The 55,023-nt window shown below is 69.4% G+C and carries 56 protein-coding genes, 1 other RNA gene and 1 riboswitch (1 of these 58 only partly in view); of the genes, 38 read left to right on the forward strand and 19 right to left on the reverse strand.

The window, feature by feature from the left end; genetic code table 11:
• Positions 1-134 precede the first annotated feature (134 nt).
• The 3 genes from AAEX57_RS04660 to AAEX57_RS04670 all read left to right on the forward strand — a co-directional run bounded on the left by AAEX57_RS04660 (position 135) and on the right by AAEX57_RS04670 (position 4,686).
• Complete coding sequence (locus tag AAEX57_RS04660) at positions 135-887, forward strand: DUF4191 domain-containing protein (RefSeq protein ID WP_342090910.1); 753 nt, start codon at positions 135-137, stop codon at positions 885-887.
• Between the two features lie 16 nt (positions 888-903).
• Positions 904-2,721: an ABC-F family ATP-binding cassette domain-containing protein gene (locus AAEX57_RS04665; RefSeq protein WP_342090909.1), complete on the forward strand. Its 1,818-nt coding sequence runs from the start codon at positions 904-906 to the stop codon at positions 2,719-2,721.
• Between the two features lie 150 nt (positions 2,722-2,871).
• Positions 2,872-4,686, forward strand: coding sequence for a calcineurin-like phosphoesterase family protein (locus AAEX57_RS04670; RefSeq protein WP_342090908.1), 1,815 nt, complete (start codon positions 2,872-2,874; stop codon positions 4,684-4,686).
• A 135-nt stretch (positions 4,687-4,821) separates the two neighbouring features.
• Here the strand turns inward: AAEX57_RS04670 and AAEX57_RS04675 are convergent, their stop codons facing one another.
• Both AAEX57_RS04675 and AAEX57_RS04680 read right to left on the reverse strand, forming a co-directional pair.
• Entirely contained in the window at positions 4,822-5,952 is a 1,131-nt protein-coding gene (locus AAEX57_RS04675) for a glycosyltransferase (RefSeq protein ID WP_342090907.1), read from the reverse strand.
• 8 nt (positions 5,953-5,960) lie between these two features.
• The gene (locus AAEX57_RS04680) at positions 5,961-6,392 is read right to left on the reverse strand and encodes an RDD family protein (protein ID WP_342090906.1); all 432 of its coding nucleotides are present in this window, start codon (positions 6,390-6,392) and stop codon (positions 5,961-5,963) included.
• Between the two features lie 110 nt (positions 6,393-6,502).
• Between AAEX57_RS04680 and glnA (AAEX57_RS04685) the strand changes: the two genes are divergently transcribed.
• The 14 genes from glnA (AAEX57_RS04685) to cobA all read left to right on the forward strand — a co-directional run bounded on the left by glnA (AAEX57_RS04685) (position 6,503) and on the right by cobA (position 21,461).
• Positions 6,503-7,924 carry a type I glutamate--ammonia ligase gene (gene glnA, locus AAEX57_RS04685; protein WP_342090905.1) on the forward strand — a complete coding sequence of 474 codons (1,422 nt, stop codon included), beginning with the start codon at positions 6,503-6,505 and terminating at the stop codon, positions 7,922-7,924.
• Between the two features lie 105 nt (positions 7,925-8,029).
• Positions 8,030-10,729, forward strand: a complete 2,700-nt coding sequence (locus AAEX57_RS04690) for a GH92 family glycosyl hydrolase (RefSeq protein ID WP_342090904.1) — start codon at positions 8,030-8,032, stop codon at positions 10,727-10,729.
• A 34-nt stretch (positions 10,730-10,763) separates the two neighbouring features.
• A riboswitch (cobalamin riboswitch) is annotated at positions 10,764-10,875 on the forward strand.
• A 29-nt stretch (positions 10,876-10,904) separates the two neighbouring features.
• Positions 10,905-11,663, forward strand: coding sequence for a precorrin-2 C(20)-methyltransferase (gene cobI / locus AAEX57_RS04695; RefSeq protein WP_342090903.1), 759 nt, complete (start codon positions 10,905-10,907; stop codon positions 11,661-11,663).
• Positions 11,660-12,535, forward strand: a complete 876-nt coding sequence (cobM, locus tag AAEX57_RS04700) for a precorrin-4 C(11)-methyltransferase (protein WP_342090902.1) — start codon at positions 11,660-11,662, stop codon at positions 12,533-12,535. Before cobI ends, cobM begins: the two co-directional genes overlap by 4 nt.
• Entirely contained in the window at positions 12,532-13,449 is a 918-nt protein-coding gene (gene cbiE / locus AAEX57_RS04705) for a precorrin-6y C5,15-methyltransferase (decarboxylating) subunit CbiE (RefSeq protein ID WP_342090901.1), read from the forward strand. Before cobM ends, cbiE begins: the two co-directional genes overlap by 4 nt.
• Positions 13,446-15,200 carry a precorrin-3B C(17)-methyltransferase gene (gene cobJ, locus AAEX57_RS04710; RefSeq protein ID WP_446721064.1) on the forward strand — a complete coding sequence of 585 codons (1,755 nt, stop codon included), beginning with the start codon at positions 13,446-13,448 and terminating at the stop codon, positions 15,198-15,200. Before cbiE ends, cobJ begins: the two co-directional genes overlap by 4 nt.
• The gene (locus AAEX57_RS04715; protein ID WP_342090900.1) at positions 15,197-16,444 is read left to right on the forward strand and encodes a CbiX/SirB N-terminal domain-containing protein; all 1,248 of its coding nucleotides are present in this window, start codon (positions 15,197-15,199) and stop codon (positions 16,442-16,444) included. Before cobJ ends, AAEX57_RS04715 begins: the two co-directional genes overlap by 4 nt.
• A 1-nt stretch (position 16,445) precedes the next feature.
• Complete coding sequence (locus tag AAEX57_RS04720; protein ID WP_342090899.1) at positions 16,446-17,102, forward strand: precorrin-8X methylmutase; 657 nt, start codon at positions 16,446-16,448, stop codon at positions 17,100-17,102.
• A 210-nt stretch (positions 17,103-17,312) separates the two neighbouring features.
• Positions 17,313-18,020 carry an energy-coupling factor ABC transporter permease gene (locus AAEX57_RS04725; protein ID WP_342090898.1) on the forward strand — a complete coding sequence of 236 codons (708 nt, stop codon included), beginning with the start codon at positions 17,313-17,315 and terminating at the stop codon, positions 18,018-18,020.
• Positions 18,013-18,378: an energy-coupling factor ABC transporter substrate-binding protein gene (locus AAEX57_RS04730; RefSeq protein WP_342090897.1), complete on the forward strand. Its 366-nt coding sequence runs from the start codon at positions 18,013-18,015 to the stop codon at positions 18,376-18,378. Before AAEX57_RS04725 ends, AAEX57_RS04730 begins: the two co-directional genes overlap by 8 nt.
• A 1-nt stretch (position 18,379) precedes the next feature.
• Positions 18,380-19,162 carry a cobalt ECF transporter T component CbiQ gene (gene cbiQ / locus AAEX57_RS04735; RefSeq protein WP_342090896.1) on the forward strand — a complete coding sequence of 261 codons (783 nt, stop codon included), beginning with the start codon at positions 18,380-18,382 and terminating at the stop codon, positions 19,160-19,162.
• 4 nt (positions 19,163-19,166) lie between these two features.
• A complete protein-coding gene (locus AAEX57_RS04740) occupies positions 19,167-20,027 on the forward strand; it encodes an energy-coupling factor ABC transporter ATP-binding protein (RefSeq protein ID WP_446721075.1) in 861 nt (286 codons plus the stop codon).
• On the forward strand, positions 20,027-20,644 hold the full coding sequence (gene cbiT / locus AAEX57_RS04745; RefSeq protein ID WP_342090894.1) for a precorrin-6Y C5,15-methyltransferase (decarboxylating) subunit CbiT: 618 nt from the start codon (positions 20,027-20,029) through the stop codon (positions 20,642-20,644). Before AAEX57_RS04740 ends, cbiT begins: the two co-directional genes overlap by 1 nt.
• A gap of 40 nt (positions 20,645-20,684) precedes the next feature.
• On the forward strand, positions 20,685-21,461 hold the full coding sequence (gene cobA / locus AAEX57_RS04750; protein ID WP_342090893.1) for a uroporphyrinogen-III C-methyltransferase: 777 nt from the start codon (positions 20,685-20,687) through the stop codon (positions 21,459-21,461).
• Here the strand turns inward: cobA and AAEX57_RS04755 are convergent.
• Positions 21,448-22,170 carry a precorrin-6A/cobalt-precorrin-6A reductase gene (locus AAEX57_RS04755; RefSeq protein WP_342097754.1) on the reverse strand — a complete coding sequence of 241 codons (723 nt, stop codon included), beginning with the start codon at positions 22,168-22,170 and terminating at the stop codon, positions 21,448-21,450. The genes cobA and AAEX57_RS04755 overlap by 14 nt on opposite strands.
• Positions 22,171-22,388: 218 nt before the next feature.
• Between AAEX57_RS04755 and AAEX57_RS04760 the strand changes: the two genes are divergently transcribed.
• Complete coding sequence (locus tag AAEX57_RS04760; protein WP_342090890.1) at positions 22,389-24,530, forward strand: glucose PTS transporter subunit IIA; 2,142 nt, start codon at positions 22,389-22,391, stop codon at positions 24,528-24,530.
• Between the two features lie 117 nt (positions 24,531-24,647).
• Positions 24,648-25,520 (forward strand): VanW family protein, encoded by an 873-nt coding sequence (locus tag AAEX57_RS04765; protein WP_342090889.1) that lies wholly within the window; start codon positions 24,648-24,650, stop codon positions 25,518-25,520.
• A 46-nt stretch (positions 25,521-25,566) separates the two neighbouring features.
• On the opposite strand, the gene AAEX57_RS04770 is transcribed toward AAEX57_RS04765, so the two are convergent.
• Positions 25,567-26,124, reverse strand: a complete 558-nt coding sequence (locus tag AAEX57_RS04770; protein ID WP_342090888.1) for a hypothetical protein — start codon at positions 26,122-26,124, stop codon at positions 25,567-25,569.
• A gap of 184 nt (positions 26,125-26,308) precedes the next feature.
• Between AAEX57_RS04770 and AAEX57_RS04775 the strand changes: the two genes are divergently transcribed.
• The 3 genes from AAEX57_RS04775 to AAEX57_RS04785 are packed head-to-tail and all read left to right on the forward strand — an operon-like array spanning position 26,309 to position 27,120.
• Positions 26,309-26,509: a hypothetical protein gene (locus AAEX57_RS04775; RefSeq protein ID WP_342090887.1), complete on the forward strand. Its 201-nt coding sequence runs from the start codon at positions 26,309-26,311 to the stop codon at positions 26,507-26,509.
• A 25-nt stretch (positions 26,510-26,534) separates the two neighbouring features.
• On the forward strand, positions 26,535-26,732 hold the full coding sequence (locus AAEX57_RS04780; protein WP_342090886.1) for a helix-turn-helix transcriptional regulator: 198 nt from the start codon (positions 26,535-26,537) through the stop codon (positions 26,730-26,732).
• Positions 26,716-27,120, forward strand: a complete 405-nt coding sequence (locus tag AAEX57_RS04785) for a hypothetical protein (protein ID WP_342090885.1) — start codon at positions 26,716-26,718, stop codon at positions 27,118-27,120. The genes AAEX57_RS04780 and AAEX57_RS04785 overlap by 17 nt, the downstream gene beginning before the upstream one ends.
• 4 nt (positions 27,121-27,124) lie before the next feature.
• Here AAEX57_RS04785 and AAEX57_RS04790 read toward each other — a convergent pair whose 3' ends face one another.
• Genes AAEX57_RS04790 through AAEX57_RS04800 form a run of 3 tightly spaced genes read right to left on the reverse strand, consistent with a single transcriptional unit; the run spans position 27,125 to position 31,113 of the window.
• Positions 27,125-27,322: a hypothetical protein gene (locus AAEX57_RS04790; protein WP_342090884.1), complete on the reverse strand. Its 198-nt coding sequence runs from the start codon at positions 27,320-27,322 to the stop codon at positions 27,125-27,127.
• Positions 27,323-27,382: 60 nt separating this feature from the next.
• Positions 27,383-28,135: an SDR family NAD(P)-dependent oxidoreductase gene (locus tag AAEX57_RS04795; protein ID WP_342090883.1), complete on the reverse strand. Its 753-nt coding sequence runs from the start codon at positions 28,133-28,135 to the stop codon at positions 27,383-27,385.
• Positions 28,132-31,113 carry a bifunctional [glutamine synthetase] adenylyltransferase/[glutamine synthetase]-adenylyl-L-tyrosine phosphorylase gene (locus AAEX57_RS04800; RefSeq protein ID WP_342090882.1) on the reverse strand — a complete coding sequence of 994 codons (2,982 nt, stop codon included), beginning with the start codon at positions 31,111-31,113 and terminating at the stop codon, positions 28,132-28,134. The genes AAEX57_RS04795 and AAEX57_RS04800 overlap by 4 nt, the downstream gene beginning before the upstream one ends.
• Positions 31,114-31,289: 176 nt before the next feature.
• Between AAEX57_RS04800 and AAEX57_RS04805 the strand changes: the two genes are divergently transcribed.
• Positions 31,290-32,048, forward strand: coding sequence for a sterol carrier family protein (locus tag AAEX57_RS04805; protein ID WP_342090881.1), 759 nt, complete (start codon positions 31,290-31,292; stop codon positions 32,046-32,048).
• A 19-nt stretch (positions 32,049-32,067) separates the two neighbouring features.
• Here the strand turns inward: AAEX57_RS04805 and AAEX57_RS04810 are convergent, their stop codons facing one another.
• Together AAEX57_RS04810 and glnA (AAEX57_RS04815) are read right to left on the reverse strand one after the other, a co-directional pair.
• On the reverse strand, positions 32,068-32,697 hold the full coding sequence (locus tag AAEX57_RS04810; RefSeq protein ID WP_342090880.1) for a DUF1707 SHOCT-like domain-containing protein: 630 nt from the start codon (positions 32,695-32,697) through the stop codon (positions 32,068-32,070).
• Between the two features lie 38 nt (positions 32,698-32,735).
• Complete coding sequence (gene glnA / locus AAEX57_RS04815) at positions 32,736-34,037, reverse strand: type I glutamate--ammonia ligase (RefSeq protein ID WP_342091019.1); 1,302 nt, start codon at positions 34,035-34,037, stop codon at positions 32,736-32,738.
• Positions 34,038-34,135: 98 nt separating this feature from the next.
• Between glnA (AAEX57_RS04815) and AAEX57_RS04820 the strand changes: the two genes are divergently transcribed.
• Complete coding sequence (locus AAEX57_RS04820; RefSeq protein ID WP_342090879.1) at positions 34,136-35,044, forward strand: DUF2510 domain-containing protein; 909 nt, start codon at positions 34,136-34,138, stop codon at positions 35,042-35,044.
• Between the two features lie 3 nt (positions 35,045-35,047).
• Here AAEX57_RS04820 and AAEX57_RS04825 read toward each other — a convergent pair whose 3' ends face one another.
• The gene (locus AAEX57_RS04825) at positions 35,048-35,293 is read right to left on the reverse strand and encodes a hypothetical protein (protein ID WP_342090878.1); all 246 of its coding nucleotides are present in this window, start codon (positions 35,291-35,293) and stop codon (positions 35,048-35,050) included.
• Between the two features lie 125 nt (positions 35,294-35,418).
• On the opposite strand from AAEX57_RS04825, the gene map reads away from it, so the two are divergent.
• Positions 35,419-36,171: a type I methionyl aminopeptidase gene (gene map / locus AAEX57_RS04830; RefSeq protein ID WP_342091018.1), complete on the forward strand. Its 753-nt coding sequence runs from the start codon at positions 35,419-35,421 to the stop codon at positions 36,169-36,171.
• 122 nt (positions 36,172-36,293) lie between these two features.
• Here the strand turns inward: map and rnpB are convergent.
• The 3 genes from rnpB to AAEX57_RS04845 form a co-directional block, all read right to left on the reverse strand.
• Positions 36,294-36,707, reverse strand: an RNA gene (gene rnpB / locus AAEX57_RS04835) — RNase P RNA component class A.
• 20 nt (positions 36,708-36,727) lie between these two features.
• A complete protein-coding gene (locus AAEX57_RS04840) occupies positions 36,728-38,182 on the reverse strand; it encodes an RNB domain-containing ribonuclease (RefSeq protein WP_342090877.1) in 1,455 nt (484 codons plus the stop codon).
• A 44-nt stretch (positions 38,183-38,226) separates the two neighbouring features.
• Positions 38,227-38,973: a zinc ribbon domain-containing protein gene (locus AAEX57_RS04845; protein WP_342090876.1), complete on the reverse strand. Its 747-nt coding sequence runs from the start codon at positions 38,971-38,973 to the stop codon at positions 38,227-38,229.
• Between the two features lie 145 nt (positions 38,974-39,118).
• On the opposite strand from AAEX57_RS04845, the gene AAEX57_RS04850 reads away from it, so the two are divergent.
• The 8 genes from AAEX57_RS04850 (at position 39,119) to AAEX57_RS04885 (ending at position 45,351) form a co-directional block, all read left to right on the forward strand.
• Positions 39,119-40,360: a multidrug effflux MFS transporter gene (locus AAEX57_RS04850; RefSeq protein WP_342090875.1), complete on the forward strand. Its 1,242-nt coding sequence runs from the start codon at positions 39,119-39,121 to the stop codon at positions 40,358-40,360.
• Between the two features lie 60 nt (positions 40,361-40,420).
• A complete protein-coding gene (locus AAEX57_RS04855) occupies positions 40,421-40,966 on the forward strand; it encodes an RNA polymerase sigma factor (RefSeq protein ID WP_342090874.1) in 546 nt (181 codons plus the stop codon).
• Entirely contained in the window at positions 40,963-42,051 is a 1,089-nt protein-coding gene (locus AAEX57_RS04860; protein WP_342090873.1) for a hypothetical protein, read from the forward strand. The genes AAEX57_RS04855 and AAEX57_RS04860 overlap by 4 nt, the downstream gene beginning before the upstream one ends.
• Before the next feature lie 79 nt (positions 42,052-42,130).
• Positions 42,131-42,505 (forward strand): PadR family transcriptional regulator, encoded by a 375-nt coding sequence (locus AAEX57_RS04865; RefSeq protein ID WP_342090872.1) that lies wholly within the window; start codon positions 42,131-42,133, stop codon positions 42,503-42,505.
• Positions 42,502-43,359: a hypothetical protein gene (locus AAEX57_RS04870; protein ID WP_342090871.1), complete on the forward strand. Its 858-nt coding sequence runs from the start codon at positions 42,502-42,504 to the stop codon at positions 43,357-43,359. Before AAEX57_RS04865 ends, AAEX57_RS04870 begins: the two co-directional genes overlap by 4 nt.
• 2 nt (positions 43,360-43,361) lie before the next feature.
• Entirely contained in the window at positions 43,362-43,655 is a 294-nt protein-coding gene (locus tag AAEX57_RS04875) for a PLD nuclease N-terminal domain-containing protein (protein WP_342090870.1), read from the forward strand.
• Positions 43,652-44,596, forward strand: coding sequence for an ABC transporter ATP-binding protein (locus AAEX57_RS04880; RefSeq protein WP_342090869.1), 945 nt, complete (start codon positions 43,652-43,654; stop codon positions 44,594-44,596). The genes AAEX57_RS04875 and AAEX57_RS04880 overlap by 4 nt, the downstream gene beginning before the upstream one ends.
• Complete coding sequence (locus AAEX57_RS04885) at positions 44,593-45,351, forward strand: ABC transporter permease (RefSeq protein WP_342090868.1); 759 nt, start codon at positions 44,593-44,595, stop codon at positions 45,349-45,351. Before AAEX57_RS04880 ends, AAEX57_RS04885 begins: the two co-directional genes overlap by 4 nt.
• A gap of 68 nt (positions 45,352-45,419) precedes the next feature.
• Here AAEX57_RS04885 and AAEX57_RS04890 read toward each other — a convergent pair whose 3' ends face one another.
• Positions 45,420-45,980: a histidine phosphatase family protein gene (locus AAEX57_RS04890; RefSeq protein ID WP_342090867.1), complete on the reverse strand. Its 561-nt coding sequence runs from the start codon at positions 45,978-45,980 to the stop codon at positions 45,420-45,422.
• A gap of 110 nt (positions 45,981-46,090) precedes the next feature.
• Between AAEX57_RS04890 and AAEX57_RS04895 the strand changes: the two genes are divergently transcribed.
• Together AAEX57_RS04895 and corA are read left to right on the forward strand one after the other, a co-directional pair.
• Positions 46,091-47,587 carry an aminopeptidase P family protein gene (locus tag AAEX57_RS04895; RefSeq protein WP_342090866.1) on the forward strand — a complete coding sequence of 499 codons (1,497 nt, stop codon included), beginning with the start codon at positions 46,091-46,093 and terminating at the stop codon, positions 47,585-47,587.
• A 26-nt stretch (positions 47,588-47,613) separates the two neighbouring features.
• Entirely contained in the window at positions 47,614-48,684 is a 1,071-nt protein-coding gene (corA, locus tag AAEX57_RS04900; RefSeq protein ID WP_342090865.1) for a magnesium/cobalt transporter CorA, read from the forward strand.
• Between the two features lie 12 nt (positions 48,685-48,696).
• On the opposite strand, the gene AAEX57_RS04905 is transcribed toward corA, so the two are convergent.
• From AAEX57_RS04905 to AAEX57_RS04915, 3 genes are all read right to left on the reverse strand, one after another.
• A complete protein-coding gene (locus tag AAEX57_RS04905) occupies positions 48,697-49,332 on the reverse strand; it encodes an SAM-dependent methyltransferase (RefSeq protein WP_342090864.1) in 636 nt (211 codons plus the stop codon).
• A gap of 2 nt (positions 49,333-49,334) precedes the next feature.
• A complete protein-coding gene (locus AAEX57_RS04910) occupies positions 49,335-49,886 on the reverse strand; it encodes a general stress protein (protein WP_342090863.1) in 552 nt (183 codons plus the stop codon).
• A 117-nt stretch (positions 49,887-50,003) separates the two neighbouring features.
• The gene (locus AAEX57_RS04915; RefSeq protein ID WP_342090862.1) at positions 50,004-50,930 is read right to left on the reverse strand and encodes an HpcH/HpaI aldolase/citrate lyase family protein; all 927 of its coding nucleotides are present in this window, start codon (positions 50,928-50,930) and stop codon (positions 50,004-50,006) included.
• Between the two features lie 56 nt (positions 50,931-50,986).
• Between AAEX57_RS04915 and AAEX57_RS04920 the strand changes: the two genes are divergently transcribed.
• From AAEX57_RS04920 to AAEX57_RS04930, 3 genes are all read left to right on the forward strand, one after another.
• A complete protein-coding gene (locus AAEX57_RS04920; RefSeq protein ID WP_342090861.1) occupies positions 50,987-52,264 on the forward strand; it encodes a magnesium transporter MgtE N-terminal domain-containing protein in 1,278 nt (425 codons plus the stop codon).
• Positions 52,257-52,817 (forward strand): DUF1003 domain-containing protein, encoded by a 561-nt coding sequence (locus AAEX57_RS04925; protein ID WP_342090860.1) that lies wholly within the window; start codon positions 52,257-52,259, stop codon positions 52,815-52,817. Before AAEX57_RS04920 ends, AAEX57_RS04925 begins: the two co-directional genes overlap by 8 nt.
• Before the next feature lie 70 nt (positions 52,818-52,887).
• Positions 52,888-54,045, forward strand: a complete 1,158-nt coding sequence (locus AAEX57_RS04930; protein WP_342090859.1) for an Mrp/NBP35 family ATP-binding protein — start codon at positions 52,888-52,890, stop codon at positions 54,043-54,045.
• Positions 54,046-54,062: 17 nt separating this feature from the next.
• On the opposite strand, the gene AAEX57_RS04935 is transcribed toward AAEX57_RS04930, so the two are convergent.
• Together AAEX57_RS04935 and AAEX57_RS04940 are read right to left on the reverse strand one after the other, a co-directional pair.
• Positions 54,063-54,452 (reverse strand): sec-independent translocase, encoded by a 390-nt coding sequence (locus AAEX57_RS04935; protein WP_446721073.1) that lies wholly within the window; start codon positions 54,450-54,452, stop codon positions 54,063-54,065.
• Between the two features lie 65 nt (positions 54,453-54,517).
• Positions 54,518-55,023, reverse strand: the 3' portion of a protein-coding gene (locus AAEX57_RS04940; protein ID WP_342090857.1) for an anti-sigma factor family protein. 391 nt of this gene lie beyond the right edge of the window; only the last 506 of its 897 coding nucleotides appear in the window; the start codon falls outside the window, past its right edge; its stop codon occupies positions 54,518-54,520.

A 55,023-nucleotide genomic window follows, 5' to 3' on the forward strand; every position in this document is an offset into this window, starting at 1 on the left:
GGGGGGAAAACGGGGGAAAAAAGAGGGGGAAAAAAAAAAAAAAGGGGGGACCCCCCCGCGGCTCGTTCCCGGCTAGGATTGGTCGGCGGCCGCAGTGGGGCCGCACCACACTCGAGAGATGATCCGGAGCGACGATGGCGAGCGAGAAGGCCAAGGAACTGGCAGCCAAGCAGAAGGCCCAGGTCAAGGCGGAGAAGGAACGCAAGAAGAACTCCTCCGACCCCCGCGACTGGAGCCAGATGCGCCAGATCAAGGAGAGCTACCGGATCACCAAGGAAGCCGATCCGAAACTCCCGCTGGTGCTGGCGGCCGGGTTCCTCGGCCCCGTGCTGCTGGGCCTTGTCCTGGGCCTGCTGGTCAAGCCGATCTGGTTCTGGCTGGTGATGGGCATCATGATCGGCATGACCGTGGCGATGTTCCTGTTCACCCGTCGGGTGAAGAACTCGGTCTACAAGCGCTACGAGGGTCAGCCCGGCTCCGCCGAGATCGCGCTGAACATGCTGCCCAAGGGCTGGCAGTCCACCCCGGCGATCAATGCCACCCGGCAGATGGACGTCGTGCACCGGGTTGTGGGCCCCGGCGGCCTGATCCTGGTGGGCGAGGGCGATCCCGGTCGTCTGAAGTCACTGCTGGCCACCGAGGTGAAGCGTCACGAGCAGACCGCCTATGGCGTCACGGTGCAGACCGTGCAGATGGGTGATGCGCCCGGTCAGGTGCCGCTGAACAAGCTGGCCGACCACATCAAGAAGCTGCCCAAGCAGCTGGATGCCACCAAGATCGACGAGGTGACCAAGCGGCTGCGCGCCATGGATGCCGTCCGCGCCCGGATGCCGATCCCGAAGGGTCCGCTGCCCAAGCAGGGCTCGCGTCGCGCCATGCGCGGCTGAGCGGCACCCGTACATCGTGGCGGTACAGAACCTCCTCAATGCCGAACAGGTCACCAAGACCTACGGCACCCGCACCCTGCTGGACCAAGTCTCGCTGGGTCTGGGCAAGGGCGACGTGATCGGCGTCGTCGGTCGCAATGGCGACGGCAAGTCCACCCTGCTGAAGGTGCTCACCGGCGCCATCGAGCCCGACGGCGGCCGGGTCACACGCACCGGATCGGTCTCCATCGGGGTGCTCACCCAGGCCGAAGAGGTGATCCCCGGCCAGACGGTGCGGGACCTGATCGTCGCCGGCGAACCCGACCATGTCTGGGCCCGTGATGCCTACCGTCGGGCCGTGGTGGAACACCTCCTGGCCGACATCGAGCTCGATGCGGAACTGGGCCGTCTCTCCGGCGGGGAACGACGCCGGGCCGCACTGGTCAGCCTGATGTTCGGCCAGCACGACCTGTTGGTGCTGGACGAGCCCACCAACCACCTTGACGTGGAGGCCGTCGCCTGGCTGGCCGACCACCTGAATGCCCTGCAGCAGCGCAGCATCGCGATGCTGGTGGTCAGCCACGACCGCTGGTTCCTGGATGCCATCTGCAACCGGGTCTGGGAGGTGCATGACGGCGTCGTGGACCCCTACGACGGTGGTTACGCCGCCTATGTGTTGGCCCGCGCCGAACGCTCCCGGCAGGCCGCGGCCAATGAGGCCCGCCGGCAGAACCTGGTGCGCAAGGAGCTGGCGTGGCTGCGTCGCGGGGCACCAGCCCGGACGTCGAAGCCGAAATTCCGGATCGAGGCGGCCAACACCCTGATCGAGGACGTGCCGCCGCCGCGCGACCGGCTCGCCCTGGAACAGTTCAGCGTCAGCCGCCTGGGCAAGGACGTCTTCGACCTGGAGAAGGTGACGCTGCGCTTCGGGGAGCGCACCCTGCTGAACCAGCTCACCTGGTCGATCGGCCCGGGCGACCGGATCGGGCTGCTGGGTGTCAATGGCGCCGGCAAGACCACGCTGCTGAACCTGCTGGCCCACGAACTCTCCCCCACCTCCGGGCGGGTCAAGCAGGGCAAGACCCTGCGGCTGGGACACCTGAGCCAGCACATCGGGGAACTGGACGAACGCGAGACGGTGCTGGAGAGCGTCAACCGACTCAAGGCCGAGACCAAGCTGGCCACCGGCAAGGACACGTCGGCCTCCAACCTGCTGCAGGAATTCGGCTTCACCGGGGAGAAGCTGGTCACCCGGATCGGCGAGCTCTCCGGTGGTGAGCGACGCCGGCTGAGCTTCCTGCGGATCCTGATGGACGAGCCCAATGTGCTGCTGTTGGACGAGCCGACCAATGACCTGGACATCGACACCCTCACGGTGATCGAGGACTACCTGGACACCTGGCCGGGCACCATGATCATCGTCAGCCACGACCGGTACTTCCTGGAACGCGTGACCGACTACACCTATGCGTTGATGGGCGACGGCCGCTGCGTGCTGCTGCCCGGTGGCGTCGACGAATACCTGGCACATCGCCGCAATCGGGAGACCGGCCCCGGCAAGAGCGCCCAGCTGACCGCCGACGCCGCCTCCGCCGGCGATGCGACCCCGGACTCCGCCGCCGCCCCGAGGGCCTCGGCCGCCGAGATCCGCCAGGCCCGCAAGGACCTGAGCCGGTTGGAGAGCCAGATGACCAAGCTCAGCGCCCGGATCGAGAAGATCCACGCCCAGATGGCCGACCACGCCAGCGACTACGCAAAGTTGGCCGAGTTGCAGGCCGAGTTGCAGGTGGCCAGCGACGAGCACGATGAGCTGGAGTTGGCCTGGCTGGAGGCGGCAGAAGTCATCGAAGACTGAGCCTTTCCGCTTCCCCAAAGGCGTCGCTTTCCTTGTCTGGTTGGGAAACGGCCCACAAGGTTTCTCGTCGCGGTCATCTGGATTTCACCACCCCTTCCTAGGTTGGGAACCGCCCCTGTCGGGGCACCCACCCCACTGGAAGGAACCCTCGTGAACACCTCGTCCACCCCACGTTCCCGTCGCAGCGTCGCCCTGGTTGGCGGCCTCACCTCGCTGGCGCTCAGCGCCAGCCTGCTCACCACCGTCCCCTCGGCCACCGCGGCCCCCGAGCTGCCGGCCCCCGGTGACGACGTCTACCGCGGCCAGGTCCAGGTCGTCCCCGGCAAGAACCCCGACGCCCGCGTGCTGCGCGGCGCCGTCTTCGTCGATGCCAACCGCAACTCGGTCAAGGACCGCGGCGAGAAGGGCATCCCCGGCGTCAGCGTCTCCAATGGCCGCACCGTGGTGGCCACCGACCGTCGCGGCGAGTACCAGCTGACCGTCGACGACAACACCACCGTCTTCGTCTCCCAGCCCGCCGGCTACCAGGTGCCCGTCGACTCCTCCAATGTGGCGCAGTACTACTACAACCACCTGCCGCAGGGCTCGCCCAAGCTGAAGTTCGGCGGGATCAAGCCCACCGGCCCGCTGCCCAAGGCCGTGAACTTCGGCATGGTGACCAGCACGGCCACCGCCGGCAGCGAGCAGGACTGCCTGATCGGCGGCGACATCCAGACCTACACCAAGAAGGAGGCGGAGTACGCCGCCAAGGGTGCCTTCAACGACCTGTCCAAGCGTGACGACTACCGCGGCTGCGGCGCCCTGTTCATCGGCGACATCGTCGGTGACGACCTGAGCCTCTACCCCGGCATCCGCCAGCTGACCAGCAAGCTGAACGGCCCGGCCCGCTTCCTGCCCGGCAACCACGACCTGGACTACGACGCCAAGAACCGCGCCCACGCCTATGACACCTACCGCGCGACCTTCGGCCCCACCTACCACTCCTATGACGTGGGCCGGGTGCACGTGGTCAGCCTGGACACCGTGGACTACCCGGTGCCGGGACGCAGCTACAACGGCGCCCTGGGCAAGAAGCAGCTCGAGTGGCTGCGCAAGGACCTGGCCCGGGTTCCCAAGAACAAGCTGATCGTGGTGGCCGGGCACATCCCGCTGCTCACCTTTGCCGACCAGGGCAGCGAGCAGCACCAGATCGACGAGGTCAAGCAGGTCTACAAGCTGCTCAAGGGCCGCAAGGCGGTGGCCGTCTCCGGCCACACCCACAGCATCGAGAACATGCGCAAGGGCGACTCGATGGCGGGCTGGCAGGACATCTTCGGCGTCACCAAGCTGCCCTTCCCGCACATCACCTCCGGCGCCATCTCCGGCGACTGGTACAGCGGCAAGCTGTTGGAGGGCGGCTACCCACTGGCCGTGCAGCGCGACGGCGGCCTGCCCGGTGTCGTGACGCTGGACATCAAGGGCAATCGCTTCACCGAGCGCTTCACCGTGCGCGGTGACAAGGGTGCCGACCAGATGCAGCTGGGCCTGAACACCCCCGCCTACCGCGCCTGGTACAAGGCCAACAAGCCCGCCAAGAAGCCCAAGCCCGGCAATGCCGCGCCGCTGGCCGACCCGTTGAAGATCAGCAAGGACGACCTGTCCGGCAGCTGGCTGACCACCAACTTCTTCATGGGCTCCACCGGCTCGAAGGTGATGGTCTCGATCGACGGCCGTCGGGCCCAGCAGGCCACCCGCACCCAGCCGATGACCGGCGAGGGGCAGTACGTCGGCGCCGAGTACTCCGATCCGGCCGCCGTCCAGGAGCAGCTGGTGCACGGCGGTTCCCCCGCCGATCGTTCGATGCACCTGTGGCGTCAGGGTCTGCCGACCGATCTGGAGGCCGGTACCCACACCGCCACCGTGCGCGCCACCGACGCCCACGGACGGGTCTCCACCGAGAAGATCACCTTCGAGGTGACCGAGTGAGCTGATTGCCACTACCCACCCCCCACGGGGTAGCTCGCCCCACCGTGTGAAGCCTTGACCCCTGCGACGGGGGTCAAGGCTTCACCGTCTGGGTCAGGTGGGCCCGCGTGGGCCACGTCCTGCGGGGGTGACGGGTCAGCGTCGGGCGACCTCGGCGTAGACCTCGCCCAGTTGCTGCGCGATCCGATCGGGGGCGAAATTGGCCACCACATCGGCCCGGATCTCGTCGGCGTCCCAGTCCCGGAAGTGGCCGACGAAGGTGGCCAACGACTCGGCCAACGCCTCGACGGAATCCGTGTCGGCGAACATCCCGACGCCCTCGTGCAGGAAGCCCTCCGGGCCGCCGCAGCGGGAGGCCAGCACGGGCAGCCCAGCGGCCATCGCCTCGATGTAGACCACGCCGAAGGTCTCCCACTCGCTGAGCAGCACGAAACCGTCGGCGTCGGCGAACTCGGTGGCGATCTGGGCACGGGTGCGCTGCCCGAGCAGGGTGACCCGCTCGGCCAGCCCCGCTTGCTGGGCGTGTGCCTCGATGACCTCCCGGTCGGGACCCTCGCCGATGATGGTCAGGCTCACCTCGGGCCGGTCGGCGAAGGCCCGGGCGAAGCCGTCGACCAGCAGCACCATCCGCTTGCGGGGCAACAGGTTGCCGGCCGTGACCAGCCGGATCCCCTGGTGGGGTTTGCGGGGCAGCCGGGCGAAGGTGACGACGTCGACGATATTGGGCACCACCCGCACGGGCAGGTCGAAGTTGTCGGTGATGACGTCGGCCAGTGCCTGGGAGACGGCGATCACCGCATCTGCGCGCCGGTAGGCCTCGGTGGCCCTGAGGCGCAGGTCGAAGGGGATCGACGTCGGGTTGAACTTGGAATTGTGCTCGGTGACCACCAGCTTGAACTGCCGACGCCGGTCGCTGCGGGCCGCCGCCAGCGCGTACTTGGTGAAGTGGGCGTGCACCACGTCGGGTGTGCCGTGCGCCGCGACGATCTGGGTGAAGACCATGTCGAAGGCCCGGTCCAGCACCGCCTGGTCCACAGAGCTGGGCACTCGCCCCACCGGCAGGCTCATGGTGTGCACGTCGATCCCGGCGACCACCTCGTGCCGCAGTCCGAAGCGACGCCAGCGGCGCAGCGAGCGCACGTCCAGCGCGGCGATCGCCACCCGGTGCCCGGCGGCCCGCAGGGCGCGGGCCTGATCCAGCTCGAAGATCCCCCACAGCGGGGTGCGCGGGCTGGGAACCCCCCGCGCCACGATCACGATGAACACGGCACTCCTCAGCGACGGTTGATCACGACGGTGCCCAGTGCCAGATCGTCCAGCGCCCGGCGCTCCGCACCGATCACGACGGCCGGGAGCACCAGCACCTTCATGGCAGCCCGCAGCACCGCACGCCGCCAGCCGATCGGCTGGTGGTCCAGCCTGACCACGGCAATCCGGCAGATCAGCTGCCCGAAGGAGCCCGAGGTCAGCGCGGTCAGCACCGTCTTCTGCAGGAAGTACAACCCCATCGGGGCAAAGCGCCGCCAGTCGAAGCCATGCAGCACCGCGTCGCCGAAGAGCAGCCGGGCCAGGATCATGCAGGCCGCCCAGTCGATCAACAGGGCCGCAAGCCGGGCATTCCAGGTGGCCAGGGACCCCCGTCCCTTCTCGGGCAGGCCAAGACTCTCGCCGGGGTACTGGTCCTCCATCTGCACGGCCTGGGTCATGGGTGAGAGGATACCGGCCATGTAACACCGCTGTTACATGGCCGGAACTATCGGGCAATGCAGGCCCGATAGCGTCATGCCAACACCCGAGAGTTCCACCTGGAGGAAACATGTTCCAAGGCGCCGATGACCTGCTGGCGTACATCAAGGACGAGGGCATCGAGACCGTCGATGTCCGCTTCTGCGACCTGCCCGGCGTCATGCAGCACTTCACGGTTCCCGCGGCCGCCTTCGGCCCCGAGGTCTTCGAGGAGGGCCTGTCCTTCGACGGTTCCTCGATCACCGGTTTCACCAAGGTGCACGAGTCGGACATGGCGCTGATGCCCGATCCGACCACCGCCTTCGTCGACCCCTTCCGTGTCTCCAAGACCCTGGTGGTCAACTTCTTCGTGCACGACCCAATCACCAAGGAGCCCTACGACCGGGATCCGCGCACCATCGCCAAGAAGGCCGAGGCCTACTTCGCCTCCACCGGCCTGGGCGACACCGTCTTCTTCGCCCCCGAGGCCGAGTTCTACGTCTTCGATGACGTGCGCTTCGAGACCAAGACCAACGGCTCCTTCTACGAGATCGACTCCGAGGCCGGCGCCTGGAACACCGGCCGCGTCGAGGAGGGCGGCAACCGCGGCTACAAGGTGAAGCTGAAGGGCGGCTACTTCCCCGTCGCCCCCGTCGACCACTTCTGCGAGCTGCGCGACGAGATCGTCGCCCACATGGAGAAGCTGGGCATGCAGACCGAGCGCGCCCACTCCGAGGTCGGCACGGGCGGCCAGGCCGAGATCAACTGGCGCTTCGACACCCTGACCGCCAGCGCCGACAAGGTGATGCTGTTCAAGTACCTGGTGAAGAACACCGCTTGGGTGAACGGCAAGACCGCCACCTTCATGCCCAAGCCGATCTACGGCGACAACGGCTCCGGCATGCACGTGCACAGCTCGCTGTGGAGTGACGGCACCAACCTGTTCTACGACGAGAACGGCTACGGCCAGCTCTCGGACCTGGCCCGCTGGTACATCGGTGGCATCCTGAAGCACGCCCCGGCACTGCTGGCCTTCACCAACCCGTCGACGAACTCCTACCACCGCCTGGTGCCGGGCTTCGAGGCGCCGGTGAACCTGGTCTACTCGGCCCGCAACCGTTCCGCCTGCATGCGGATCCCGTTGACCGGCAGCAATGCCAAGGCCAAGCGCGTCGAGTTCCGCTGCCCCGATCCGTCGGCCAACCCGTACCTGGCCTTCTCCGCCATGCTGCTGGCCGGCCTGGACGGGATCCAGAACCGGATTGAGCCGCCGGAGCCGATCGACAAGGACCTCTACGAGCTGCCGCCCGAGGAGCACGCCCAGGTGGCGCAGGTGCCCGCCTCGTTGGAGGAGGCCCTGAAGGCGCTGGAGGCCGACCACGAGTTCCTGCTGCAGGGCGACGTGTTCACCGCCGACCTGATCGAGACCTGGATCGAGATCAAGCGGGCCGACATCGACGAGATCCGCCAGCGCGTGCACCCGTACGAGTTCGACCTCTACTTCGCGATCTGACAAGGATTCGCTCGTAGGCCGCGCACGGGCCGCCGTCCCTCTGGATGGCGGCCCGTGCCGCGTATTTCGCAACCAAGGGGCGACCCGATGTGCTCGAATGGTGCGGTGCCAGAATCTGCCCTGTCGGTCACCGACTACGTCCGCACCACCCGCGGCACCGACTCGTCGGCCGGCTTCAGCCACGGCAACACGCTGCCGGCCGCCTGCCTTCCGCACGGCTTCAACCTGCTCACCCCGGTCACCGACGCCCGGACCAGAAAATGGCTCTACCAGTGGAATCCGCCCGGCGGGCTGAGGCTGCAGGCGCTGGCCTTCAGTCACCAGCCGTCGCCGTGGATCGGGGACCGGGCAGGGCTGCAGCTGATGCCGTGGACGGGGCACGCCCACACCGATCCGAAGCGCCGAGCGATCGCCTTCAGCCACGACGACGAGCACGCCCGGGCACACCACTACCGGGTCGCGCTGGCCGACGGGACCGTCGCCGAGGTCACCCCCACCGACCATGCGGCGGCCTTCCGCTGCACCTTCACCACCGACGAGGCCTGCGGGGTGCTGCTGGACCTGCCCGGCGACGGCTGGTTACGTGCCGACCTGCTGCCCGACGGCCGGGCCGTCATCACCGGTCGGCTGGAACCCTCCCCCGGCTTCGGGCGACGCCAGCGTGACCCGGTGGGCTTCTGCTACGGCGAGACCCGGCAGCGGGTCCGGGTGCTGGCCAATCCGCATCAGGGGCTGCTCGGCCGGCGGCCCGCCCGGGGGCGTCGACAGGCCGTCGTGCTGGAACTGCCGCCCGACCAGGGGGACCAGCTGGAGGTGCTGCTGGCCACCAGCTTCATCAGTGTTGACCAGGCCCGGCACAGCCTGGCGCTGGAGATCGGCGAGGCCGACTTCGACCAGGTACGGCTCCGGGCGCAGCATGCCTGGGAACAGGTGCTGGGCCGGCTGGAGCTGCCCGAGGCCACCGGGGAGCAGCGCATCATCGCCTGGTCCAACCTGACCCGGCTGCACACCTGGCCCAACGCGATGCACGAGAATGCCGGCACCGCCGAGGAGCCCCGATGGGTACACGCGTCGCCCTTCCAGCCGATCGGCGCCCGCGCCCGGCTACGACAACGCCCCACCCACACCGCGTCGCCGGTGCTACCCGGCAGACTGTTCGTGAACCACGGCTACTGGGACACCTACCGCACCTGCTGGCCCGCCTTCCACCTGCTCAGCCCCGAATCGGCGGGCGACCTGCTGGACGGCATCCTGCCCGCCTTCACCGAATCCGGGTGGATGGGCCGGTGGAGCGCACCCGGCCACGTCGACTCGATGGTGGGCACCAGCAGCGACGTGATCTTCGCCGACGCCAGCGCCCACGGCATCGACTTCGACGAGCTGACCGCCTACGCCTCGGCGGTGCGCAATGCCAGCTGCCCGCCGCCGGATGCGACGGTGGGCCGCAAGGGCATCGGCGGCGGCCGCTTCCGCGGCTGGATCAGCAGCGAGACCCGGGAGGGTTTCAGCTGGAGCATCGAGAATGCGGTCTGCGATGCCGCCCTGGCCCGCTGGTCCGACCGGCTGGCCGGGCGCGCCGACGAGCTGGGCGTGCCGGAACAGGCCGACGGGTTCCGGGCGAATGCGGCCTGGTTCACCAACCGTGCCCTGGGCATCCGGCAGCTCTTCGATGGCCGGACGGGATTCCTGCGTGGACGTCGGGCCGACGGCCGCTGGAGCCGGACCGAGTTCAATCCGCTGGACTGGGGTGGGGACTACACGGAGACCACCGGGTGGGGCATGAGCGTCAGCCTGCCGCAGGACGGCGCCCTGCTGGCCGCGCTGCATGGTGGTGAGTGGGCGCTGGCCGACCATCTGGACCGGCTGTTCACCACGCCGGAGGACGCGGACCGGCCGGGGCACTACCGTCGGGTGATCCACGAGATGCGGGAGGCGCAGGCCGTCGGTTTGGGCCAGTGCGCGCCGAGCAACCAGCCGGCCCACCACATCCCTTTCATGCCGCTGCACGTCGGCCGCCCGGCGCAATCCCAGCGGGTGGTGCGCGACGCGCTGACCCGCCTGTTCACCGGTTCCGAGGTGGGCCGGGGCTATCCCGGTGACGAGGACAATGGCGAGCTCAGCGCCTGGTGGCTGTGGGCGGCGATGGGCCTGTACCCGCTGGCACCCGGCAGCGGCGAGTACGTGCTGGGCGCGCCACTGACCCCGATGACCTGGCGCCGCGACGAGGGCAACCTGACCATCCGCACCACCGGCACCGGGGCGTACCTCGCGTCGGTGACCCGCAATGGCGAGCCCTGGCCGGCCGTCGCGATCGGGGTGGCCGAGCTGCGCGGCGAGGTGGAACTCTGCTTCGAACTGTCCGAGCACGCCACCGAATGGGGCGTGGACAGCCGCCCCGGCAGTCTGTCCACCAGCGAGCTGGGCCGCAGCTGGGGGCCGTGGCGTACCGATCGCAGCTGGTCGGCGCTCTGGTCCGGCGCCCCCACGGCGGCCCTGGAGCGCCTGGTGGACAACACCGGCAGCCACCCGGTGCACCTGGTGGCGGGCACCGTCCTGCGCGCCCGTTGGCAGCAGCCGTGGCGGCCACGGCTGCTCACCCTCACCGCCCAGAACCCGCTGAGACCCGCGGTGCGGGCCCGGAATTCGGCCGCCGAGCAGCGCTGGCGCGAGCTGGAGCTGCGCGGCGGCCAGGCCCAGTGGCCTCGTCAGACCGTCGCCTGGCTGCTGCCCGACGACACCGAGCTGGACGAGCTGGAGGTGCGGCTGCCCACCGATGGCACGCTGTTCCAACTGGAGGTCTACTGAGCGACCCCGACACGACATTGCGTAGTAGCTGTGCCACACTGGCCACGGACCTGGCCCGAGGAAGCCGGTGAGAATCCGGCACGGTCCCGCCACTGTGAGCGTCCGTGCGGCGTCAGTCAGGAACTCCCCAGGTCATCCGCGTCGACTACTCGGGCGAGAGACCTGAAGGAGCCTCATGACCACTACCACCCCGACCGCTGCGCCGCGCCTGATCGGCGTCGGCGTGGGCCCCGGTGACCCCGAACTGGTCACCCTGAAGGCAGCCCGGCTGCTGCGGGAGGCCGACGCCGTCCTGGTGCCCACCACCGAGAGCTCCGGCGACGGGCCCGGGCGGGCGGAGCAGGTGGTGACCGCGGTGGTCCCCGAGGCGCGCATCATCCGGATCCCCTTCTCGATGGCGGATCGGCGGGGCGTCACCCCACGTCGGGAGGAGAGCTGGCAGGCCTCGGCCACCGCAGCCCTGGCGCAGTTCGCGGCGGGCGCGCACAGCGTGGTCTTCGCCACCGTCGGCGACCCGAGCATCTATTCCACCTTCAGCTACCTGGCCGGCACCGTCACCGATGCCCGCCCCGACGTGCAGACCGAACTGGTGCCCGGGATCACCGCGATGCAGGCGCTGGCAGCCGCCAGCGGCACGCCGCTGTGCGAGGGCACCGAGGTGCTGGCCCTGGTACCAGCCACCCGGGATCTGGCCGGGCTGGGCGCGGTCCTCGAGGCCGCCGATGCGGTGTGCATCTACAAGGGCGGACGCCAGTTGCCGGCGCTGCGGGCCGAGCTGGCCCGGCACGGCCGCACCGGGGTGGTGGGCAGCTTCGTCAGCCTCCCGGAACAGAGCCTGACCAGCCTCGATGAGCTGGACGAGGATGCCACCGCGCCCTACTTCTCCGCGGTGCTGACCACACCCGAGCGACACACGACGGGAGGTGCCCTGTGAGTGCCGAACCCACGGGAAAGGCCCCGGGCAAGGTGGTCTTCGTCGGCGCCGGCCCCGGTGCCGCGGATCTGGTGACCTTGCGCGCCGCCCGAACCATCGAGCAGGCCGACGTGATCATCTGGGCCTCCAGCCTGGTGCACCCGGACATCGTCGCCAACCACAGGCCCGACGCGGAGGTGGTGGATTCCGCCAGCCTGCCGCTGGAGGCGCTGGAGCCCTACTACACCCGGGCGCGCGACGAGGGAATCCTGGTGGCCCGGGTACACACCGGCGACCCGAGCATCTACGGCGCCACCGCGGAGCAGCGCGAGCTGTGCGACCGGCTGGGCGTCGACCACGAGACCATCCCGGGGATCAGCGCGTTCAGCGCCGCCGCCGCCCGGATGGACGTCGAGATCACACTGCCGGAGGTCAGCCAGTCGCTGATCCTGACCCGGCTGGAGGGCGGTCGCACCCCGATGCCGCCCAAGGAGACGGTCCGCGCTTTCGCGGCCCACGGCGCCACCATGGCGCTGTACCTCTCGGCCGCCCGCAACAAGGTCTTGCAGGAGGAGCTGTTGGCCGGCGGCTACCCGCCCGAGACCCCCTGCATCATCGGCTACCAGGTCACCTGGCCCGACGAGATGATGCTGCGCTGCCAACTGCAGGAGCTGTCGGCCACCATGAGGGAACACAAGCTGTGGAAACACACCGTCGTGCTGGTGGGGCCCGCCCTCGCCGAAGCGCCGATGGCCCGTCGCAGCCACCTCTACCACCCCGGCTTCCGGCACGAGTACCGCCATGCCGATCCCCGAGCGCAGCAGCAGCTGCGCACCGAGGGAGCAGTGGGACTCACCGCCGAATCGTCCATCGAGCAGGAGAAGAAGCAATGATCCGAGTGCAAGGCTATCTGGGAGAGCCCGGGCTGAAGATGATCTGCGATGCCGCCGCGGCCGACCTGGTGGTCGGCGGCGCCCGGCATCTGGACGCCCTGGACGTGCCCGAGGAACGTCGCGTCGTGCTGGGCGCGATGAGCAAGGCGATCCCGCAGATCATCGCCGCCGGGCCCGACGCCAATGTGATGGTGGTGGCCAGCGGAGACCCCGGCCTGTTCGGCATCGTGCGCCGGATGCGCGCCGCCGGGCTGGAACTGACGGTGATGCCGCGCTCCAGCTCCATCGCCCAGTCCTTCTCCCGTATCGGGATGCCCTGGGACGACGCCGAGGTGGTCAGCACCCACGGCCGCCCGCTGAGCCCCGCCCTGGCTGCCTGCCGCGCCTGCGGCAAGGTGGCGGTGATGACCAGCCCCACCCATGGATTGCGGGAACTGGCCGCCGGGCTGGCCGACCTGGAACGTCGGCTGGTGCTGTGCGAGCGGCTCGGTGAGGACGACGAGCGGGTCCGCGAGTTCGACGTCCGCACCGCCCTGGACGTCGAGGAGATCCTGGAACCCAATGTGGTGCTGGTGATCGACCCCGAGGCCCCCAGCGAGGTGGGCTGGCGGCTGGGCTCGCCCCGCCCCTGCGACCCGGTGCCCGAGGTCTCACCGGAGGCCGCGCAGCTCTTCTGCCGGATGCTGCCCGCCCTGGGCGATCTGCTGTGGGTGCAGGGCCAGCTGGGACGCGAGGTCGCCTCCCTGGCCCGGCTGCAGCGCGCCGCGGTGATCGACCTGGACGAGCAGCCGCGCCCCGTCGCCGCCCCCACCTGGGTGGTCGCGGAAACACTCGACGACGAGCAGCTGGCGGCCCTGGCCGAGCTGGACCCAACCCACATCATCCGCCCCGAGGGCGCGGAGAGGACGGCATGAGGAACTGGCAGGACGTCCCGATCACCCAACTGGTCAACTCCCCCGCCGCCCGCCAGCACGCCGACCGGATCCATCGCGCGCTGGGCAACAAGACCACCATCGTCGAGGGTCCGCTGGCCCGGACCCTGCCCGAGGCGTGGCCGGCCGCCGAGCTGATCATCAGCCACCTGGCGCTGGGCGCCACCGCGCGGATCATCGCCCCCTTGCTGGCCAGCAAGCAGAGCGACCCTGGCGTCGTCGTGGTGGACGAGGCCGGCCAGTTCGCCGTCCCGCTGGTCGGTGGGCACGTGGGCGGCGCGAATGAGCTGGCCCGGGCCATCTCTGATGCGCTGGGCGGCACCGCGGTGCTGACCACCGCCACCGACGTCGTCGGTATCCCCGCGTTGGACCTGCTGGGCTGGGCCTACGAGGGTGACCTGCCCGCCGTCACCCGCGCCATGCTGGACGAGCAGCCGGTGCTGCTGGATCGCACGCTGGGTTTCCCGGTGCCGCAGCTGGCCCCCTCGGTCAGCGTCGACGCCCGGAAGCCGGTGGCCCGGATCGTGGTCACCGACGCCGCCGAGGCCGACACCGCAACCGAGGCCCTGCCCACCGTGACCCTGCACCCCAGGAGCCTGGTGGTCGGGATGGGCTGCAACAAGGGCACCGACGTCGACGAACTGGACGAGCTCTTCCACCAGACCCTGGCCGAGGCCGGGCTGCACCCGTCGAGCGTCACCGCGCTGACCACCGTCGACGTCAAGGCCGGTGAGCTGGGGCTGCTGCAATTGGCCCACCGGCTAGGGCTGCGACTGACCGACTACCCGGCCGACGAGCTGGCCACCCATGCTGTGCCCAACCCGTCGGAGCAGGCGCAGCGACACGTCGGCTGCCCGTCGGTGAGCGAGGCGTCGGTGCTGGCGCATGGCGCAGAGCTGGTGGTTCCCAAGCACAAGTCGGCCAATGCCACCTGCGCCGTGGGCAGGCTGCCGGTGCGGGGCCTGCTGCAGGTGGTGGGCCTGGGCCCCGGCTCGCGTGACCTGCTCACCCCCCGCGCCCGCGACGCGATCCGCCGGGCCAACCTGGTGGTGGGCTATGGGCCCTATGTGAAGCAGATCCGGGATCTGGTCAGCCCCGGGGCGGAGATCTACGCCTCCAAGATGGGCACCGAGCAGACCCGCACCTCGCTGGCGATCGACCGCGCCCGCGCCGGGGAGCGCGTGGTGCTGGTCTGCGGCGGCGACCCGGCGATCTACGCGATGGCCTCCCCCGTGCTGGAACAGGGCACGATGGGGATCGACGTGGAGATCGTGCCCGGGGTCACCGCCGAGCTGGCGGTCTCCGCCATCCTGGGCGCGCCGTTGGGCCACGACCACGCCACCATCTCGCTGAGCGACCTGCACACCGACTGGCAGGTGATCGAGCAGCGGTTGCAGGGCGCAGCCGTCGGGGACTTCGTCGTGACGCTCTACAACCCGCGCTCCCGCACCCGGCTGATGCACCTGCCACGGGCGCTGGAGATCCTCGGGGCGCACCGGCCGCCGAGCACCCCGGTGGCGGTGGTGCAGCAGGCCAGCCGGCAGCGGCAGAAGGTGATCACCTCGACCTTGGCCGACTTCCAGCCGGAGTGGGTGGACATGAATTCTTTGGTGGTGGTCGGCTCGTCGCTGACCCGCTTCGTCCCGACCGGGTCTGGCCGCGAACTGGTGGTCACGCCGCGCGACTACCACTGGATGGCCGAGACGTCCGAGCCCCTGCAGGAGGAGCGATGAGCCACCCGCCCGCCCTGGTGATCGGCGCCCACGGAACCCGTCTGGAACGCGGCCAACAGGACTGCCGTCGGCTGGCGCAGCTGGTGGCCGAGCAACTACCCGGAGTGGAGGTGCGGCTGGGGCACGTGGAACTGGTGGAACCGCACATCGACGAGGTGGTGGCCGAGCTGCTGGGCCGGCACGAGCAGGTGGTGGTGACGCCGCTGATGCTGGGCACCGGTGCGCACGTGCAGCGCGACATCCCGGAGATGATCGGCCGCGGCGCCCTGGCCACCGGTCATCTGGAGGACGTCACCCTCACGCCGCACCTGGGTGCCCATCCGAAGCTGCTGGAGGCGCTGGACCAGCGGATCGCCAGCGCCCTGGCCGTCGAACCCGCCTGGCAGCCGGCCGAGACCATGGTGGTGCTGGTGGGCCGTGGGTCGCTGGTGGCGCAGGCCAATGCGGACCATGTGGCGCTGACCCGGCTGGTCCGGGAGACACACGAGCTGGCCGAGGTGTTGCCCGGCTTCATCCAGGTCACCACGCCGGATCTGCCGGGCGCGCTGGACCGGGCCGCCCTGCTGGGAGCCCGACGGGTGGTGGTGGCCGCCAACTTCCTGTTCACCGGCCGACTGGACGGCTGGGTCCGGGAACAGACCGCCGCCTGGGGCGTGAGCCATCCCGACGTCGAGCTGCGGGTGGCCGAGGTGATCGGCCCGTGCGTGGAACTGGCCGCGGTGGTGGCCGAACGCTACCGGGATGCGGTGCGGGACGCGGAGGCCCTGGCCTTGCAGGGCGCTGCCGGATCCCCGATGTACCTCAGCGGGCTGAACCTGCGCGGCCGCCGGGTGCTGGTGGCCGGCGGCGGGGCCGTGGCCACCCGTCGACTGACCCGACTGCTGGAGGCCGGTGCGCTGGTGGAGGTGGTGGCCCCCCGGGCCCGGCCGCAGGTGCAGGAACTGGCCGCCGCCGGCCGGATCAGCTGGCAGCAGCGCCCGGCCACCCCCGCCGACATCACCGGCGCCTGGTATGTGTTGGCCGCCACCGACGACCCCGAGGCCAACCAGGCCCTCGCCGAGGCGGCCGAGGCGGCCCGGGTCTTCTGCGTCCGCGCCGACGACGCCCACCACGGCACCGCCTGGACCCCGGCCACCGAGACCGTTGGCGACTTCACCGTCGGGGTGCTCGGTAACCGCGATCCGCGCGGCTCCGTGCGGCTGCGGCAACGCATCATCGACACGCTGACCAGCGAGGAGGGCTGAGATGGCCACCTATGAGTACCTGACCGACGGCGCGGAGATCTACGCCAACAGCTTCCGGATCATCCGCGAGGAGGCCGGGCTGGACCGGCTGCCCGACGATCTGGCCCAGGTGGCGGCCCGGATGGTGCATGCCTGCGCCCAGACCGACCTGACCGGTGACATCGCCTACAGCCCCGGCGTGGTCACGGCCGCCCGGCAGGCGCTGCTGGCCGGCGCTCCGGTGCTGTGCGACTCCACCATGGTGGCCACCGGCATCATCCGCTCCCGGCTGCCGCGGGACAATGACGTCGTCTGCCTGTTGCAGGAGCCCCGGACCGTCGCGCTGGCGGCCGAGAAGCAGATCACCAAGACGATGGCCGCGGTCGAGCTGTGGCTGCCCCGGCTGGAGGGCGCCGTGGTCGCCTTCGGCAATGCCCCCACCGCCCTGTTCCGGCTGCTGGAGCTGGTGCGCGACACCGGCGTGAAGCCGGCCGCGGTGATCGGCATCCCGGTCGGTTTCGTCGGCGCCGCGGAGAGCAAACAGGCGCTGGTGGACAATGACCTGGGGCTGGACTACCTGACCGTCAAGGGCCGCCGCGGCGGCTCCGCGATGGCGGTCGCGGCGATCAATGCGATCGCCTCCACGGCCGAGACCAGCAATACCGCCCAACTGGCTTGATCCCAACTACCCGACGGCCCCCTCGGGTGGCATAGTCGGCCCTACAACTACAGATGCCATCGCGGTGCGAGGAAGCCGGTTGAGCCGGCACGGTCGCGCCACTGTGTCCACCCGCTGAAGTTCACCACCGCAGGGCTGGGAGTCAGGAACTCGACCGCGACGGCAGACCCAACCGATCCGAGACGCGTCATCTCGAGAAGGAGTCACTTCATGCACATCGCTGAAGGCTTTCTGTCACCGGCGCAGTGTGCCATCTGGTACGCCGCCAGTGCCCCCTTCGTGATCCACGGTGCCAAGGCCGTGATCGCGGAATCCCGCAAGAGCCCGGAGAACAAGCTGCTGCTGGCCGCAGCCGGCGCCTTCACCTTCGTCCTGTCGGCCATCAAACTGCCGTCGGTCACCGGAAGCTCGTCGCACCCCACCGGCACCGGTCTGGGCGCGGTGCTGTTCAAACCACCGATCATGGCCTTCCTGGGCACCATCGTGCTGATATTCCAGGCGCTGCTGCTGGCGCACGGCGGGATCACCACCCTGGGCGCCAATGTCTTCTCGATGGCGATCGCCGGGCCGTGGGCCGGGTACGGCATCTACCTGCTGGCCAAGAAGGCGAAGCTGCCGTGGTACGTCGGGATCTTCGGCGCCATGTTCTTCGCCGATCTGGTGACCTACTGCGTCACCTCGCTGCAGCTGGCCATCGCCTACCCCGACGCCGGTAGCGGCTTCACCGGCTCGCTGGCCAAGTTCCTGGGCATCTTCGCCGTCACCCAGATCCCGTTGGCCGTGATGGAGGGCCTGCTGGGCATCCTGGTCTTCCGCTTCCTGTCCAAGGTGGCGCTGCCCGAGCTGCAGCGACTGGGCGTGGCCGGTTTCGGCACGCGCTCCGCCAGCTACCAGCGCGAGGAGGCCGTCCATGTCTGAGACCACCCTGACCCCCACCACCGGCACTGCCCCCGCCACCCGCACGGGCGGCTGGATCACGGTCGCCCTGCTGGGCGCGATCGCGCTCATCTTCGCCCTGTCCATGGCGCTGGCACCACGCCCCACCGACGCCGACGCCGAAGCCTTCGGCGGCACCGACGCGGCCGTCACCGACGTGCTGGCCGAGAAGGGCGTCGAGCCCTGGTTCGAGCCGATCTTCGAGCCCGGCTCGAGTGAGATCGAGTCCGGCCTGTTCGCGCTGCAGGCCGCCCTGGGCGCCGGAGCCTTCGGCTTCGCCCTGGGCAACCTGCGCGGCCGGCGCGCCGAACGCGTCAAGCTCGGCCGCACGGACGGCTGAGGTGCACCTGACCAGCGTCGACGACGCCGCCTGGGACAGCCCCTGGCGGCGTCGTCGCGTCGGCGAGAAGGCCCTGCTCAGCGTCGGCTTGGTGCTGACCGCGCTGGTGGCACCCCCCTGGCCGGGCACCGGGCTGGTGGCGCTGGTCTCCCTGGCGGCCATCCTCGGCCCCGCGCGAATCCGCCCCGGCGTGCTGGCAGCGGTGATGGCCGGCCCGCTGGCCTTCATCCTGATCGGCGCCGCCTCCGTGGCGCTCGGCGTCGGCTCCCCCGCCGCGGAGAGCCGCCTGCTGTGGCGCTGGGGCCCACTCAGCCTGGGCACCGACGGGCTGTGGCGGGCCGCCGCACTGGTGGGACACGGGATCGCGGGTGCGCTGGCGCTGATGGTGCTGGCCACCACCACCCCGATGGTGGACCTGATCACCTGGGGCCGTCGCTGGCGGATCCCCGACCCGCTGCTGGAGGTGGCCTCGCTCACCTACCGGCTGCTGTGGGTGCTGCTGGCCACCGCCGTCGGCATCCGCCAGGCACAGGCCGCCCGGCTGGGCGACGCCGCGCCGTTGCGCCGCCGCGTCGAGGCCGCCGGTGATGCCGTCGGCGCCGTGCTGGTGCGCTCCTGGAACCAGGCCCGACGGCTGGAGGATGGCCTGGCCGGGCGCGGCTACGAGTCGTCGCTGACCACCTTGGGCGTCGAACGGCCCGCCTCCCCCCGCTTCCTGCTGGCCACCGGCGCCGCTCTGGCCACCATCTGGGTGCTGGTCTGGGCGGTGGTGGCCCGTGGCTGAGAGCATGCTGCCCGTGATCGCCGACTCCTCCCGCCCCGCCGACGACGGTCTGGTGCTGTGTGCCACCGGCCTGGTGGCCGGATATCCCGGGAACGAGGTGCTGCACGGTGCCAACCTGCGCCTGCCGCACGGCCTGCGGCTGGCGCTGCTGGGCGCCAACGGTTCGGGCAAGACCACCCTGCTGCGCTGCCTGTCCGGCGCCCACCAACCGTCGGGCGGCAGCATCGCCGTCGACGGACGGGTGCTGCGCCGCACCCGCGACGGGCTGCGCGAACACCGTCGATTGGTGCAGCTGGTGCTGCAGGATCCCGACGACCAGCTGTTCAGCGCCGACGTCCGTCAGGACGTGTCCTTCGGCCCGATGAACCTGGGTCTGGACGAGGCGGAGGTGCGGGCACGGGTCAGCGAGGCGCTGGAGCTGCTGGGTGTCAGCCACCTGGCCGAACGCCCCACCCACCAGCTCTCCTATGGCGAGCGCAAGCGGGTGGCGACGGCCGGCGCCGTCGCGATGCGTCCCCGGGTGCTGCTGCTGGACGAGCCAACCGCCGGGTTGGACCCGGCCGGGGTGCACGAGATGCTGGCGGCGCTGGACCGGTTGATCGCGCGGGGCACCACCGTCGTGCTGTCCACCCACGACGTGGATCTGGCGCTGGCCTGGAGCGAGCAGGCGGCGGTCGTGCTCGACGGAACCGTGCGCCAGGGCCCGGCCACCGAGCTGCTGAACGACGCCGAACTGCTGCACGCCGCCCGGCTGCACCGCCCCTGGCCACTGGAACTGGCCGCCCGACTGGGTCTGGCCGGACGGCCCCGCCACCTTGACGAGATCGCCGCCCTACTAGGGCCGAAGACTGCGAAGGATGCCTGATGCCGCTAGATGCTGACCCCCTTGCGGGGGACCTTTCCCCCGTCCCCGGGCGGCCCGACCAGTGCTTCGAGCACGATGGGTTGATCACCAAACGCGCCGTGCGGGCGATGGCGCTGGCCCAGCTCCGCCCGGCCGCCGGGGAGCTGCTGTGGGATGTCGGGGTCGGGTCGGGCGCCGTGGCCATTGAATGGGCACTGGCCGCGCCCAACGCCCGGGCCGTCGGCTTCGAGCGCAAGGCGGAGCGGGCCGAGCGGGCACGGCGCAACATCGCCCGCTTCGGGCTGGCCGAGCGGGTCGAGCTGCGGCTGGGCGAGGCCGCCGAGCGGCTGGCCGAACTGGCCGAAACGGGCGCGTTTCCGGACGCGGTCTTCATCGGTGGCGGCGCCAGCCAGGCTGTGCTGGAGGTGTGCTGGCCGGCGCTTCGCCCCGGCGGGCGGATCGTGGTGCACGGCGTCACATTGGAGACCGAGGCGCTGGCCGTGGACTGGCATCGCCGTCACGGCGGCTCGCTGGCCCGGCTGCAGCTGGACTCCGCGGAGGCGCTCGGCAACTTCACCGCGTGGAAACCCGCCCGTCCCATCGTGCAGTGGGCCGCGACCCGCCCACTGGCGCTGTGACAGCATGACCCAGCACCCCACCGCTGAGAAGGAAATCCGGATGAATCGTGAGAACACCCAGCCCACCGCGGGTACCTTGGCACCCCTGCAAGCCGGCACCGTGACCCTGGTTGGCGGCGGCCCCGGCGACCCCGGCCTGCTCACCGTCGCCGGACTGCAGGCGCTGCGCCAGGCCGACGTCGTGCTGGTGGACCACCTGGCGCCGCAGGAGTCGCTGGCCGAGTGCTCCGCCGATTGCGAGCAGATCTGGGTGGGCAAACACCCCCGGGGCGAATTCGTCCCGCAGGAGCGGATCAATGAGCTGCTGGTGACCCACGCCCGGGCCGGCAAGCGGGTGGTGCGCTTCAAGGGCGGCGACAACTTCGTCTTCGGCCGCGGCGGTGAGGAGTGGCAGGCCTGCGCCGCCGCGGGAGTCGCAGTCCGGGTGGTGCCGGGCGTCACCTCCAGCGTCGCCGCCCCCGCCCTGGCCGGCGTGCCGGTGACCCACCGCAACCTGGTGCAGGGCTTCACCGTGGTCAGCGGCCACGTGCCGCCGGGCGACGAGCGCTCCCGGCTGGACTGGTCGGCGCTGGCCCGCACCAGCACGACGCTGGTGGTGCTGATGGGCGTGAAGTACCTGCCCGAGATCACCGCGGAGCTGATCCGCTGCGGCCTGCCCGCCACGACGCCGGTGGCGGTGGTCGCCAAGGCCGGCCGGCCCGACGTGACCCAGGTCCGCGGCCCGCTGGACCGGATCGCCGAACTGGCCAGCGAGATCAGTCCCCCGGCGGTCACCATCATCGGCGAGGTGGCCGGGCTGGATCTCAGCGCAGGCTGACCCGAGCCAGCCAGGCCAGTGCCTCGTCCAGGTTGGCGGCCTGCTGGCCCGGCAGCTCCGGGCGGCTGAGCATCACCACCCGCACGCCGAGCTGGGCGGCGGCCTCCAGCTTGGCGGCATGGTCGGTGCCGCCCAGATCCCGGGCCACCAGCACCCGCTGGCCCTCCAGCGCCCCCAGTTCCACGTCGAGGCTCTGGGCACCCCGCGCCTCGATCACGTGCCAGTCGGCGGGGCGCTCAAAACCGTCGTCGCGCGAGACCCGCACGGTCACCGGCGAGGGCAGCAGGTGGTAGTGCCACAGCGGCTGCCGGCCGACGGCCAGGAAGATCGGGGCACCGATCCGTCCGGCCACCCGGCAGGCCTCGTCGTGATCGGCCACCCAGTACCAGTCGTTGGCATCTGCGCGTTCCCGCCAACTTCGGCGAACCACCCGCAGGAAGGGGATCTGGAGCGCTCGGCTGACCTGGTAGGCATTGCGGCTCATGGTCGACGCATAGGGGTGGGTCGCATCCACCACCGCCTCCACGTGGTGGCTGCGCAGCCAGTCCGCCAGCCCGGCTGCGCCCCCGAAACCGCCGTGGCGCACCTGCCCCGGCGGTTGCTCGGTGCTGCCCGACGGCAGTGAGCTGAGCGGCACCATGCCCCGCGCCACCATCGCCTCCGCCAGGCGGCGGCCAGCGGTGGTCCCCGAGAGCACGAGCACAGTCATGACCCACATCAAAGCACCTTGCGAGGGCACCTTTGTCCCACTCGCTGGGGTAATAGTGAGGGGGTGCTTGCCGACGACTGGTAGGAGGTGAGGTAATTTATCGCAGGAGGCCGAACTCAGCCGCTCTGCTGCGCTGCCTCCGGACAGCCGTCAAGTGCGTCCCACTTCCCTTTGCGGATGCGCGCTGTCCCTTCACTCCCAACAGAGAAAGTAGCCCCATGGCCACAGAACAGGCCAGGCAGATCATCGAGGAAATCGGTGGGCCTGGAAACATCAAGAGCCTCACCCACTGCGCCACCCGTCTGCGCTTCGAACTGAATGACGCCTCCGTCGTCGACAAGGCGAAGATGGAGAAGATCGCGGGCGTGATGGGCGCCGTGCCCCAGTCCGGAGACCGCTACCAGGTGGTGATGGGCGGCGCCGTCGCCAACGCCTACAGCGACATCATGGCCCTGCCGGAGATGGCCAAGGCCGGCTCGTCGAGCACGTCGAAGTCCGCCGACGACATCAAGGCCGAGGCCCGCGCCGGTGGCGTGCGCGGCAAGCACGCCTGGGTGGACGCCTTCTTCGAATTCCTCTCCGACAGCTTCCGCCCGATCCTGGGCGTGCTGCTGGGCGCCTCGCTGATCATCGCCATCACCGCCGTGCTCGACGCCCTGCACATCGTCGACTTCCGCGCCAAGGACAAGTCGGCCAGCTGGGTCTTCGTCGACGCCATGTGGAACAGCGTCTTCTACTTCCTGCCGGTGATGGTGGCCTACAACGGCGCCAAGAAGCTCAAGGTGGATCCGTGGATCGGCGGTGCCATCATGCTCGCGCTGATGACGCCCGACTTCGGCAAACTGGCCAAGGCCGCCAACACCACCTGCGTGACCCCCTCCTTCGGCGGTGACCCGATCTGCACCGCACACATCTTCGGCCTGCCGATGCAGCTCGCCAACTACGGTGGCCAGGTCTTCGTGCCGCTGATCATGGTGGCCATCCTGGCCGTTCTCTACCGGTTCCTGCAGAAGATCTTCCCGGCCAACCTGCAGATGGTCTTCGTGCCCTTCTTCTGCCTGCTGATCATGATCCCGCTGACCGCCTTCCTGATCGGCCCCTTCGGCGTCTGGCTGGGTGCCACCATCGGTGCCGGCCTGGCCTATGTCAACACCCACTTCCCCTTCGTCTTCGCCCTGATCATCCCGATGGTCTACCCCTTCCTGGTGCCGCTGGGCCTGCACTGGCCGCTGAACGCCATGATGCTGGTCAACATCAACACGCTGGGCTATGACTTCATCCAGGGCCCGATGGGTGCCTGGAACTTCGCCTGCTTCGGTGCCACCGCGGGTGTGCTGGCCCTCTCGCTCAAGGACAAGGACGTGGTGATGCGCCAGACCGCCTCCGGCGCCCTGGCCGCCGGTCTGCTGGGTGGCATCTCCGAGCCGTCGCTGTACGGCATCCACCTGCGTTTCAAGCGGATCTATCCGTCCATGCTGGTGGGCTGCTTCGTCGGTGGCCTGGTGATCGCCGTCGGCGGCGCGCTGGGCATGGCCGACGGTGGCATCAAGACCAATGCCTTCGTCTTCACCAGCCTGCTGACCATCCCGGTCTTCAAGCCGATGATGCTCTACGTGATCGCCATCACCGCTGCCTTCTTCACCGCCATGGCCATGGTGATGGCCCGCGGCTACATGACCAAGGAGGAGCGTGCCGAGGCCCTGGCCCAGCGCGACGAGGCCGCCGTCGACCCGCTGGCCGCCGCGGCCGACACCACCGACCACGCCGTCGCCCCGGCCGCCGCCGCTGCCACCACCGGTACCGCGGTGGCCGCCGGCGCCGCCACCGCCGTCGCGGAGAAGCCCGCCAAGGTGGTCAAGCCCGCCATGGTTCCCGGCACGGTGACCACCATCACCGCTCCCCTGGCCGGCCGCGTCGTGCCGCTGGCCGAGGTTCCGGATCCGGTCTTCAGCGCCGGCACCGTCGGTCTGGGCGTTGGCATCGACCCGTCGGACAACACGGTCTACGCGCCGGCCGCCGGCAAGATCGTCGTCGCCCAGAAGACCGGTCACGCCTTCGGCATCGCCCTGGACAGCGGCGTCGAGCTGCTGGTCCACGTCGGCATCGACACCGTGAACCTGGAGGGTCGCGGCTTCGACGTCAAGGTGGCCCGTGGTGATCGGGTGGAGGCCGGCACCCCGCTGGTCACCTTCGACCGCGGCATCATCGAGGAGGCCGGCTACTCGCTGGTCACCCCGGTGCTGGTGACCAATGCCAAGAAGTTCGGCGACGTCGCCCAGATCGCGCGGGGTGACGTGCAGGTGGGCCAGGAGCTGATCAGCACCACCGCCAAGCCGGCCAAGACCGAGCCGACTGCCTGATCAACCGGCACCCCATGACGGCCGGTGGGCACTCCTTCGCGGAGTGTTCACCGGCCGTTTGTCCTCCTGCCGGAGAGTCGCTGCAACCGCGCCGACTGGTCAGACGTACAAAGAGACATGACCGATCTCGCCACCCCCGTCGATTTCGAGCTGCCAACCCGGTTGCAGGTGGGCGCTCCGCTGTCCGAACGCCACCCCTGGCTCTACCCCTTTGCCGTCAAGTACCACCAGACCCGACGCTGGGTCCGCTGGCAGACCGGCAAGGAGAACTGGGTGCAGGAGCGCAGCACCGAGCCCCTGCCGGTGCGGGTGAAGGTGCACAAGTCCCTGCTGCTGCGGCAGCTGGGCGAATCCGAGATGTGGCTGCAGCACAACAAGGTCACCAACCTGCGGCTGGCCGCCCAGCAGACCAATGGAGTGCTGATCCGGCCGGGCGAATCCTTCTCTTTCAACAAGGTCGTCGGCAACTGCACCAAGAAACGCGGCTTCGTGGAGGGCATGCGGCTGTCCAATGGTGAGGCCCATCCCGGCGTCGGCGGCGGCATCTGCCAGCTGGCCAACCTGCTGCACTGGATGTTCCTGCACTCGGACCTCACCGTGGTCGAGCGGTCCGAGCACTCCTTCGACCCCTTCCCGGACAATGGCCGGGTGCTGCCCTGGGGCGTGGGCTGCTCGATCGTCTACAACTACGTGGATCTGGTGGTGCGCAATGACACCGACGCCACCTTCCAGCTGCTGACCAGCGTCGGCGATCGCTATCTGGAGGGCGAACTGCGCTGCGACCAGGAGCGCGAACACTCCTACCGGGTGCAGGCGCGCAATGAGGAATTCCTGACCAAGGGTGGCGAGTTCTTCCGTCGCAACGAGATCTGGCGGGATCTGATCAACCGTCGCACCGGCAACCGGGTGGGCGACGAGCTGGTCAAGCGCAACTGCGCCCAGGTGATGTACCTGCCCGAAGGCGTGGAGATCATCGACCTCGGCGGCTGAGGTACGCGTCAAGCGTGCCGGCTCGTGGCGGCCGGGCGATGTTGGTCTAGGCTCCCGTCATGATCGCGATGAGCGGCGGCACCCGGCTGCCAATCAGCCCGGAACCCAGGGCGACGATGAAGTCGGGATGCTGGCGGCGCACCAGCAGCTGATAGAAGCCGGAATAGCCGAGGTAGCCAAAAAAGAGGGTGGCCACCCAGCCGCCGGACATCACGATCCACAGCGAAACCGGCAGCCACTCCCGGCTGATCGTCGCCAGCCACAGCGAGAGCGCCATCGCCGCGACCAGCCCCAGACCGGCCAGCAGAGAGAGCGAATTGCCCAGCGAGCGCGATTCCCGCCGCAGCATCACCGATCCGTTCCACAGCAGGAATCCCACCAGCCCCAGCACCAGTAGCGGGGAGCAGATCAGCACGAGGAAGGCGGCACTGGCCAGCGTGGCATCACCCAGCACCGTGAGCGTGATGGCCAGCAGCGCGGCGGTGGCGCCGATCCAGGCGGCGTTGGCCAGCCGCCGGGGCTCGTCGAGCACGCGTCGCCAGGCCTGCCACCCGCAGAGCATGGTGACAAGGATCAGGGCGAGGGCGACGGTGATGTGCAGCATGAGTCCATCGTCTCCGGCGCCCGACTGAGCGCGGATCCTCCGGGATGGCCCGGGCGTGCGACCGGCCCGGTCGGCCCTCCTCCTCAAGGATGAATTCTGTCAAAGACCCTTGACACCCCGATCAACTGTCAAGGACGCTTGTCATGTCAAGGAAACTTGACGAGAGTTCCCAAAGGAGAGCGACATGAGCAAGACCCAGACCCCCGTCGAGAAGCAGCGCACCACCGCCCTGGCCCCCATCATGGTCGGCCTGCTGGCGATGATGCTCTCGAATGCCGTCGATGCCTCGCCCTGGCACGTGATCCTGCAGATCGCGGCCGCCATCCTGTGCCTGTTCGGCGTGTACCAGCTGAGCAGGACCATGGACCAGCGCCAGCAACGGTGAGCTGCGCCAGCGTCTGGATCCGCTGATGCTGAACGACGTGCGCCACCTGCGCGAGACGCTGGGACTCTCCCAGGGAGCCCTGGGAGAGCGGCTGGGCGTCTCCCGGCAGACCATCAACTCGATCGAGACGGGCAAGTACGACCCGTCCTTGCCCCTGGCCATCAATCTGGCTCGGCTCTTCGGCCGGCCCGTGGAGGAGATCTTTCATGTCGACGAGAAGTAATGCCCCGGCACGGATGTGGCTGGGCCTCGCGGCGGGCCTCGTCGCGATCCTCACCTTGTTCGCCGCACTCCACCCGCGCGACCCGTCCACCGCCTGGGGCGCGTTGTGCGGCGGCAACCTGGTGCTGCTGGTCCTCGTCGGCGCCCGGCGGATCAAGCGGGGCGACAATGCCCTGGTCCGTGGCGCCCGGGGTGAGGCCGACGAACGCGACGCCCTGATCCTGACCAAGGCCGGGGCCTGCGTCGGGTTGGCCTCACCACTGGCCGTCGGCGCCGCGATGGTGGCCGTGGTGTGGGAGGTCACCCCGCTGACGGCGCTGGGCGGCATCGCCTGGGTGAACCTGCTGGTCTTCGTCGGCGCCTATTGGTGGCTGCAGCGCCACAGCTGAGCGGCTAGGCGAAACGTTCCGCCAGTTCAGCCTCCATGGCCTCCCGGGTCTCGCCCCAAGCGGCATCATCGGCATCCCCGGGCACACCGTCGGCGTCGGCCAGCAGATTCTGGACCGCTTCCTTCCGAGCCGCTTCACTCAGGTCCGTTCCATGGAGCTGCTCGCACGTGGGTGATTCGGGTCGTTCTTCCTGAGTTGTCATGCTTCAACCCTCACACACTGCTGCCACGAACCGCAGGCCGCTTTCCCGGCCGACAAACGGTCACACCGGGAGGCGACGCCACAGGGCGCGGGGCACCAGGCCGGCCAGCACCATCCCCGGGCCGAAGATCGCCGGGACGTGCACCACCGCCTTGCCGGAATCCAGGGCGCGCACCGTCGCCCTAGCCACCGCTTGTGGCTCGACGGTGAAGGCCACCGGCTTGTTCCCGGCGATCATCGGCGTCGCGACGGCACCGGGACGCACCACCAGCACCCGCACCCCGCTGCCCGCCAACTCGTCGCCCAGGTTGAGGTAGCTCGCATCCATCGCGGCCTTGCTGGCCCCGTAGACGAAATTGGAGCGCCGCACTCGCACCCCCGCCACGGAACTGAGGGCGATGATCGCGCCGCCACCCTGGTGTCGCATGGCGGTAGCCAGCGCCACCCCGATGCCCACCGCGGCGGTGGCATTGACCGTCATTAGCCGCTGCGCCGCACCGACCTCGCTCCGGGCCTGCTGCTGGTCACCCAACACCCCGAAGGCGACCACCGCGTGGCTCACCCGGTGCCCGGCGAAGACCCGCTCAACCAGGGCCTGGTGGGCCTCCAGCGCCAGCGCGTCGAAGTCCAGGGCTTCCACCTCGCCGGCACCGGCCGCCCGCAGCCGCTGCGCGATCTCCAGCTCCGCAGCCTCGGCGTCGGGGCGGGGGCGGCGGGCCAGCAGCACGTCGCTGCCGGGATGCTTGGCCAGCAGGGCCTCGACGATCGCCAGTCCGATCCCGGAACGCCCACCAAGCAAGAGGATCGCGCTCATTCGTCGACCCCCCAGAAGTACTTCCCCACCACCTGCGATGCCCGCCGGGTGGTGCGCCGGTAGTCATCCAGCAGTTGCGAGACCTGGCCGCGGTCATAGCCCAGCATGGTGGCAACGGCGTCCACCTCCCGCGAGTCACCGGGGATCGCGTCATTGGCGCGGCCGCGCACCAGCATGATCTTGTTCCGCAGCCGGCTGGCCAACCGCCAGGCCTCCTCCAGCACCTGCGCATCGGCGGCCTCCACCAGACCGGCCTCCACGGCGGCGTGCAGCGTGGCCAGGGTGCCGGTGCCGCGCAGCGCGGGCAGCTCATGGGCGTGCTGCAACTGCAGCACCTGCACCGTCCACTCGACGTCGCTCAGCCCACCGGGGCCCAGCTTGGTGTTGCGCCGGGGATCCGTGCCGCGCGGAATCCGCTCGGTCTCCATCCGGCCCTTCAGCTTGCGGATCTCGTTCAGCCGGGTGCGTTCCAGGCCGCCGTCGGGCCAGCGCAGCGGATTGGCCAGTTCCAGCGCGGCCTCGGTCAGCTCCCGGCTGCCCGCGCCATGGCTGGCGCGCAGCAACGCCTGCGCCTCCCAGGTGACCGACCAGCGCTGGTAGTAGTTGGCCAGGCTGCCCAGGCTGCGCACCATCGGCCCGTTCTTGCCCTCCGGGCGCAGGTCGACGTCGATCTCCAGCGCCGGGTCGGGCCCGCGGGCAGCCAGCAGGGTGCGCAGCTTGCCGATCAGCTGGGTGGCGCGCTTGCTGGCGTCCTGGTCATCGCTGTCGGCCATCACGAACATCGCGTCGCAGTCGCTGCCCAGCCCCATCTCCCCGCCGCCCCAGCGGCCCAGGGCAACCACGCCCAGCTCGGGGGCGTCGGGCACTTCGCGTCGGGCGACGGTCAGGGCGGCGTCGATGGTGGCACCGGCCAGGTCACTCAGCCCGCGCCCCAGGTCATCCAGCCCGATCACGTCCAGGATGTCGCCGGCCGCCATCCGGAAGAGCTCCGAGCGACGGATGCCGCGCACCGCGGCCATCGCCTCGGCGGTGCCGTCGTGCCGCTTGGCGGCGCTGAGCATCGACGCGAGGATCTCGTCGCGGCCCCGGGGTTGCAACTCGGCATCCTTGGCCAGCATCCGCACCGATTCCGGGGCACGTTTGAGCAGGTCGACGGCCAGTCGGCTCGACGACAGCAACCGGGCCAGCCGCTCGGCCATCTCCCCCTCGTCACGCATCGCCCGCAGGTACCAGGGGCTGTTGCCCAGCGCATCGGAGACCTGCCGGAAGCTGAGCAGCCCCAGATCCGGATTGGGGCCCTCGGCAAACCAGGCGAGCATCGCGGGCAGCAGCTGGCGCTGGATCTCGGTGCGCCGGTTGACGCCGGTGGTCAGCGCCTCAATGTGCTGCAGCGCCACCTTCTGGTCCTGGAAGCCCAGCACCCGCAGCCGGTCGCGGGCCTGTTCCGGGGTGAGTTTGAGTTCGTCGCTGTGCAGCCGGGTGACCGCCGCCAGCAGTGGGGAGTAGAAGACCCGCTGGTGCAGCCGCAGCACCCGACGGCTGGTGGCGCGCCAGGTGTCGGTGAGTTCCGTGGCCCCGTCGGGCATCCGCAGACCCCGGGCGATCACCCGCAGCTCGCGCTCGTCGTCGGGCAGCAGGTGGGTGCGACGCAGCTTGAACAGCTGGATCCGGTGTTCCAGGGTGCGCTGGAAGCGATAGGCCGCGTCCATCTCCGCACCGTCGGCCCGGCCGATGTAGCAGCAGTCCACCAGGTCCTTCAGGCAGGCCAGGGTGGCGCGGCCGCGGACCCGCTCGTCCACCCGACCGTGCACCAGTTGCAGCAGTTGCACGGAGAATTCGACGTCTCGCAGGCCGCCGGCCCCCAGCTTGATCTCCCGCGACGCCTGGGTGGCGGGCAGCAGGCTGATCACCCGCTGGCGCATCGCCTGGGTCTCGGCCAGGAAGTGTTCCCGTTCGGCCGCCTGCCAGACATGCGGTTGGACGATGTCGACGAAGGCCTGGGCGATCTCCCGATCACCGGCCATGGCACGGGCCTTCAGCATCGCCTGGAATTCCCAGTTCTTGGCCCACTTGGCGTAGTAGGTGTCCATGCTGGCAAGGCTTCGCACCAGCGGGCCGGACTTGCCGTCGGGCCGCAGGTTCGCGTCCACCTGCCAGATGGAACCCGCCGCGGAATGGGCCGAGCAGATCTGGCTGACCTTGGCCGCCAGCTTGATCCCCAGTTCCACCGCCCGGGCCGACGAGGTCTGCTCGTCGGCCGGCTCGGCCACGTAGATCACGTCCACGTCGCTGATGTAGTTCAGTTCCTGGGCGCCGCACTTGCCCATCGCGACGATCCCCAGCCGGGTGTGCTGGTGGTCCTTGACCTGGCCGCGGGCAATCGCCAGCGCTCCCTCCACCAGCGCGTCGGCCAGGTCGGCCAGCTCGGCGGCGATGTCGTCGACGATCGCATAGGGGTCGGATGCCGTCAGGTCCCGGGCGGCGATCCGCACCAGGTGGCCGCGGTTGACGGTGCGCAGCGCATCCGCCGCGGCCGGATCCTCGACGACGGGAGTGGCGGCCTGGGGATCGGCACCGATGGCCCGCAAAACGTCCGCCCGGATCTCTTCCGCGGGCAGCCGACGCGGCTCGTCCAACAGCACCGCCAACGCCTCGGGTCGGGCGACCAGATGCTGGTTCAGCGCCTGCGATCCGCCAAGCACCGCAGCCAGCCGGGCGCTGACCGCGGGATCCTGCGCGAAGGGTGCCAGCAACTCCGGCGACCTCTCGTCGATCCGGCTCAACCCCAGCAGGGCCAGGTCCGGGTCGGCGGAGCGTTCCAGCAGCCGCAGCCAGCCGCCGTCGCCCTCCAGCACGTGGCGGGCGCCCCCGGGCAGCGAGCGGCGGGCCGCCAACGCCTCCAGCTCCCGCGCGGCCTGCTCCACGTCCAGGAAGCCCCGCCGCGCCAGCTCACCCGGGGTGCTGGTCATCCTCGTCATCGCCAACCTCCTGCGTTTCTGGGCCCCGACGCCGTCCACAAGCCTGCAGCGACCCTATGGCACCGACGCCCCTGACAGTGGCGCCGCCATCGGCACCATCACACCACCACCGGCATTCGTTCGGATGTCATGTCGGGGTAACCTGACAGAAACCCTAGTCACAAAAGATTCGGAGCATGACCATCATGGCGGCACGAGGCGATCGCACCCTCCGGACGGCGTGCGAGGTGCTGTTGAGCCAGTGTCGTGCCCTGTGTGCCGCCAGCGCCGCCCTGGACGGCCCCACGCTTGCCCGGGCCGTCGTGCTGCTGGATGACCTGTTGAACGCCATCGAGAACCCCACCAATGCCCGCAACCAGAGCTGGGCCAGCCTGCTCAGCCATCGCACCGCGGGGCGAGCACATCTGGACGAGATGACCACCGAACTGGCGGACAACACCAAGCTGGACGTGCTGGGGCGGCTGTGCGCCGCCCGGACCGCCGCACTGGCGTCGGTGCTGGCCGGTGACCTGCCCGTCAGCGTCAGCAACCAGTTCGGCAATTCGCACCTGGTGGACTACCTGCGGGCCACTCTGCTGGAGCTTGCCCTGATGGCGCTGAAGGCCGGCGGCAATACCTTGCAGCCCGCCGCGCTGCGGCTGTGCGTCCGCTCACTCTCCCAGGCGCTGGGCGAACGCTTCCCCGGCCAGACCATCGAGGTGCGAATCCCGCCCGCCTGCGCGGTGCAGGTGGGCGCCTTCGGCGAGGGCCCGACGCACACCCGCGGCACCCCGCCCAATGTGGTGGAGACCGACGAGTTGACCTGGCTGAAGCTGGGCATCGGGCTGATCACCCTGGACGAGGCGCTCGACCACGGCCTGGCCACCGCGTCCGGCAGCCACTACCCGGCGCTGGAGCGGATGCTGCCGCTGATCGACCTGTCCCGCCTGGCCTGACGAGCAGTCGCTGACAAGGTCAGTCGGCATCCTCGTCGTAGGCACGCCGCTTGACGGTGACCCCGCCCATCACCGCGACCCCCTGGATGGTGACCACCGGGGCATTGGCCGGCAGGTTCACCGGATTGATCGATCCTTCTGCATCGAAGCCGCCCATGATCGGCAGGCCGTGCACCCGCACCCGGACATCCGGCGGGACGATCACGTCGATGCCGCCCATGATGGCGAAGGCGAGCACGGTGGTCTGCGGCTGGGTGAAACACGCCTCCCGCAGGTCCAGGTCAACCCCGCCCATGATCGCGACGGCGGTGTGGGTGCCGGCCGCGGTCCACTCCCCCGCCCGCGTCGCGCCGGACATCAACGCAAAGGTGACCGGCACCCCGGAGCCGCCCACCACCCGGGACCGTTCCAGGTCGGATCCGACGGCGTTGAGGGCAGGCAGCTTCGGGCTGGCGGTGGTGGCCGGCAGGTCCGCCACCAGGGCGTCGAGCTCGGCCAGGTGCATCGACTGCCAGGCCCGTTCCATCCGCTCGGTGAACTCCTCCAGGGTCAGCATCCCCTGCTGGTAACCGGCCGAGAGCCGATCCACGGTCTGGGTACGCTCACTGTCCCCGGCGCGCAGCGAGCGCGCCGGAAGGTTCTCACTCATGCCCCGACCCTATCGCCGGTGTGGGCCGCCCACAGGGGTCAGAGGCGCGGCAACAGGGTGGTCAGCTCGTGCGCCGTCACCTGGCGCCGGTAGTCCTCGAATTCCGCCCGCTTGTTGCGCAGGAAGTAGTCGTAGACGTGCTCTCCCAGGGTCTCGGCCACCAGCTCCGAGTTCTCCATCTCCCGGATCGCCTCGTCCAGGTTGTGCGGCAGGTTGCGGATGCCCATCGCCCGGCGTTCCCGGTCGCCCAGCGCCAGCACGTCGTCGGCGGCCTCGTCGGGCAGTTCCATCTCGTTCTCGATGCCGGACAGGCCCGCGGCCAGGATCAGGGCATAGGCCAGGTAGGGATTGGCGGCCGAATCGATGCTGCGCAGTTCCACCCGGGCGCTGGAGGACTTGTCCGGCTTGAACATCGGAATCCGGACCAGGGCGGAACGGTTGTTGCGGCCCCAGCTGATGTAGCTGGGCGCCTCGCCACCGCCGACCAGCCGCTTGTAGGAGTTCACCCACTGGTTGGTGACCGCGGTGATCTCGGCGGCGTGGTGCAGCAGTCCGGCGACGAACTGCTTGCCGGTCTTCGACAGCCGGTACTGGTCGGTGGCGTCGTAGAAGGCATTGGTGTCGCCCTCGAACAGGCTCATGTGGGTGTGCATGCCGCTGCCGGCGTGGTCGGTGAAGGGCTTGGGCATGAAGCTGGCCTCGATCCCCTGGCTGACCGCCACCTCCTTCATCACGACGCGGAAGGTCATGATGTTGTCGGCCATGGTCAGGGCGTCGGCGTAGCGCAGGTCGATCTCGTGCTGGCCGGGCGCGCCCTCGTGGTGGCTGAACTCGACGCTGATCCCCATCCGCTCCAGCATCTGGATGGCGTCGCGACGGAAGTCGGTGCCGTCACCCAGCGTGGTGTGGTCGAAGTAGCCGCCCATGTCCAACGGGGTGGGCTCGATGCCCGGCACCACCGGCGACTTGAACAGGAAGAACTCGATCTCCGGGTGGATGTAGAAGGTGAAGCCCATGTCGGAGGCCTTGTTCAATGCCCGCTTCAGGACATGCCGCGGGTCGGCGAAGCTGGGTGAGCCGTCCGGCAGGGTGATGTCGCAGTACATCCGGGCAGTATTGCTCTGGGTGCGCCACGGAAGCATCTGGAAGGTCGACGGGTCCGGGTGGGCGACCATGTCCGCCTCGTAGACCCGGGCGTAACCCTCGATCGCCGAGCCGTCGAAGCCGACGCCCTCCGCGAAGGCGCCCTCCAGCTCGGCCGGGGCGATCGCCACGGACTTGAGGAAGCCGAGCACGTCGGTGAACCACAGGCGGACGAACCGCACGTCTCGTTCTTCCATCGTGCGCAGTACGTACTCTGTCTGCCTGTCCATGGCCCCCAGTCTGCCAACGATCGTGTTTCAGTGGGGTTACAAAGTGAACCACCTAGAATCGAGGCATGTCGATGCCTGGCTGGTACCCGGATCCCGCAGGAGCCCCTGGCCGTTACCGCTACTGGGATGGCACGTCGTGGTCCTCCGAGACGACGGAGAATCCCGCCCAGGCACGGCCGCAGAGCTTTGCCTCCCCCGCCGGCCAGCCGCAGGACAAGCGTGGCAAGGGTGGCCTGATCGCCCTGCTGGTCGGCCTGCTGGTGCTGGCACTGCTGGTCTGGGCGCTGTTCTTCCGTGGCGGCGACGAGTTCAAGGCCGTCCCGGAGGACACCAACAGCGCGTCGCCCACCGGCCCGGTGTGGAATGAGACGGCCCCGGTGACGCCCTCGGCGGGAGTCAGCGAACCCGCGCCCACCGGCGGAGCGATGGTGGAGTGCCCCACCGGCGGTGGCGGCAGCACCCCGTACAGCGGCAATGAGTTGCGTGGTGGCGGGCTGGTGATCCCGGTGGTCGCCGACTGGCAGGATGCCTCCAGCCAGGCCTTCACCCTGCCCTGGACCCGGGATCTGCAGGGCCAGACCAAGGTGATTCACCGGGGCGGCAGCACCACCTGGTTCTCGGTTCAGGCCGTGGGTGCCGTACAGAAGTCCGACGGCTTCACCGAGGTCCGCAACAGCGCCCGGATGATGATGAGCTGCTTCGCCACCTCCAGCTACTACTCGGGCTACACCGGCCGCCAGGATCTGGTCACCGAGCAGGTCGATGTCGGTGGCAAGAAGGGCTGGCACCTGCGCAGCGAGGTCTACGTAGAGATGCCGTCGATGCCCCAGGTGCGGGGCGACGTGATCGACGTCGTCGTCGTGGACACCGGGAATCCCGACACCCTGGGGGTCTTCGTGAGCTCCGCGACGATCGACGACGCCCCGGTGCAGGGCGTCATCGATGCCAGCCGCGAAGCGATGAAGCTCGGTTGAGCCTCAGTCCTCGATCGGGCTGCCGTCGAAGCGGACCCGCTCCTCGTCGTCCTTCTCTTCTTCTTCCTCGGGATCGTTGAAGCGCGGGTCGGTTTCCCACGTCTCGTTGCGCTCCTCGACGTGCTTCAGCGCCTGGGCGGCCTCCTCCTGAGTGGCGTAGGGGCCCAGCCGGTCCTCGACCTTGGCCTCGCCCTCGCGGACCACGCGATGCTCCTTCAAGGACCAGTACCACTGCTCTGCTTCGGCCATCATTGCCTCCTGACTAGACTGCGTCCGTGACTGCCATCAAGCCTTATCCCGTGAGCCCGCGTCGGGCCGTTCCGTCCTCGATCGTTCGTCCCGAGTACGTGGACAGGCCTGCTCCCCAACCGTACATGGGCAGCAATGTGCAGTCAGCGGAGACGATCGAGAAGATGCGCGAGGCCGGCCGGATCGCCTGCGGCGCGATGCACGAGGCGGGCAAGGCGATCGCCCCCGGCGTCACCACCGACGAGCTGGACCGGATTGCCCACGAGTACATGCTGGACCACGGGGCCTACCCGTCGACGCTGGGCTACCGCAGCTTCCCCAAGAGCATCTGCACCAGCGTCAACGAGGTGATCTGCCACGGCATCCCGGACGCCCGCCCGCTGGAGGACGGCGACCTGGTCAAGATCGACGTCACCGCCTACAAGAATGGCGTGCACGGCGACAACTGCTACACCTTCGGTTGCGGCGACGTGGACGAGGAGTCCCGGCTGCTGACCGAGCGCACCCAGGAGGCGATGAACCGGGCGATCAAGATGTGCCAGCCCGGCCGCCCGCTGAGCGTGATCGGCCGGGTGATCGAGAGCTATGCCAAGCGCTTCAACTACGGCGTGGTCAGGGACTACACCGGCCACGGCGTGCACACCGCCTTCCACTCCGGCCTGGTCATCCTGCACTACGACGAGCCGCGGCTGGACACCCCGATGGAGGTCGGCATGACCTTCACCATCGAGCCGATGCTCTGCCTGGGCGACTACCGCTCCCACCAGTGGGATGACGGCTGGACCGTGGTCACCAATGACGGCTCCCGGGTGGCGCAGTTCGAGCAGACCATCGAGATCACCCCCACCGGAGCCCAGATCATCACCAAGCTCGACTGAGGTGTGCACAAGTTGGCAGCCTGGCGGACACAGAAAATTTCCTGAACGTGCAAATCGCCAAATAGTTGCCAACTTGTGCGGCCCGAGGGCCAAGGGGCGCCCGCCTCTGGCCCCAGGACTGGAAGACGAGCCGGCCTGTAAGCCGGATTTTGTCCTCGCGGTTGCCCGCGATGGGTGGTCATCCATCTGCGACGCCTGTTGCCAGACGCCTTCGGCGCGTCCTCCCGAAGGACTCAGCGCCGTGCGACCTACCCGGACGCTCGGGCGGGCAGCCCTCAATCACGTCCGCGACCCACCAGGGGTGGGCCTTCTTGGTCTTGCTCCGGGTGGGGTTTGCCAGGCCGCCCCAGTCACCTGGGGCGCCGGTGGTCTCTTGCACCGCCGTTTCACCCTTACCAGCGTTGCCGCTGGCGGTCTGTTCTCTGTGGCACTTTCCCGCGGGTCACCCCGGGTCGGTGTTACCGACCACCCTGCCCTGTGGAGTCCGGACTTTCCTCAAGGAACCCGTGGTTCCCAGCGATCACCCGGCCGACTCGTCCGTCGTCCAGTGTAAGGCCTACTGCTGGACGAAGCTCACGGTGCCCTTGGTCAGGTCCACGTCCGCCAGCTTGGCGGTGACCTCCTGGCCCAGCTTGAGCCCGCGCTGCTTGATCCGGCCCTCGGTGGCGGGCTCGGGGATGGAGATGGTGCCCTCGCCGCGCTTGTCGTCGTAGTCGACGATGGTGCCGGTGAACTTCTGCCCCACATGGCTGGAGAGCACCAGGGCCTCGGTCAGGTCCACCACGCCGCGCTCGAACTTCTTGGCTCGCTGGTCGCTGGCGCGCATCTCGTCGGGAAGCGCAGCCAGGGCGTCGCTCACCCACGCCGGGACGGGCGTGCCGCTGCACAGATGCACGCAGATCTCGCCGACATAGCGATCCACCAGCCGGCGCAGCGGGGCGGTGCAGTGGGCGTAGTTGGCAGCCAGCGCGTTGTGCTTCAGGTTCTCACCGGCGCTGGCCTCGTCGACGACGGTGTAGGCGGCGCCCCGGAAGAGCCGGGTGCAGGAGGTCATCATCGCCAGGTGGCGGGGCTGGCTGACATCCAGCGAGCGCACGAAGTCGGGGTAGCCCATGCCGGCGGGCCACGGGATCTGCAGGCTCCGGGCGATCGCCTTGAGCCGCTGGACGTCACGCTCCTCGGCGGGCGGCAGGGTGCGCAGGACGCCATTCCTGGCGGTCAGCATCATGCCGGCCGCGGCCATGCCGGTGAGCAGTGAGATCTGCGCATTCCACCCCTCGACGGGCAGCGGGGAGCGGAATTCCACCCGCCACTGGTCCCCCTCGGCGACGATCTCCTGTTCGGGCAGGTTCAGGCTGACGCCGCCGCGGCTGATCTCCTGCTGTTCGCGCAGCTGGCCGACCTCGCGCAGCAATTGCAGCCATTCGGGCGCGGTGCCGTCGTCGAGCATCTTCTGCACGCCGACATAGTCCAATCGTTCCCGGGAGCGCACCAGCGAGCGTTGCACCGTGGCGGAACGCTGGGCGCCGGTGGCATCCAGCTCCACCTGCCAGACCAGCGCGGGGCGGGGCTTGCCGTCGGCCAGCAGGCTGGCGGCCCCCTCGCTCAGCACCGACGGGTGCAGGGGTGCCCGCTCGATCGGGGCGTAGAAGGTCTGCCCGCGACGGTGCGCCTCCAGGTCCACCGGGCCGCCGGGCTCCACCCAGGCGGCGACGTCGGCAATGGCGTACCAGACCCGGAAGCCGTCGCCGGCGCGCTCCAGGAAGAGCGCCTGGTCCAGGTCCATCGAACCCTCGGGATCGATTGTGACGAAGTCGATCTGGGTGTGGTCTGCCCGCTCCCCCAGGCCCCAGGTCTGGGCGTCGAGCGGGCCGCTGCTGGCGACGGCGGTTGCCGCCGCCTCCACCTCGGGAGCGAAGCCCGACGGCACTTCCAGTTCGCTGCGCAGCCGGTCCAGGCCGGGCCGAATCGGCTCGGGCACCTGCTGGGCGCTGATGTGACGTGTGGGCATCCGTTACTCCTTGCTCTTTGCAGTGCTCGGTTCAGCGGGGTGGTTCAGTCCGGCAGGCCGGACTCCTTGGTGCGCACCAGGATCCGGTCGCACTCCTCGCAGCGCAGTACCTCATTGGCGGGGGCTTCGGCATAGCGGCGCAGGTCGGCCAGGTTGGCCTCCAGCTGGCAGCCGGTGCAGCGGCGGGCCTTCAGCTCGGCGGCGCCGACCCCCATGCGGGCGGACAGCTTCTCGTAGGTGGCCACCAGCGGTGCGGGCAGCAGCCGGACGTGGGCCTCGCGCTCCTGCTTGCGCTCGGCCAGGCCGGCGTCGATGTCGCTGAACTGCGAATCCCGCTTGGCCATCAGGCCACGGATCCGGTCTTCCAGTTCCGTGCGCTGGGTGCTGATCTGCTGCACCTCGGCGGCCAGGTCCTCGACCACCTGCATGGCGTCCAGCTCGTCGTCCTCGAGCTTGCTGATCCGGCCCTTGAGGTGCTCGATCTCCTCGGTCAGGCCGCGCAGCGCCTTGGCGTCGGAGATGCTGCCGTCGTCCACGCGCTTCTGGTTGCGAACAAGTCGCTCCCGGGCCGGGGCCAGATCTTCCTCGATCCGCTTGGCATCGCCCTCGGCGTCGCTCAGCCGGGTCTGGGCGGCCACCTGGCTCTCCACCAGCGCGGCGCGCTCGGTCATCAGCGTCTGGATGGTCGCCAGCTCGGGCAGGCTCTTGCGACGATGCTGGAGCTGGTTCACCTGCAGGTCCACGGCGGCAAGGTCCAGCAGCCGCAACTGGTCGGCAGGTTCGGCAAGCATGATCGTCTCCTCTTCGCGGCCCGGCACGGGAGTGGGCCTGAGTGGCAGCCTACCCACTGCGACGGACAATTCGCTGCTGACCAGCCGGTAGCATGATGCCGCCCCACCTCGTGCAACCCTCGCCCAGCCCGAGGGGAAGGATCCCATGAGCACCCCCACCCCCGTCACCAGCATGCCCGGCGACCGCCTGGACGCCGCACAGTACCGCCGACTGGTGATCGTGCTCGGCATCCTCGGCGCCCTCGGCCCGATGACCATCGACACCTATCTGCCCGCCCTGCCCCACCTGGCACAGACCCTGGGCGCCTCCAGCTCCCAGGCGCAGCTCACCCTCAGCGCCATGATGCTGGGCCTTGGCCTGGGGCAGTTGGTCTTCGGTCCGCTCTCCGACGCGGTGGGGCGACGCCGTCCGCTGCTGGCCGGCCTGGTGGTGCACGCCGTCTCCAGCCTGCTGTGTGGCCTGGCCCCCAATATCTCCGTGCTGCTCGCCGGGCGACTGCTGCAGGGCTTCGCCGCGGCCGCGGTGGCCGTCGCCTCCCAGGCGCTGATCCGCGACCTCTTCCGCGGCATGCGAGCCGCCGAACTGTTCAGCCGGCTGGCGTTGATCACCGGCATGGCACCGATCCTGGCGCCGCTGGTGGGCTCGGGGTTGTTGACCTTCACCTCCTGGCGCGGGGTCTTCGTGGTGCTGGGCCTGGCCGCGGTGCTGATCGGGCTGCTGACCCACAGCCAGCTGGCCGAGACCCTGCCGCCCGAACGCCGGATTCCGGCGACGGTGGCCGGCACTCTGGCCGCCTACCGACGGGTGCTCTCGGACAAGCTCTTCCTGGCGGTGGTCTTCGTCGCCGCAATGATCTTCACCGCCCTGTTCGCCTATGTCTCCGGCTCGCCCTTCGTGATGCAGGGCGTCTTCGGGCTGAGTCCGCAGGCCTTCGGCGTCACCTTCGCGTCGATGTCGCTGGGCCTGAGCCTGTCCAGCCAGTTCAACCCGCGGCTGGTGCGCCGGGTTGGCCCGGTGCGTGGGCTGATCACCGGGCTGGTGATGATCGTCGCCGGGGCGCTGGTGATGCTGGCCCTGGCCGAATTCCGGATCGGCGGGCTGGTCGGCTTCCTGGCGCCCATGTTCCTGGTGATGATGGGTCTGGGCATCGCCCTGCCCAACGCTCCCGCCGTCGCGCTGCACCGGCACGGGGAGGCCGCCGGCACCGCCGCCGCCCTGCTGGGGGCCGCCCAGTTCACCATGGGCGGCGTCGTCACCCCTCTGGTCGGCGCGCTGGAAGACGGTACCTCCCGCCCGATCCCGCTGGTGATCCTGGCCTCCGCCGGCCTTGGTCTGCTGGTGCTGCTGCTCGTCGCCCGACGCCTGCGCGCCGAGAGCTACGACTAGAATTTCGCGCTGGGGCAGGTCGTCTGGCACAGCTCCCCCATCGCCGGACAGGTGCAGGGTGTGAGAGCAACCACCAACCAACGGCAGCGGTTCACCGTCGTCTACGACGCCGTCTACGCCGATCTGCTGCGCTTCGTCCAACGTCGCACCCCGGATGGCGCGGAGGACGTCGTCGCGGAGGCGTTGACCACGGCCTGGCGACGGATCGACGACCTGCCGCTGGACCTGGACGACGCCCGGGCCTGGATCTTCGGGATCGCCCAGCACTGCCTGCTCAACGACCGTCGCGGCCAGCGACGGCAGGGGGCACTGGCAGTGCGGATCGCCACCGTCGACACCGGCCTGACGCGTAGCGTGGATGATGCCGCCAGCCTGGCCATTCCGCGCGCCGATCTGGCCCGCGCCTGGCACCGGCTCGGCCCGGACCAACAGGAAGTGATTGCCCTCACGGCACTCGATGGCCTGACCTCGCAGCACGCGGGCCAGGTCCTGGGGATCACCCCCGCCGCCTACCGACATCGCCTGCAGCGCGCCCGCGCCGAGCTGCGTCGGCTGCTCGACGCCAACGATGTCGCCCCGATCACCGCCCTGGAGGAAGTCCGATGAACGATCACGATCTCGACCACACCCTGCGCACCCTGGACATCGCCGACACCGAACTGTCCGAGGCCCAACTGACCCGCAAACAGGCCCTGCTGGACGGCCTGCTCGAGGAGAATTCCCCCGTGGTCAGTCTGGATGCCCGGCGGGTACGCCGCAGCCGCGCCGTCCGCTGGCTGCTCCCCGCCGCCGCGGCGGCCGCCATCGCGGTGCCGCTAACCCTCTGGGGCGGCCCCGCAGCCACCCGCAGCACGGCCTATGCCTCCTGGACCGCGTCGGGCCGCCACATTGGCCCCGACACTGCACGCACCATCAGCGAGGCCTGCCGGGAGAATGTGCGGGAGAACCTGGCAAACTCAGCCGCCGGAAGCGACACCACACTGTCTCCCGATGCCCTGCGAACCGTTGTCACCGAGCAGCGCGGCGACTTCCTGTTCGTTGCCATGGCCGCCCCGGACGGCAGCACCCAGCAGTGCTTCCTGACAGCGTCCCACCCCACCAGGGTCGAAGGGGCAGCCGGCGGCTGGGCCAGCAAGGACTCGCTGCCCCCCGTCGTGCTGGGGCCGCACCAGGTGGAGACCCAGACAGGCGGCCAGGCGTCGGGGGCCGAGGGGGATCTCGCCTTCACCATGGGGCGAGTGGGCAAGGACATCACGGCGGTCACCATCCACATCGCAGGACGCGACGTGGAGGCGACCGTCAGCAACGGCCACTTCGCCGCCTGGTGGCCGGCCCCCGAACTGGCGCCCAATTCCCCGAAACCCACCGAAACCTACGATGTCACGCTCGCGAATGGCCGCACGCTGATCAATGTGCCCAATGTCTTCTCCGGGGGACGCGACCAGGATCCGGCCGCTCGCACGGTTGGCAAGCTGACCATTGGCGGCGGCAGCCAGGTGGCCACGCTGGGAGGCAGGGTGGGCGCCCACGTCACCGGCGTGACGGTCCTGGCCGATGGCAAGCAGGCCAAGGCCAGGATCATCGACGGCACCTTCGCCGTCGAGTTCCCCAAGGGCACGAAGCTGGACAACCCCCGCTTCGACCTCACGCTGGATGACGGCACCGCCCTGAAAGACCAGCAGGCCGCCTGATCCCACCCCCCTTCCCCCAACCGGCTTTGCCAGCTACTATGTTGTACAAGGTAGCTGGCACCGCCGAATGGAGACTGGGATGGACGAGCGGATCACTCAATTGCGCAAGGGGGCGCTGGACCTTGCGGTACTCGCCCTGCTCGCCGAGACCCCCCGTTATGGCGGGGCACTCGTCGAGAGTCTGCAGGCGGCCGGGCTGGAGGTCAGCACCGGCACCATCTACCCGATCCTCACCCGGCTGAAGAAGGCCGAACTGGTCCAGACCCACTGGGAGGAATCCCCCTTCGGCCCGCCGCGCAAGTTCTACACACTCACCGACGACGGCCAGCGGGAACTCGTCGAGCTGGCCGACGCCTGGCGCAGCCTGAACCGCACCATCGACGGGCTGCTGGCAGCGAATACCCCCGGCACGAACACCCCGGCCACCAGCACCGCAGCCACCGCCGGATCATGACCACCATCGACGACTGGCTGGCGGCCGTCCGCGCCGACCTGCTGGAGCCGCACGCCCATCGCGCGGAGCTGGCCGAACTGGTCGACGCCCTGCGCGAGGCCGCCGACGAACTCGGCGAGCAAGCCGCCTGTGAGGCCTTCGGCGACCCCGCCGAAGTGGCTCGGCAACTCAACCAGCAGACCCCCACCGAACCCGCCGGCGCGAACCGGCTGGTGGGCTCGCCTGTCGGGGTCAATCCGATCACCATGCCCTCCCGCTTGGCCTCGGCCTTCGACCCCGCCGACTCCCGGATCCTGGTGCCACACGCCCTGGGCCTCGGCTGGCAGGTGAACCTGGGGGCCGTGGCCACCCGCCTGCACCTCGTCGAACCAGACCAGCTGGACGAGGACGTCCTCGACGCCCTTGACGAGCAGACCCTCACCCGGGGCGCGGTTGCCGCCAGCATCCCGGCCCTGCTCGGCCTGGCCCTGCTGCCCTTCGGGATCGGCCAGGAGCGACTGCCCAACCACTGGCCGCTGTTCGGCCCGCCAGACGGCTGGGTCACCCCGATCACCGGCCAGTGGCTGCCGATCCTCCTCACCCTGGGCGCCATCGGCCTGGCCTTCCTGCCGCGGCGGCTGGGCGCCAGCCAGCTGTGGCGGATGTTGCTGCTGGTGATCGCCAGCATGCTCTCGGTCACCATGGCCGGCGTGATCGGGATGCAGGTCTTCGGCGGCAGCCGCCCGATCGGCTGGTTGCTCCTGCCGGTGATGCTGGCCGCCACCGGCGCCGCCCTCGCCCAGGGCGTCGTGCTGCTGCGAGCCGGCGCCCGCGCCGCCGCCCGGACCCACGAACCTTCCCAGAACAGGAGTTGACCATGAACGACTGGAATCAGCTGTCCCCCACCATGCAGACCGTGGTGCTCGTCCTCGGCGGCATCCAGGTGGCGCTGTGGTTGATCGCGCTGATCTGGTGGGCGCGCACCCCGGCCGAGCGGATGAGCCTGCCGCGGGTCGCGTGGCTGTTGATCATCCTGTTCGCCAACGGAATCGGTCCAATCGCCTGGTTCATTGGCGGGCGTCGCCCGAATGCGGTGACCCAGACCGCCCCGGTGCAGGAGTGGGCCAGCCAGCAGCAGCGCGCCGTCGACACCCTGTACGGCACGAAGTGAGTACCGCGCCCGCCCTGCGGATCCGGGACCTCGGCAAGCGGTTTCGGGACAAGACCGCGCTGGCTGGAGTTGATCTTGAGGTGGCGGAGGGGAGCATCTTCGGCTTCCTCGGCCCCAACGGCGCCGGCAAGACGACCACCATCCGCATCCTGCTGGGTCTGGCTGGTGCCACCAGCGGCCGGGCGGAGATCTTCGGCCAGGACGTCGCCACCGCCGGAAATGATCTTCGTCGCCAGATTGGCTACCTGCCTGACGTTCCCGGCTACTACCCGTGGATGACCGCACCCGAATTCCTGGCCTTCACCGGCCGGCTCTTCGGGCTGGATCGGGCGACCATCGCGGAGCGCTCGGACGCGCTGCTGGCGATGGCCGGGCTGAATGGCGTCGAGCACAAGGTCGGCGGCTTCTCCCGCGGCATGAAGCAGCGGCTGGGCATCGCGCAGGCCCTGATGAATGCGCCCCGGCTGTTGATCCTGGACGAGCCCACCTCCGCACTCGATCCACAGGGACGCAAGGAGGTGCTGGACATGATCGGGGCGCTGAAGGGCCGCACCACCGTGCTGTTCAGCACCCACATCCTGGGCGATGTGGAACGGGTCTGCGACGAGGTGGCGATCCTGGCCGATGGCCGTGTGGTCACCCAGCAGGGCCTGCACCAGCTCAAGGCGCGCTATGGCGGCCAGACGAAGGTATTGGTCAAGGTCACCAGCCAGGCCGACGCCTTCACCGCCGCACTGCGCGCCGAGCCCTGGGTCAGCAGCGTGGAGGTCACCGCCGACGGACTCCTGGTGGCCAGCAATGATCTTGCAGCCGCAGCCCACCGAGTACCTGCACTCTGCGTCAGCACCGGCGCCGCCCTGCAACGTCTCGAGCCAGTCGAGGCAAGCCTGGAGGATGTCTTCCTTGATCTGGTGCAGCATCCGAAGGGAGCAGTCGCATGACCGGATTCACCGCCCTGCTGGGCAAGGAGTTCGCCGAGATCCGGCACACCTGGCGGCGGTGGGTGCTGCCCGGCTTCGTGCTGCTGCAGGCCATCGCCGGGCCGGTGACCGCACTGTTCACCAAGCAGTTGCTGGGTTCGATGGTCTCCCCGGAGATGGCCCAGACCATCCCGGAGCCCACCTATGCCGACGCCTGGGTGCAGTGGGCCAAGAACCTGTCCCCGACGGTGCTGCTGGTGCTGATGGTCACCGCGGCCGGCCTGGTGGCGGGCGAGGTGAGCAAGCAGACCGCCGTCCTGGTGCTGACCAAGCCGGTCTCCCGCCGGGCCTTCGTGCTGGCCAAGTTCGTGTCGGCCCTGGCCTTCCTGATCATGGTCTCCGTGCTGGGCGCGGCCATCACCGGCGGGCTGACCGCACTGCTCTTCGACGGGGTGCACTGGGCGCCGTTGGTGACTTCGACGTTGATCTGGCTGGTGCTGGCCGCCTTCTACCTGGCGGCAACACTGGTGGCCAGTTGCCTGATCGACGCACCCCTGGGTGCTGCGGGTGCCGGTCTCGGCGTCCTGCTGGTGGTCTCAGTGGCGGCATTGTGGGGGCCGCTGGCCCGGCACACCATCGCCGGGCTGGGTGGGGTGATGACGCGCTTCGCCGCCGGGGAGCAGCCCGCCTGGGGCTGGCCGGTCGCAACCACCGTCGTCCTCACCGCTGCTCTGGTGGCCCTGGCCGCCGAGCTGTTCACCCGCCGCGAGATCTGAGCGTCAGTCGCAGAGCCGCTGCATGGGCTCGCACCAAGCCTCGCTCGGGTGATATCCGGTGATATCACTCAGGCATTCCAGCGGATGATCGCCGGGGATTCCTTCTCCCGGCCCAGGATGCTGATGGTGCCGGTGTCCAGCGGGAAGGACTGGCCGCGAGCAATGTCGATGTCCAGCCAGCACAGGGCCAGCACCCGGGAGGCGTGGCCGTGGCTGAAGCAGATCGCCTTGTCGACCCCGGATTGCCGCACGCGACGCACCACCTGGGTGAGCCGATTGATCACCTGCGCATGGGTCTCCCCGCCCGGCACCTCATGGCTCCAGATCCGCCAGCCGGGTACCTGTTCGCGGATCTGCTGACTGGTCAGGCCCTCATAGTCGCCGTAGAACCACTCAGCCAGGTTCTCGTCGACCTCCGGGGTACCGAAGCCCGCCAGCTCCGCGGTACGGCGGGCGCGCAGCCGGGGGCTGGTCAACACCAGATCGAAGTCGTCGGGATCGAGCCGGTCGCGCAGGCTGGTGGCCTCGGCGACGCCATACTCGGTCAGGTCAAGGTCGGTGACGGAGGTGTGCTGGCCGGACTTGCTCCAGGCGGTCTCTCCGTGCCGGACGAGATAGAGCTCGGTCATGGCCCCCAGCCTAACCAGACGCTCGTCGCGCACGGTCATACCAGGAAGCCTAGAATGCCTCTGGTGCCCGGACTGCTGCCGGGCTGTTGGTGACGAGTTCGGAGATGACGATGAGCGAAGAACAGGCAGAGCTGCCCAACCGGCAGACCCCCTTCTCCGAGGCCTTCCGGGAGTTCATTCCCGTCGACTGGGCCCCCTACAGCAGCGAGCTCCCCGCCCGCTTGCCCGCCAGCGTGGCCGCCGAGCCACGTCGCGACGCCCTGGCCCTGGCCTTTCCCGGCGAACGACTGGTGATCCCGGCCGGCGGCCTGAAGGTGCGCAGCAACGACTGCGACTACGTCTTTCGTCCGCATTCGGCCTTCGCCTGGCTGACCGGCCTGGGAGCCGACCGGGAGCCCGACGCCGTGCTGGTGTTGGAGCCGGTCGACGCCAGCGAAAGCCACCCGTCGGGCCACCAGGCGACGCTCTACTTCAAGCCGCGCGCCCCGCGCACCGATCCCGAGTTCTACGCCGACGCCCGCTACGGCGAGACCTGGGTGGGCCAGCGAGAGAGCCTGGACGAGATGCAGGCCATGCTGGGCATCGCCTGCGCCCCGATCGGCGAGCTGCCGGCCGCCCTGGCCAAGAATGCAGAATCCACCCAGATCCGCGTGCTGCGCGCCGCCGACCAGACGGTCACCGAGCAGGTAGACGAGCTGCGCGGTGCCAGCCCCGAGGCCAGCGAGCAGGACAATGAGCTGGAGGTCACGCTCTCCACGATGCGCCTGGTCAAGGACGACTTCGAGGCCGAGCAGATGCGCGAGGCCTGCCGCGCCACCGCCGTCGGCTTCGAGGCCGTGGTGCGGGACCTGCCCGAAGCCGTCAAGCGCGGCCGAGGCGAGCGCTGGGTGGAAGGTGTCTTCGGCCTGCACGCCCGCCACCAGGGCAATGGCGTCGGCTACGACTCGATCGCCGCCGGTGGCGACCATGCCAACACCCTGCACTGGATCCGCAACGACGGCGACCTCAAGGACGGCGACCTGTTGCTGCTCGACGCCGGCGTCGAGGTGGACAGCCTCTACACCGCCGATGTCACCCGCACCCTGCCGGTCAGCGGTCGCTTCTCCCCCGAGCAGCGCAAGGTCTACGACGCCGTCCTGGAGGCCCAGCAGGCGGGGATCGATGCCGCCAAGCCGGGGGCGAAGTTCTCCGACGTGCACGCCGCCGCGATCTCCGTCGTCGCCAAGCACCTGCACGCGTGGGGTCTGCTGCCGGTCACGCCCGAGGAGTCGCTTAGCCCCGAGGGCGGCCAGCATCGCCGCTGGATGGTGCACGGCACCAGCCACCATCTGGGGATCGACGTACACGACTGCGCCCAGGCGTTGCGGGAGGACTACCGCGACGGCATCCTGAAGCCGGGCATGGTGATCACCGTGGAGCCCGGCATCTACCTCAAGGCCACGGACCTGCTGGTGCCGGAGGAACTGCGCGGGATCGGGGTGCGGATCGAGGACGACATCCTGATCACCGAGGACGGCAACGAACTGCTGTCCGGCATGCTGCCGCGCTCCGCCACGGACGTCGAGGAGTGGATGGCCGGCCTGCTGGGTGAGAGCCGAGCGGGCTGATGCCGGATTCCCGACGCCATCTGCCGGTGCTGCGCCCCACGGCGCGCGTCACCACCCGCCCCCGGCCCGCTGCCCGCCGCCAGATGCGGCAGTGGGCCACCACCCCCGATTCGGTGCAGGCCTGGGCGCTCTACATCGACGGCGTCAAGGCCGACGTGCACAGTCTGGAGGCGGCCACCGAACGCGCCAAGGAGGGCGAGGGTTTCGTCTGGTTGGGGCTCAAGGACCCCACCGACGAGGACATGGCGCGTTTTGCCCGCCAGTTCGACCTGCACCCACTGTCCATCGAGGACGCCGTCGAGGGCCACACCCGCAGCAAGCTGGAACAGTTCGACGACACCCTGTTCTGCGTGATCTCCACCGTCGCCTATGTTGATCATGAAACGGTCACCGAGACCAGCGAAATCGTGTCCACCGGCCAGATCATGATCTTCGTCGGCGAGAACTTCCTGCTCACCGTGCGCCGCGGCGACAACACCCCACTGCGGAGCCTGCGCCGCACCCTGGAGACCAATCCCGAGGACCTCTCGGTGGGGCCGGCCTATGTCTTCTACAAGATCCTCGATCGGGTCGTCGACGAGTACATGGACGTGGTCAGCGAGTTCGAGATCGACATCGACGAGGTGGAGGAGGACATCTTCTCCCGGCAGGGCACCAAGGAGGTGGACCGGGTCTACAACCTGAAGCGCGAGCTGATCGAGTTCAAGCGTTCCGTGGTGCCGCTGTCCGCTCCACTGCAGTCACTGTCCACCCGCAGCTACCCGGTGATCCCCGACGAGACCCGGGCCTACTTCCGCGAGGTGGCCGACCACCACACGGACTCCCGGGAAGCGATCCTGTCCTTCGACGAGGTGCTGTCCACCATCCTGCAGGCCGGGATGGCGCGGATCAGCCTGGAGGACAACCGGGACATGCGGCGCCTGTCCGCGATCCTGGGAATCCTGGCCGTGCCCACCACGCTGGGCGCCGTCTACGGGATGAACTTCGACAACATGCCGGAGCTGCACGCCGAATACGGCTACTTCGTGGTGCTGGCCGTGATGATCCTGGGCATGGTCGGCTGCTGGCTGGTCTTCCGGCGTCGGCGCTGGATCTGACCCACCCGGGCGCTACTTCTTGCGAAGCCCCAGCACCTGCAGCACCGAACTGAGGCCCTGGTGGCCCATCCCCTCGAAGATCCGCCGCTCCACCATCCGGACGTCAAGATCAAGTCCGGGCCACTCGTCCAGCACGTTCTGACGGGTGAGCAGCACCTCGGGATTCTTGGGGCCGCCGGTGCCCATCGACGGTTGGGCAGGGGTGTAGGTCTCCATGATCAACTTCCCCTGGGCGGCCAGCTGCGGGGTGAGGGCGTCGGCGACGCCACGGCGCAGTTCCGCCGGCAGGTGGCAGAAGATGGAGACGATGCCGTCCCACGGGCCTTGCGCGGCCGGGCCGTGCACCCAGTCGGCCAGATCCGCCACCTGGATGTCCAGGGTCACGCCACGTTCACCGGCCAGGGTGCGAGCCTTGGCGGCCCCCACCTCGGAGATGTCGACGGTGGTCACCTGGTGCCCCTTCTGGGCCAGCCAGACGCCATTTCGCCCCTCGCCGTCACCCAGCACCAGCACTCGAGAGCCACGCCGCAGCATCACCTCGGCAGCCACCAGGAAGTCGTTCGGCCGGTAGCCGTAGAGGTAGTTGGGGTGCGAATAGCGGCTGTTCCACAGTTCACGCTGGTCGGTCAGCTGCTGGTCAATCGGCATGGTCACTCCTGGGCGTCGGTGGGGTTGCCGGTCTGCGAGGGCTGGGGCGGCCAGGTGGTGGGCGCCGGCTGCTGCAACGGGCTCTGACCGAGCATCTCACGGGCCCGGTTGACCACGCTGTGTTCGCCGAGGATCTCGTAGCGGGTGGCGACGATGGCTTGCACAGACGCAAAGTCGCGCTGCCCGCGGCTGGCGGCATAGGCCATGCCAGCGGTGATGATCCCCATCCCGATGCCCAGCACCAGGCCGAAGAAGAAGGCCTCCGAGGCACCGATGTTCGGCATGAAGACCATCATCATCAGGCCGAAGAAGATGCCGGTTCCCAGACCACTGATCGCGCCTTCGGCCAGCACCCGTCCCCAGGTGCGCCGGCCGAGCACTCGCTCCACCTGCTTCAGGTCGGTGCCGACGATGCACAGATCCTGCACCGGGAAGTCCTGGTCGGCCAGGTGGTCAACGGCGCGCTGCGCCTCGGCATAGCTGGGGTAGATCGCCACCGACATGGGGTACTTCAGCGGCATCACCGTCGCGGCGGCCTGCATCAGGGAAGACATGCCGCCCAGAGTACCCAGTCACCCCACCGGAACAGAGCAAGGCAGCCACCGCTGCGCCGAGCCTGTCGAGTGGTCGCCGACGGGCGCCCCGAGGGGGTCGGGTCCCAACGCGTGCGCTCAGGCCCGCTCGCCGATCTTGGCCAGCGTGGAGCGCGCAACGGCCAGGCCGGCGCCGTCCACCATCTCGTCATCGACGACGATCGCGCCGACTGCTCCCCCCGCCTCCGCGGTGGCGTGCCGGTAGGCCTCGACGATCCGCCGGGCCCGCTCGATGTTCTCCGTGGGCGGGGTGAAAATCTGGTTGCCGGCCTCCACCTGCGAGGGGTGCAGCACCCACTTGCCGTCGTAGCCCAGGGCGGCGGAGCTGGAGGCCGAGGTGCGGAAGCCCTCAAGATCACGAATCCCGACGAAGGGGCCGTCGATCGCCTGCAGACCGTGGGCCCGGGCGGCGACCAAGATCGACATCTGGACGTGGTGGAAGGCGTCGCCCACATAACCGGGCGGCTGGGAGCCGACATTCAGCGTGGCCATCCCCATCGAGGCCATGAAGTCCCCCGGGCCGTAGACCAGCGTCTCGGTGCGGGGGCTGGCCGCGGCGATCTCGGCGACGTGCAGCAGGCCGCGCGCCTCCTCGATCTGCAGTTCAAGACCAATTCGCCCCACCGGCAGCCCGGCGGCCTGCTCGGCCTGGGTCAGCACAAGATCAAGAGCCTTCACCTGGCTCGCGTCGGTGACCTTGGGCAGCACGATGCAGTCCACCCGCGCCCCGGCGCCGCCCACCACCTCCAGCACGTCCATGGTGGTCCACGGCGTGGACCAGTCGTTCACCCGGTAGGTGACGGTGGGCGCCTGCCATCCCTCGGGGTCGTTCAGCGCGTCGACGATCCGCTGCCGGGAGGCTTCCTTCACCGGCGGCGCGACCGCGTCCTCAAGATCAAGGAAGATCGCGTCCACCGGCTGGGTGCGGCTCTTGGCGATGAAGCGGTCGCTCGATCCCGGCACGGCGAGGATGGTGCGGCGGGCCCTGGTCACGTCATTGGTCACGTCCCCAGCCTAACCAGCAGCCCCGCAGGATTGCCCCGACAGGTTAGATTTGCCGGGTGAGCGTCTCCTCCACCGCAGTCTTCATCTCGCGCATCCGCGGCCTGCCCGTCCTGGACGCCTCCGGCGACCAGGTGGGCCGGGTCCGCGACGTCGTGATCCAGCTGCGCACCCAGGGGCGCCCACCCCGGGTGAAGGGTCTGGTGGTGGAACTCTTCGCCCGTCGCCGGATCTTCGTGCCGATGATCCGGGTGCACGCCGTCGACGCCAGCCAGGTGGCGATCGAGGGCCAGGTGGACACCCGCCGGTTCAGCAAGCGCGACGCCGAGACCCTGGTGATCGATGACCTCTTCGACCGCACCATCAACCGCGCCGAGGGCCGCCGCGCCGCCATCTACGACGTCTCCATGAAGCCCACCCGCGCCCGCGAGTGGGAGGTGAGCGACGTGGCGCTGCGCGAGGTCAGCGCCAATGGCCGCTTCCGGCTGGGCCAGCGCGGCCGCACCAGCATCGTCCGCTGGTCGGAGATCCCCAATCTGGTGCTCAATGCCCAGCAGGTCACCGACCACCTGGTTGCCCAGATGGCTGACATGAAACCGGCCGACATGGCCCGTGAGCTGCACGACATGGCTCCGGAGCGCCGGGCCGAGGTGGTGGAGCAGCTCGACGACGAGCAGCTGGCCGACGCCCTGGAGGAACTGCCCGAGGACGAGCAGGTGGAGCTGCTGACCGCCCTGGACAATGAACGCGCCGCCGACATCCTGGAGGAGATGAACCCGGACGACGCCGCGGACCTGATCAAGGAACTACCGGCCGAGATGGCCGAGGACCTGTTGCAGCGGATGGAGCCCGACGAGGCCGCCGACGTCCGCGGCCTGTTGATCTACGCCGACCTGACCGCGGGCGGCATGATGACCCCCGAACCCGTCGTGCTGGCCCCCGACGCCACGGTCGCCGAGGCCTTGGCGCGAGTCCGCGACGAGGAGCTCACCCCCGCCCTGGCCTCGATGGTCTTCATCTGCCGGCCGCCGCTGGACACCCCGTCGGGCCGTTTCCTGGGCATGGTGCACACCCAGCGGTTGCTGCGCGAGCCCCCGTCGATCCTGGTCTCCGGGCTGGTGGACGAGGGGCTGGAACCGATGCGCCCGCACAGCGCGCTGGCCGAGGTCAGCCGCTACTTCGCCACCTACAACCTGGTGGTGGCACCGGTGGTCAACGAGGAGAACCAGCTGGTGGGCGCGGTGGCCGTCGACGACCTGCTGGACCACATGTTGCCCACCGACTGGCGCGGGGAACAGCTGGACGGGGAGGACGATCGGGAGGTGAGCGGTGGCTGAGGCACGCGAACGACTCAACACCCCCGGCAGCCGCAAGCGCGCCATCCTGCCCAAGGTGGAGCTGGACAGCGACTCCTTCGGCCGCTTCGCCGAATGGGTGGCCCGTTTCATGGGCACCGCCAAGTTCCTGGCCTGGATGACCCTCTTCGTGATCGCCTGGGTCACGCTGAATGTGGTCAGCATCTGGCACTTCAAGTGGGATCCCTACCCCTTCATCCTGTTGAACCTGTTCTTCTCCACCCAGGCCTCCTATTCCGCCCCGTTGATCCTGCTGGCACAGAACCGGCAGGAGGCGCGTGACCGGTTGACCATGGAGGAGGACCGGCGGGTTGCCGCCCAGAGCCGGGCAGACATGGACTTCCTGGCCCGGGAGATCGCCAGCATCCGGATGACCATGGGTGAGATGGCCACCCGCGACTACCTGCGAGGCGAACTGCGCTCCGGCCTGCGGGAACTCCTGACCGAGCTGGAACGCGACGACGAGGCCGAGGGCGCCGAGCAGCGTCGGGAGAGCTGGCTGCGCGACCAGCGTGGCAAGGACTCCCGTCGCTGACCCTGGCCCGATGACCGAGCCGGTCGAGGCCTGATTTGCAATACGACAACATGAGGAAAAGACTCACTACATGAGTGACGTTGAGAACCCGCTGTTGGGTCAGATCCGAGCAGCCCTGCACACCGTTGACGACCCCGAGATCCACCGTCCGATCACCGAACTGGGCATGGTGGACGACGTCACCATCGATGACGCCGGCCACGCCCTGGTCAAGATCCTGCTGACCGTCTCCGGTTGCCCGCTGAAGGTGACCCTGCAGACGGAGGTGACCAAGGCCGTGATGGCCGTCGACGGTGTCAGCTCCGTCGAGGTGCAGCTCGGCGTGATGAACGACGAGCAGCGCGCCGCCCTGAAGCAGGTGCTGCGCGGCGGCGAGCCCGAGCGCCAGATCCAGTTCGCCCAGCCCGGCAACCTGACCAAGGTGATCGCGATCGCCTCCGGCAAGGGCGGCGTCGGCAAGAGCTCGGTGACGGTCAACCTGGCCAGCGCCCTGGCCGCGATGGGTCGCAGCGTCGGCATCCTGGACGCCGACATCTACGGCCACTCCGTGCCCGACATGCTCGGCCTGGGCGATGCCAAGCCCACCGCCGTCGACGACATGATCATGCCCGTGCCCAGCCTGGGGATGAAGATCATCAGCGTCGGCATGCTGAAGCCGGAGCGCGACCAGGTGATCGCCTGGCGTGGTCCGATCCTGGACCGCGCGCTCACCCAGCTCCTGGCCGACGTCTACTGGGGTGACCTGGACTACCTGATCCTGGACCTGCCCCCGGGCACGGGCGACGTGGCGATCAGCCTGGGCCAGAAGATCCCCAATTCCGAGGTGGTCGTGGTCACCACCCCGCAGGTGGCGGCCGCCGAGGTGGCCGAGCGGGCTGGCACGATTGCCGCGATCATGCAGCAGCGGGTGATCGGCGTCGTGGAGAACATGTCCTATCTGGAGGCCACCTGCCCGCACTGTGACCAGACGCACCGGGTGGACCTGTTCGGCCACGGCGGCGGTCAGGCCGTCGCCGACACCCTCACCGAGCGGCTCGGCTACGAGATCCCGCTGCTGGCCCAGATCCCGATCGAGCAGCACCTGCGGGAGGGCGGTGACCAGGGCGCGCCGATCGTGGTGAACCAGCCCGAGGCCGCCTCCGCGAAGGCGCTGCAGGCCCTGGCCCAGCAGATCGACGGCCGCCAGCGTGGCCTGGCGGGCAAGCAGTTGGGGGTCAGCCCCGTCTGACTACCGTCCGTTGCCCCTCAGGTGGCGTCGACGTCGAAGGGGACTCCCCCGGCGGCCGCACCGACAGCGTCGAAATTGCCGGCGTCCTCCAGCTCGTGCCGGAGGTCCTCCCCCATCATCTTGGCGTCCTTGAGATCGGTGTCCAGGTCACTACGGACATCCGACAGGTCGGACTTGAGCTCGTCGATGTCGGCCTGCATGTCGTCCAGCAGGTGCTTCTGGATGAAGGTCTTGGGGTGCAGGTCACGGATGTCCAGGTTGGCGTACTCCGGGCCCAGCTCTGCGCGCAGCTGGTCCTGGGCATTGTTGGCGATGTTGCGTAGGAAGAAGACCACGCGGGCAGCCTTGCGGCTCAGCTCCGGGATCTTCTCCGGGCCGAACATGATGGTCGCCAGCACGGCGAGCATGAGGAATTCCTGGATTCCGGGCACGGCGTCAGCCTAGTCGCGCCGGACCGGCGGCGCGAAGCGGGTCACCGGCCACGTTGCCCGGCCAGGGCACGCAGACCCATCCGGACCCGCTCCATCCCCTCGCCGGTGACGGCCTGCTCGTGCGGCAGGGCCGCCACGGCGGCCTCGCCCATGGCCCGGTCGCTGGCCAGCACGCAGTAGACGGTCTCGCCGGACTGCCAGGCCTGGCGGAACTGGTCGTCGGCCCCGTCCGGGTGACCGCTCAGTCGGCCGCGATGCTGCACCACCAGGACCGACCCCTCGGCCGAGGCGTAGATGCTGCGCACCTTGTCGGGGGCGCCGGTGACGTCCAGATCCACCCGGGGCAGCCCCGTGAGTTCGTCGGGGCAGCTGAAGGAGCGCGGGCAGTCCTCGTCATCGTCGGCAACCGGTGCCGAACTGACGACGGGTTGGGACATGCTCGCCTGGCCGGCGCTGCTCACTCTTGAGGTCGAGGCCGCGGCTCGACCCAACAGGCCGGTGGGATTCCCCGAGAGGGCCACGCTGCCGGCGTCGGGATCATCGACGG

This window comes from Luteococcus sp. H91, from assembly GCF_038433135.1.
In the GTDB taxonomy this organism is placed as follows: Bacteria; Actinomycetota; Actinomycetes; order Propionibacteriales; family Propionibacteriaceae; genus Luteococcus.

Bases quoted from the DNA above. Each gene is read 5' to 3' on its own strand.
- AAEX57_RS04660 (WP_342090910.1), top strand. From the start codon at position 135: ATGGCGAGCGAGAAGGCCAAGGAACTGGCAGCCAAGCAGAAGGCCCAG.
- AAEX57_RS04680 (WP_342090906.1), bottom strand. From the start codon at position 6,392: ATGACCCAGGCCGTGCAGATGGAGGACCAGTACCCCGGCGAGAGTCTT.
- glnA (WP_342090905.1), top strand. From the start codon at position 6,503: ATGTTCCAAGGCGCCGATGACCTGCTGGCGTACATCAAGGACGAGGGC.
- cobI (WP_342090903.1), top strand. From the start codon at position 10,905: ATGACCACTACCACCCCGACCGCTGCGCCGCGCCTGATCGGCGTCGGC.
- cbiE (WP_342090901.1), top strand. From the start codon at position 12,532: ATGATCCGAGTGCAAGGCTATCTGGGAGAGCCCGGGCTGAAGATGATC.
- cobJ (WP_446721064.1), top strand. From the start codon at position 13,446: ATGAGGAACTGGCAGGACGTCCCGATCACCCAACTGGTCAACTCCCCC.
- AAEX57_RS04715 (WP_342090900.1), top strand. From the start codon at position 15,197: ATGAGCCACCCGCCCGCCCTGGTGATCGGCGCCCACGGAACCCGTCTG.
- AAEX57_RS04720 (WP_342090899.1), top strand. From the start codon at position 16,446: ATGGCCACCTATGAGTACCTGACCGACGGCGCGGAGATCTACGCCAAC.
- AAEX57_RS04725 (WP_342090898.1), top strand. From the start codon at position 17,313: ATGCACATCGCTGAAGGCTTTCTGTCACCGGCGCAGTGTGCCATCTGG.
- AAEX57_RS04730 (WP_342090897.1), top strand. From the start codon at position 18,013: ATGTCTGAGACCACCCTGACCCCCACCACCGGCACTGCCCCCGCCACC.
- AAEX57_RS04740 (WP_446721075.1), top strand. From the start codon at position 19,167: ATGCTGCCCGTGATCGCCGACTCCTCCCGCCCCGCCGACGACGGTCTG.
- cbiT (WP_342090894.1), top strand. From the start codon at position 20,027: ATGCCGCTAGATGCTGACCCCCTTGCGGGGGACCTTTCCCCCGTCCCC.
- cobA (WP_342090893.1), top strand. From the start codon at position 20,685: ATGAATCGTGAGAACACCCAGCCCACCGCGGGTACCTTGGCACCCCTG.
- AAEX57_RS04755 (WP_342097754.1), bottom strand. From the start codon at position 22,170: ATGACTGTGCTCGTGCTCTCGGGGACCACCGCTGGCCGCCGCCTGGCG.
- AAEX57_RS04760 (WP_342090890.1), top strand. From the start codon at position 22,389: ATGGCCACAGAACAGGCCAGGCAGATCATCGAGGAAATCGGTGGGCCT.
- AAEX57_RS04765 (WP_342090889.1), top strand. From the start codon at position 24,648: ATGACCGATCTCGCCACCCCCGTCGATTTCGAGCTGCCAACCCGGTTG.
- AAEX57_RS04770 (WP_342090888.1), bottom strand. From the start codon at position 26,124: ATGCTGCACATCACCGTCGCCCTCGCCCTGATCCTTGTCACCATGCTC.
- AAEX57_RS04775 (WP_342090887.1), top strand. From the start codon at position 26,309: ATGAGCAAGACCCAGACCCCCGTCGAGAAGCAGCGCACCACCGCCCTG.
- AAEX57_RS04780 (WP_342090886.1), top strand. From the start codon at position 26,535: ATGCTGAACGACGTGCGCCACCTGCGCGAGACGCTGGGACTCTCCCAG.
- AAEX57_RS04785 (WP_342090885.1), top strand. From the start codon at position 26,716: ATGTCGACGAGAAGTAATGCCCCGGCACGGATGTGGCTGGGCCTCGCG.
- AAEX57_RS04790 (WP_342090884.1), bottom strand. From the start codon at position 27,322: ATGACAACTCAGGAAGAACGACCCGAATCACCCACGTGCGAGCAGCTC.
- AAEX57_RS04795 (WP_342090883.1), bottom strand. From the start codon at position 28,135: ATGAGCGCGATCCTCTTGCTTGGTGGGCGTTCCGGGATCGGACTGGCG.
- AAEX57_RS04800 (WP_342090882.1), bottom strand. From the start codon at position 31,113: ATGACGAGGATGACCAGCACCCCGGGTGAGCTGGCGCGGCGGGGCTTC.
- AAEX57_RS04805 (WP_342090881.1), top strand. From the start codon at position 31,290: ATGACCATCATGGCGGCACGAGGCGATCGCACCCTCCGGACGGCGTGC.
- AAEX57_RS04810 (WP_342090880.1), bottom strand. From the start codon at position 32,697: ATGAGTGAGAACCTTCCGGCGCGCTCGCTGCGCGCCGGGGACAGTGAG.
- glnA (WP_342091019.1), bottom strand. From the start codon at position 34,037: ATGGAAGAACGAGACGTGCGGTTCGTCCGCCTGTGGTTCACCGACGTG.
- AAEX57_RS04820 (WP_342090879.1), top strand. From the start codon at position 34,136: ATGTCGATGCCTGGCTGGTACCCGGATCCCGCAGGAGCCCCTGGCCGT.
- AAEX57_RS04825 (WP_342090878.1), bottom strand. From the start codon at position 35,293: ATGGCCGAAGCAGAGCAGTGGTACTGGTCCTTGAAGGAGCATCGCGTG.
- map (WP_342091018.1), top strand. From the start codon at position 35,419: ATGGGCAGCAATGTGCAGTCAGCGGAGACGATCGAGAAGATGCGCGAG.
- AAEX57_RS04840 (WP_342090877.1), bottom strand. From the start codon at position 38,182: ATGCCCACACGTCACATCAGCGCCCAGCAGGTGCCCGAGCCGATTCGG.
- AAEX57_RS04845 (WP_342090876.1), bottom strand. From the start codon at position 38,973: ATGCTTGCCGAACCTGCCGACCAGTTGCGGCTGCTGGACCTTGCCGCC.
- AAEX57_RS04850 (WP_342090875.1), top strand. From the start codon at position 39,119: ATGAGCACCCCCACCCCCGTCACCAGCATGCCCGGCGACCGCCTGGAC.
- AAEX57_RS04860 (WP_342090873.1), top strand. From the start codon at position 40,963: ATGAACGATCACGATCTCGACCACACCCTGCGCACCCTGGACATCGCC.
- AAEX57_RS04865 (WP_342090872.1), top strand. From the start codon at position 42,131: ATGGACGAGCGGATCACTCAATTGCGCAAGGGGGCGCTGGACCTTGCG.
- AAEX57_RS04870 (WP_342090871.1), top strand. From the start codon at position 42,502: ATGACCACCATCGACGACTGGCTGGCGGCCGTCCGCGCCGACCTGCTG.
- AAEX57_RS04875 (WP_342090870.1), top strand. From the start codon at position 43,362: ATGAACGACTGGAATCAGCTGTCCCCCACCATGCAGACCGTGGTGCTC.
- AAEX57_RS04885 (WP_342090868.1), top strand. From the start codon at position 44,593: ATGACCGGATTCACCGCCCTGCTGGGCAAGGAGTTCGCCGAGATCCGG.
- AAEX57_RS04890 (WP_342090867.1), bottom strand. From the start codon at position 45,980: ATGACCGAGCTCTATCTCGTCCGGCACGGAGAGACCGCCTGGAGCAAG.
- AAEX57_RS04895 (WP_342090866.1), top strand. From the start codon at position 46,091: ATGAGCGAAGAACAGGCAGAGCTGCCCAACCGGCAGACCCCCTTCTCC.
- AAEX57_RS04905 (WP_342090864.1), bottom strand. From the start codon at position 49,332: ATGCCGATTGACCAGCAGCTGACCGACCAGCGTGAACTGTGGAACAGC.
- AAEX57_RS04910 (WP_342090863.1), bottom strand. From the start codon at position 49,886: ATGTCTTCCCTGATGCAGGCCGCCGCGACGGTGATGCCGCTGAAGTAC.
- AAEX57_RS04930 (WP_342090859.1), top strand. From the start codon at position 52,888: ATGAGTGACGTTGAGAACCCGCTGTTGGGTCAGATCCGAGCAGCCCTG.
- AAEX57_RS04935 (WP_446721073.1), bottom strand. From the start codon at position 54,452: ATGCTCGCCGTGCTGGCGACCATCATGTTCGGCCCGGAGAAGATCCCG.